Raw genomic sequence first — 57,671 nt, forward strand, 5'->3', positions numbered from 1 at the left:
GTGTTTCGTTATGGATAAAAACACCCCTTTAGATTAAAAGTATCCAAAGGGGTAAAATGGTGTAATTTTTTTACAAACGGTATGACTTTATTTAAAACCAAAAACACATGGCTTTGGAATAAAGATTGATTAAAATGAAGGTACTCTTTTTAGATAAGTATGAGATTTTTATAAAAAAGTTTGATCATTTTTCAGCTATGTTGTTCAACAATTGCGCCCGATTGTGGAAGATCGTTTCATCTAAATGCCCAGTAATTGAAGTAGAGAATTGAGAAAAATTTTACAACGTTTCTATATACAGGTTTTTTATTCAGAAAACACCATACAACGTTTTCTACAAAAAGTTTTACCGGGGCTATCTTTATATATCTTTGCATAAAAAGCTATATAAAAGCTCATAGAAAAAGCCACGAAACGTTAATTTCACAACATTCGCGGCCTTTTAATTAGTTTCTAAATCTTTGATTTGGGAACGTTTTTTGTTTATTGATGTATGCGTTATAAATCCTTGTTACACTAAAGTATCCCGTTAGTTTAAATACTAACCTACCATTCTTAGGGACATCGTTAGTTGCATAAGGAAATGCTTATTCTTCTTCAACTTTAAGATTTTTATAAAAGCTATCAACTATTGGATAAATATCAGGCTCTGTATAATAGTAATAGTCGGTTACATAATTTTCCGTAAATATAAAAGTCATTTGTTCATCTTCGTAAAGGGTAATGGAATAAAGGAATCCAGCTCTATCTTCTTGATTTTCTTCAGGTATAAATTGTACATCCTTGATTTCACTCAAAAACTCATCAATTACTTTTTTATCTGTTGTGATTTTTGAATAACCTGTACTTCCATCTTGTACTTGAATTTTAGTAACATCTTCAAGGTCGTTTTTATAAAATTCCGTAAGTGTTTTCGTTTCTAATCCACAGCCTGTTAAAAGAAAAATAATTAAAAATAAAGCTAACATTAATTTTTGAGTATACATTTCAACACCTCCATATTAAAATCGTTATACTTTAAAATTAATTAAAGTATAACCTTCCCAAAGCGAGATTTGAGGACTTTTTGCTCTTAACGTTGTAAATCCAAATGAAAAACAATAAGTAATTATCTTTTATTTTTTAGTTCTAAAAGTATAGGTGCTATATTTAGTAAAAGAGAAACAATTGTCAGAAACCATAACGCCTTTTCCATAGTAGGTACAACATCCAATAAAGCCGCCCAACCTTCAACTTTTACCCAATTAGATACAAGGCTATGTTCTGCACAGAGTGTCAGTGCTGTAAATGATAACCCGGTTGTCATCGCAAGTTTATAATCTTTACCTGTTGTATACATATAAAGATTTATAAAAGTTGCTACTGTAGCAATAAAACCTATATTAACCACAAAATGACACCTCCTTTTTCAATATAGACATAATTTGTAATTAAATTGTTCCCAAACCCTTTCTTTGTAACATTTAGTAAAAAGTTGTTATTCAACAATCTGGCCCGTTTGTTGAATAAGAAAAATCCTGCTTTGAATTTTGTTTTAAATGATCCATCTCTTCATAATAAGTTCTTTTTTAATTTGAATTGTAAATCAATCAATGTAATAAAGGCTATTCAATTATATATATTTTGTGTCCCATAATAAAAAAACGTAAACAAAAACCCTGGTACAGCAACACACTGTACCAAGGTTTTTATTTCATAGTTATAATCACTCATGTATTCAGTTTAAGTAATCAGTATACAACTTTTTTGTCCAGTATAAGACTTTATTGAAAAGTATACGACTTTTTTGTCTAGTATACATCTTTATTGCAACTCAACACATATTGTGAAGAGATAATAAAGTTGTAAACTAATTCTTGAGTAAAAGTGCATTTTTCGTTCTAAATGATCAATTAAATAATAAAAAAGTCGTAAACGTAATTTCCAATAATATCCTTATTTCAAAATTAAAATAAATAATAAAGTTGTAAACTGACAATTTCAACTTGTTGACCCATTACTACTGGACCTCGCTTTAAACACGACTTAGAAAATAATCGTTAAATAAATTAGATTTTCCCTTACCCTTATAATATAAATTTTCTTTATTCATTACATAACAAAGCAACGAATGTTAAACCCTTACTTTAAAATAGTATATTTAAGGAAATTTTTTATGTTTAACCTAAATGAAATATTTGGTAGAATAGTGTAATATAACAAAAAATATGAAGGGTTGATAAAATGTCTTTATTAAAGTACCACACCCACAACGATATAGATGTGGTCTATTGGCGTGAACTAGGTATTGCTATAGATTCTATTGAAGATATATTTAATGATGAAGGATTACTAAATAAAAAACTAGGCACTCTGTTAAACCGCCATACCATGGAAAGCCTGAAGGAGCTTTCCATTCTTTATAAAGTCGAAATTGATTCTGACATTGCAAAAGACGTATTAATAGACCGTTTTAATGTCTTGGATTTGATTTATAAGAAAGAGATTGTCATTTTACAAGATTTTTTAAATCGCAAGAAAAGGGCCATTGAAGAAATGTACTCATTAAAAATAAACGGAGATAGTAATCAGTACATAACAGCCCTTTCAAAAGTTGTGCATTTGTTTAAAAAGTCTCCAAAATTACTAATGGAGGCTTTTACATATTTCCTTTGGAATGAAAAGGGTACTGGAAATATATATAGTTTAAATAAAGCTATATCTTTCAGTAACCTCCTAAAGTTATCCAATGATTATAAAACTACTTTTGCAGATAAGCTTCATCAACTTTCTGGTAAAAAAAACAAATATAAAATTCATTCTTTCTATACTTTAGATGAAAAGGAAATTATTTTAAATATTTATAAACAAGTTAATGATACACCTAAGCCTGACTTTGATATAGCTATCCGGAATAAAGAAGTCTCTTCAATTATGTTCCGTATTAATAAAGAGCAAAAATTAATCGAAATAAAAGGTGCAACCAGGGCAGATGAATCCCATATTATTAAATACATAGAGGAAACGTTTCCTATAATAACCTCAAAGATTGAATCGGATGTTTTCAATGGATATGACCCAGCAGGTATCCGTCTTGCTTTCCTAAATGGTGAACCAATAACCAAAAGTAAAGTGACCGATTTACTTGTAACTAAAATATCCTTCAGAACTAGTTTACTTAAAAAGAGTCCCAAAGCCATCTATGAACTTGAAAATGAAAGTATATGGCCGTCAGTAATAGATGCATATAATAAAGATATCCTAAGCTTTAGGAGTATAAAAGATATAGAGCATCTTTCAGCAAAAGTTCAAAATAAGAAAAGGATTATTAGAAGCACTGTTCTTACAAATGGTAATGTTATCTTTTCTATGGATGATAGTAGAATGGAGGACCCTATCAAACAAAGTTTTAAAGAGCAGTTCAAAGCTTTTTTTGGAATTCCCTTATTTCAAGAAATTTCAAATTATGAATTTCGGGAGGGGAAATCTGACAAAATTGATTACTTGATGGCTTTATCTAATCCATCAAATTTGACACATATTGAGAAATCCTTGTTTGAACAACTTGTTAACGATAAATTACTTAAAGAAAAACATAAACTCATTCTTACTTGTACAGCATGTAAGGATGTCTCTGAAACTGAAGACCTTGCTTTTGATACTGCTTCCTATCTTTGTAGTTGTGAAAACAATTCATGTAATAGTAAAAAGATTATCACAAGCGAAGTTGATATTAAAAAAGTAACAGCTAAGGCGAAACAAAGGTTAAGCCCTTTATTGGAGAAAAAAGGTTATATTGTTTCACCTAGACCTTCCACTGTAAAAATTGATGAGGAAAAATACCAGTTCATTACTTTTTATAATGCAGAGACAAATAAAACAATTCAACTATTAATAACTAATGATCATATTCGTTCTTCTTTTGTTAAACGCCTAACTACGATGATGATCCCAACAATAATAATTACTGTAGGTATGGTCCAGGAAACTGTTCAAACACTAAAAGATCAAGGCATTTACCCTATCAATTTTGGACAGATATATTTATCAGATGAACAAGAACTAGAGAATATTTTTCATGAGAACATTGAAATAATAAAAATTCAGTCTCAAACAACCATTTCAAAAGCTTCGGATAATGCATACATATCCTTAAAAGGTCTTCTAAGCAAACCTAGTGAAATCGAAAAATATGACGATAAGATTTTTGAAGATGATGTTTTTGCTATTCTGAAAGATATTGTACCCAATGGAGAGAAATGGGGAAAAGAAAAGAGTGGGAAACCCTTCCCTGAAGGAATTTTTGCGATTTCTACAAAGAATACCAAACGCGAAGAACTTAGACGAGTTTTTTCTTATGATTGCAAGTATACTACAAAAGATGAAGGATATGATCTTGCAAAAGCTGAACAACGTAAAGCCATTGATTATGTTGAGAAATTAAACGATAATCCTTATGTAATTAAATTTAGTGATAAAGAGGAACTCACTGCACATATTTTTATCTCTAATCGGTTCCAAGAACCGCAAAAAGGTGGTATGAGAAATTTCTTCAATGAAAAACTTGGTGAAAAATACGATACACACCCTATATTTTTAGATATTGAATCCCTTTTACACTTACATGAGTATTACCGTAAAAATACGGAACATATAAATGCAAACAGGAACTTATTTTATGAACGACTTATCCTTTTATTAACAAGGGAAAACATTAATAAACATGAAATTGACAAGATGTTTACCATCGTATTAGATAAGGAACTGGGTGAGCATCGAAGTCTTGATACTAATAAAGTATCTGATTCTTTAGAGGGAGATATATAAATGTTTTAAAGGAGGATTTTATATGGTTAAATTGGGTATCGATCAAAAAGCTTTACAAAATTTTCATAACCTTTTTGGTTCTTTTATGGAGGAACATATTTCAACCTATTATAATCCAAACTTTATCATTAATTCACAACACTCTGCCTATAGTCTCTCCTTCTTAAAGGATATAGTTATCGTAAGCATGATCGAAAACGACACAATTTCTGATATAAAGCGATTTGATTATAATGACCTTATCCCAGATTCCTTTCTTAATCAACTTCTTAACTTAGAATCACTACCTTCTAGGGTTCAAAGATACCGTAAAATAGGTGTTGAGCGTTTGCGACTAGAAATTATTGATGAATTAAGATTAGGTGCTATTACAACCATAGAGGATTCCACAGCTATATGGGATGATTACAGCCTTAAAATAAAAATTTCCGAAGAATTGCAAATGAAACAGATAGATCTATAAGAAAAAGAGGCCCGATTGGGCCTCTTTTTTAACCAGGAGACCATTTAATGACATTAAAATTCTGCCTACAGCAAATTATTATTGTGTAGTTCGACTTCTTTTATTATAAATTCACTAATTTCCTTTTCTCCTGCTCTAACAATTTCAGCAACATTTGCAGTTATTGCAACTTGAGCTACAGTAACTCGCTCATTATTAAATCTATTTTCAAGGATACTTATTACTCTACGTTTCTGAAAATCACAAATTAATTCTTGATGCGACTCTATATACTCTGCCGTTAATGGATAAGCTCTTTCAAAACAAGTCCTTTTTAATCCCAACATTGAAAGAAGTCTATTTTTAGACTTTCTAACTAAACTATTTTTTAATTTTTCATAGTCGGGCCATTCCAATATTAGTTTTTCTGCTTTTCTCAAAAAAACAATATCTTCATCAAAAGAATATTTCTTTACCTTGCAATTTTTACCTACATTTGATTCTGGAGAATTACTCTCTATCCACTCTTTATCATATTTTCTAAGCCAATTATAAACTTTTCTATTTAATTTAATAAGTTGAACACGAGTATAATCTGGATATTTCATTCGTAGATTTATCCATATATTTTTGTATTCACTTGTTTTTTCGATCTTCTTTCGTATTTTTTTTGCTTCTTCAATTTCTTCATTATTCAGATTATGTCTCTTTAAAATTCTCCTCACCGTTTCTACACCCATGTTAGTATGGGTGGCAATTTCTTTTAACGGTAACTTTCGCTCTATAAATTCATTAAACTTCTGTTCCCATACATGTCCTTTTTTCACTATTCTTCCGTTAATTTTTTTCACTTCTAAAGGAGACTTTTCTTCTCCCATTAATCGATACACAAATCCGCAACTACATCTCATGTCTCCTCGAACAACTCGATAAGATTCATGAATTCTAATATCCACTTCTGTAACTACATTTTGTAGATAATGGTCAGCTAGAGGATTCATACAAATCCAAGGACCTTTTCCAAATGGTTCATATGAATACTCCTTTTCAAAAAAATTACGTGCCGAACCACATAATAAACGCATCAATAGTAAATGCCTTATTGGATGTAGCTTATCAAATTTATACCCCTTCCCATTTAAGCTACTTAACCACGACAAATTATCAGTTCTTTTAAAAGATGAATTCAAGAGTTCAAGAAACTCTATCGGATAATAATCCAACATTAGATCACATAACTTTTGATAGCGCTTTTTGGTTGGATATGCAATACCCTTTAACTCTATTAAAGTTTTATATTTTTGAAAAAAATATTCCCTAGAAAAAGGTTCAAAATTCATATTAATTATATATTCTACATCTCTTGTTAAATTAATTAAGCAATCCATTACCTCTACACTATAAATATTATTAGATTGTGTTATATCATCTAATTTTGGTATTATAAACTCCTTGTCACGCAAACTATGTCTACTCAATAGATTTAATACAGTACGATGATTAGTACAAACAAATATTCCTGGAATTTGGTGTATTCTGTTCCAATAAGCTTCACCATACATGTTAAATTGTTCTTTAAAACAGTCTGAACAATAATATAAATTCTTCTTGGATTCCACATCACCTTTTTTTCTTTCTGACAAATCGAATAACACGGAAGCCTTCAAACTATAATTTATAGATTCTTTTGTCCATTCTTCATTTTTGAAAATTTTAACAAAAGGAATTACCGTATGACTATTAACAAAATAGTCTTTAGTATATTGATTTGAAAATAGTTTAACCTTTGATACCATATAATCTAATCCAACTGGTAACTCAATGTTTACATCTCTATACCTTCCCGTAAGTTCATTTAATGTTTGAGATTTAAATTCATTTCCAGAGTGATAATGATATCTAGCTAATATGCTGTAATATAATTCATCTTTATAAGGCTTTGGAAAATAAGCGATCATTTCATTCCCTCACACATTCAATAAATTACTTATAATTATTTCGTATCAAGCTGAGTATTAAAATAGATTTTTTGTAAAAATTCACAAATAATTCTTCCTTCCTGTATTTCTTCTCTCCATAAGAACAGTATCATGCCATTGTCCATTTAATTGGGTAATCATTCCGCCAGTGCTAATATTAAAAACCCATTTTTTCGCAAAATTTGTTTACTAAATATAGTTTCAATTCATAAGCTTATTCTTCAAGAAGAAAAACACTTAGAGAATATGCTTAAAAATGAATATCTCTCATATAAGAATAAAACCCACGATGCTTATTTTTTTAATCTACATAAAGTAAAGGCTCTTTAATAAAAACAAAGCGTAGACTCTTAATGTCTGTGCTTTGTTTCGTTGTTATCCATTATTCAACTATTATCTTTCCGAAGTACATATTCATTCCGCAATGAAACGTATATATACCTGGTTTTTCTGGTGTGAATTCGACCAAGTTATCACCATTATCAAGATCTTTTTCTATTTGGAAATCCTCTATTATTAAGTATGATAAGCATCCACCTGAAAAACTCTTTTGAAAATGAAGTTCAACTGGGATTCCAGCTTTTACTTTTACATTCTCAGGTGTATATCCAAATGGTTCTACCATTATGAAGGCTTCCTGATAACCGTCTTTTTGCTCTGCTTGTACTTCATTTGTTTTTTAGAAGAATCGTCTGAAACAGGAGTAGTATCACCCAAAAGATCTCTGAAGTAAAGAGAAATTGGTTTAAAGAATACAACAGAAGCAACTAATAATACAGCAATCATACACAAAAAACTATAATCCACTTATCTACATTTAATGTTAACGGTTTTGTATCAGTTCCCTTAACTTAATCCTGCGTTGATATGCAGGATTTTTTTGTTCAACAAACGGGCCATATTGTAGAATAAAATTTTTTATGAAATGTTATAAAACGTAGCTTAGGGATCTTTTGATGGTAGTATTTTAATAAAAGATGAGGAGACTTTGTTAAGTTCAAAGACAGCATAGTTAAAGAAGAATTGCAATAAACATAAAAAATCTAATGGGATATATGATTTGTGTAGTGGTGTTATTTACAGCTAAATCTGCTACATGTGTTACAAGTAAACAAAATACCCTAGAATCCAACGATTCTAGGGCATTTTGTTTACTTTATAAGTTGTCCAATAGGAAAAATTAAAGGTTTTGCCTTTATGAATTTGCATCCGTCAAAGGATCAATATTAATATTGTATTTTATTTTAATATCCATCTTCTCAAACATTTCAATCCATTTTTTTTCTTCCATTGGTTTTGAGAATGGTCTTTTAGTTTGTATGCCTAGCTGTAATGGATCCACTTTCAATTCTTGCATCTTTTTAAACAGTTCATGTGTTTGTTTTTTAAGATGAGATTCGATATCTTTTTTCATATTTTCTAATTCCTTTGGGTCAAATAATTGTTTCTCTCCCCGGTATTCCTCAATCCTAGTGTCCATATTCACGGTATAGGTCATTGTAGAATAGCTGCTATCGATGTCTACTATTATTTTAGATCTAACATGACCCAGTACAATTTCAAATTTTTGAATCGGTAAAACAACTAAGTTGTGATCGTTGTTTATCAGCTGGAAGATACGGTCATCTAAAGATGAAATAGTTTCAACTAGCTTGTCATCTTTAAACAAGGCTGTACCTTCATAGTTGACCCCATCCTCTTCTATTTTGAATACAGGCAAGAAAGGATCTGAATAAGGAGTATAGAGCAAATGTTTAAATTGATGAAGATTAACGACAGTTAATTCTCCTTGGTTTTTTTCCTCATAATGCTTCAGCATCCGGTAAAACGAGTAATCAAAGTTTTCATCTTTGTCCAATTGACTTTCCAAGTATTCATCAAAATTTCCTTTTACGATAACTAAATAGATTCTCGGAGAAATATCCGGATCAGTCAATAATACATTTATAATGGACATAATCCCGTCTCTTCCAAGTTCTTCACTAATTACTAGCATCCGCATTTGTCCGAATTTAATTTCCTGGTAGAAGTTTAAGTTGTACTTCTGTACTCCCTCCTTTAATAAGCTGACTTCTTGCGACATAACAAACTTATTTTCTTTACTTAGAGGAGGCATAATTGTACTGACTGTTAATTTCCCTTTATCCCCCTTACTAATTGACAAAAAGGTAACGGGGGAAATTTCTTCAATAAGGTTGTTTTCGGTAAAAGGGGCACAGCCAGATAACCAAAAAGTCATAAAAAGGAGTATCAATCTTTTCCATATCTTTTTATGTAGACACATGTTTTTTTACCCCCTCTTTTTTCATTACTAAAACAATAACAAGTGGAACAAGAAAATAGCTTATGCTTCCAGCAATAATTTGAAGATTAAGTAAAAAGTTCTGCTTCTCCCAAGACTTCCAAAATAATTCATTAACAAGAACCATTCCCATAAAAATAAGGAATACACTGAATAACAAACCTTTTCCACTGGATGGCTTGCTCATTTTACCAAAAGCTATTTTAGATGCTCCATAAAACAATAGTAGAAATAGAGAAACTGCAAAAACTAGGTTAAATAATAGAAAGGAAAGCATCATTATATCTATTCGTTCAAACAAAGGGTTTTGTAAATAACGGCCCATATTAATAATTGGATATTGAGTTTTACTTAAAAAATTGGAACCGAAATAAAATAGGCATGCTATAAATAGAAATACATACTCTACAATGGTGAGAGCGTTGCCGTAAGACAAATAGCGAAAGGTTTTATTGTTTGTTTTAAGCCATGGTCCCAAAAATACCAGAAATTCCGGACCAGAATAGGAAGACAAAATTAAAAAAAAGGCTTTCCAATTTTCTACTTTCCACTCCATTGGAATAAGTGGATACAAATCACTGAGGTCAGCTATTGGAGGAAAGAAGAAAAAAACGAGAAAGGTGATTATCCAAATTGTACAGAAAAAAGAAATCAACACAAAACGAATGGTATGTTCAACGCCCTTACTTGCGACATAAAAACAGAACAACAAAATAAAAAAGACAAGAAAATTTGTATCTGTTGATGGAAGCATAAATGTTTGAACAATTTCGCTGAATCCTAACGTTATGACGGAAAGTTTAAGTAGAATAAAGAACAACCCGATGAAAGAGAGAAATCGTACCAATTTTTTCCCAAACAATTGGACAAATCCATTATATCCGTTGCTAGATAAACGGGTTAAAAGCCACTTCGATAAAAGAAGAAGGTTTAGTTGGGATAATATCCCGACAGCTATAAGCACCCAAATCATATATGGGTTGACCAAGATATTTGGCATAATCAGAAAAAAGTATAGCATTTGGAGGCGATTTACCAACAACATGGCATAGAACCCATTATAGGTTTCATTCTTTTTAAATAATTGGTGGGTTTCCATCATCAAGTCATCTCCTAGTTTTATCTCTCTTCTGTTTTAGAGGTTTAAGATGCTCTGGACGCTCCAACATTTTGACTAATGGCCCTCGAATGAATAAGTCAATCCAATCCTTACCGAAAAAAGGGGAAACTGGTGAAAAATAGGGTTGCTTGATTGAAGACAAGCTATTAAGATGAGCCAAAATAGCAATGCTTCCTAGTGCAATCCCAATTATCCCAAGTAAAGAAGAAAAAACAAGAAGCATCAATTGAATTAATGAATTTGCTTTTGTCATAAGGTAGTTGGGAATAAGAAAGGAAGCTATCGTCGAGATCCCAACCATGACAATTAATACTTTGCTAGCGAATCCAGCCTCAACAGCCGCTTGACCAATCACAATACCACCAATAACCCCAAGTGTTTGACCAGTTTTTGTAGGCATTCTTAAACTTGCTTCTTTTATGATTTCAATAAAAATTAACATGATAAATGCTTCCCAAAAAGGAGTAAAAGGAAGCATGCTCCTTGATTCGACCAAGACCAGAAGGGTTTGCATAGGAATCATTTGATAGTGATGAGTTGTCAATGCCACATAGAAAGGAATCAATGTGATTGACAGAACAAAACTGGCATATCGGATGATGCGCAAAAAACTGGCAACTATCCATCGATTAATATAGTCCTCGGGTGATTGGAATAAATGGAAAAAAGTAATGGGTGCAACAAGAGCAAATGGTGTATTGTCTACCAGAAGGGTGATCTTTCCTAATCCCAGAGAATAAGCAACTATATCAGGCCGGTCAGTTTGCTGAAACTGAGGAAAAATACTGTTTTGATGTTCCTCCATGAATGCCGCAACTTGAGAGGAGTCAAAGAAGAGATCAAAATTAATTTCAGAAATCTTCTCTTTGACTGTTGAAACAAATTCTGGATTAGTCAGCCCCTCTATGTACATTAAAACAACACTTGTCTCGCTCATAGAACCGACAGTAAACTTCTCTGCTTTCAGTTCATGTATGGGGAGTCGTCTTCGAATAAGTGTAATATTTTGTTCTACTTGTTCACTAAAGCTGTCTTTTGCTCCGAACAGGATGGATTCTGTTTCAGATGTTTCAATGGCACGTCCAATAGGATTTTTTAATGGCACAGCTAACCAAAGGTTTTGCGAAGAATCAAATAACAAAATGGAACCTGAAAACAACTGTTTTTTTGCCTCTATAAAATTAGGAATGTGAATAATTGAGGAATTCGTAATACAATCTTGAATAGACGGTTTGGAACATTTAGTTAAAGGTTTTATAATGCTTTCATTTAATTTTTCTTGATCAATGAGAGTTCGTATGTAAACAAGATGAATTTTTCGAATAACGGAAATGTCAATTTCCACAAATTCTGCATCATCCATTTGAACGAGGCTTTTTTTCAGAGCTTCTATCGATAATTCTGATTCAGCTATTGATTCAGTAACAAGCTTACTTTCAATTTGTTTTTTTTTCCAAAACATGTACATCCCATCCCTCTTATTGAGAAAACATCGTACTTAAATATTTTATTCATACACATTATTTGCAATTTAATTTTAAAATATACATTAAACGTAGAGGAGCATAACAGGACAAAAAAGTGCATCCAAAGATACAGTTAGCTTTTGACACTTTATAAAAAACTTTAAGGTGAAGAAGGCCTTATCTATTATGGATTGCCGTTTTTCCTCTAGTTGGTACTCAACAATCGGGCGCGATTGTTGAACAAAAAAAATAGGAAGAAAATAATCAATCTTTTTTCAAAATGGAGTCTCTTTTATTTATAGAAAAACGCTGGTTTGTGAGATATTTTTGATAAAACCATATTACAAAGCTACAGGGATTGTACTGTATGTTCGAACTAAAAAACAGAAGCTCAGTAGTTTCAATTACTGTGCTTCTGTTGCTAAAGAGAATAATAAATATTGCTTTGATTAAAACCTGTTCATACTTCAAAAGCTTGGCCATCTGCACTTATTATCTGCCTTTTTACTTCTATTTCTAATACTCGAATAAACTTTTCACTGATACCTGCTTTACGCATTATTTTCCAAATTTCAAGTTCTTCATCCTTTAATTGATCTATTGCCCAACTAATACGCCTCTTTTGAAAATTGGTTGTACTTTCCTTAACACTCTCAATATACTTCTTCGTATTAGGCAGTTTATCTATTCTTTTTTCTAACAGGGATTTATTATTAATCATTTTACCTATACTGCTCACGGTTATTCGAACTGGTTTTTCTTTAGCACATATATCTTCCACTGCTTTTTTTACCATGTCCAATATGTGAAGGTCTCTCTGTACCCAATCCACTCTTTTATTAGTAACACTATATACTTTAGCAAATGGAGAATGTTCTTTTAACCATTCCTTATCATTTCTATAAATTCGCATATAAAGTGAAGGTTCTTTTTTTCTAAGTTCCGTTCTTGTTAGTGCGGGGTATTCGTTAATTAAACCAAGCCATTTTTGCTTCAAATGACTTTTTATATGATCCTCTTTTTTAATATCCTTACTATTTTTTTGTTTTGAATACTTAATAATTGTTTGGATATCGACCTTTAATATTTTTGAGCATGCTTTATAATTCAATTTTTCTCTCTCAACCAAATGATGTAGTTTGTTTAACCAAGTATCACCGAACATCTTAATACGTCCAATGTTTGTTTTATCCTCTACTGTTTTATCTGGCCCCCTACGAGAATATACAAAGCCACAGGCACAGGAGAAAGTTCCCACCGGCCTTTTAGTATCGCAGCAACGAGTAACCTTTAAATTAGTAATAATAGGCTGTAGATAGTGTTCAGCTGCCGGATTCAAACATAGATATGGCCCTTCACCAAACGGACGATAACTTTTATTAGCATACTGTACAATTGTATTCACTGATTCACCTAAAAAGTAAATGAGCAATAAATGCCGTATAGGATGAAAAGACTTTCGGTGTTTTCTTGTTATTGCCCTTAACCAACACTGTCCTTCTACACCACTTGGATATGATTGCATCAATATTAAAAAATCGGTCTTAAACTTCTTAATAAAATCTTCTTCTAATCGCTTTTGGTCGATTGTTCCGTTTGATTTTACATACCCTTTACGATGCAAGAGGTAATGATATATCTCTAACAAATTTAACTGATCAAATTTATAATCCTTTTGATTTAAATTGCTACTTTCTACAGCAAAATGACGCAGCAATTCAATTTCTATTTTTGAAAAAACATCCTTATTATTTTTCTTTAAACAGTTTTCAATCTCGGGATAAAAAAATGATGAATTTCCTTGCCTTATTAAGTTCGAACTACTTTCAAGTAAGGCTGAATGCTCTAAGCAAATAAATACACTTGGTAATTGGTGATATGTCCGCCAATATGTCTCTCCGTACATTTGAATATCTTCTTCTAAACAATTAGGACAATAACGAAAATACATAGGTTCTTTTACTGTTCCAGCAACTTGACCCGTTGAATAATGTAAAGAATTATTATTGCTTCCGAATAACATTTTATCTCGAACATTCTGTTTAATTTCTTTTGAATTAAAATTTGTATAGTAGTTATACAATGTATGATAATCTATCCACTCATTAATACTTAAATTAGTAAAAGGTTTTGCTCTGTTAAATAGTCTCTCTAAGTCAGTAGTTAAATCCGGAATAATATACGCTTTCTTTTTCCCAAACAAATCTAAAGCTGAATCTTTATTATTTAAATTCCCTGAACGTTGATGATATCTAGCTAACGCACTATATAATAGTTCATCTTTATACATTGAAGGAAAAAATGATAACATCTATTTTATTTACACACCCTTACATTATAAAGTCCTCTAAAGGATTCTTAATATATCCTTCTTCACATAATGCCTCATAAGCGGAGCGTTTATTCTTCCTTCCTTTATCAATAATTGATTTTAATTTACTATCAACTGCTTCATTTTTTAAATTTCTTTTGTTTTCTTTAATCCCTTCGATGTACTGAAGTGATGCCGCCATTAATTGTTGAACAGTCAACTCTGGAAATTTTTTAATTACATATTTAGCAGCACTTTCAGCAGCTTTTTCATTAATATCTAAATTGATTAAGGATAAAATCAATTTTTCTAATTTAGACAATTCTTTATTTAATCTAGCCTTTTCAATTTTCTCTTTTTTTGCTCTAATTTGCTCTTTAAGATCAAGTACTGGAATTCTATTTTGGAGATATTCTTCTATGTCCATTGGAACAATATCTTCATATTTAGCAATTTCACTTGGCTCACCAGATTTTAAAGCTTTCAACATAGGTTGTAGGATCTGTAAATCCTCTTTAGCTACTTTTTGTATAAGTTGTGAAGTTATTTTTTCAAGACCTGAATCAATCGCCCTGGCTTGTGCAAGTAAATACAATTTTACCGCAATATCTACAATTCCCTGACTCTCCTCATGTAAAGTGTCAAGTAATTCACTTGTAAGTTCTGTACGTTCCTTTGTCCATTGATAATCCCACATGCTAGTAATTAAGACTTCCCAATCGTCATCTTGTTTCATTTGTTGCCAAATCATATCCCCTTGCCCACTACTTCTTCGCGCTTGTCTAAAATCCTTTTGCAACAAAACCTTAGATTTCATAGTTCCAATAAACATCACGGGTACACCAATTTCATTAACTAATGTTACAAAGAAATTCATCATCATTTCTGATGCAACGCCTGAAGCTGATAATAAATGTTGAATTTCATCAATAATTAAAGCACCAATAAAGTGTATACGTGCAACTTGGCCCATCCGAGTAACCATAGAACTAATTGAGTTTGTTTTTTTTCCATATTTCTCAAAATAATTTGTGCCTACTAGCAAATCAATTCTATGAAAAAAATCCATACATAATGTTTTTAACGATCCATCATGAGGACAATTCAACTTTAGCCACACTATTTGAATACTGTTAATAGGATCTTGATGTAAAATTACTTGAGGATAAAGTGATAGTATTCTTTCTATTGCTGAAGTTTTCCCTATTCCGGAAAATCCCATTAAGGTAAAACTTGAAGCTGAAGAGCGTATGTCAGGTGGTAAACCTAGACCTTCTTTATTAATCAATCTACTATGCAATTCATTAAGTACCTGAACATGTTTTTTTTGCAAAGGGTTCCTACTGACATACCCATACCGAATAAATCCTGAAAATCGCTGTTCCAAATTTAAAGTTTGATTAATAGGCTGATAAAAGCGAGATAAACGTAGCAATGAATGATATCGGTGATGATTTGATAAATTTCTTTCAGAATCATTATATAAAGGTAAAAAGCTTAGTTGTTCAAAAGCTTCTTCCTTGGAGAGAATTGGGGGTAACGCTTCTATAAGTGGATTGCCAGCATAATCAATATTTTTTTGCTCAAGGTACTCAGCTTTTTGCACCTCCATACCGTTTTCTAATACAATTATCATTTTACTATTCATTCCTTTTCATTCCGCGTCGTTTATTAAATAATTCCTTAATTAAAGAGGTTTCTGGTGTATTTGCATCAAGCTCATTAGGCTTTAAATCTATAATATTTTCTTGATTATTCTTTAGTTGGATACCTAATTGGAAAGACTCCAGCTCTCTTTGTAAGGCTTTTTCAACTTGTCTATTTTCCCTAATGCTTTTAGTCTTTTTTGCTTTAGTAATATTCTTACTTTGAGTTTGATTTGCAATTTGTATAGACTCCGTAACAATCGCTTCAATGTTACCGAAAAGATTAACCTCCTCTTGAAGTATTGCATGTTCTTCTTTTTTGTAATCATTTCGTTCATTTCTAGTTAACTGTTCGATTTCATCAATCACTTTCCCTTTAAATCTCTCTTGGTGTTCTAAAAGTGAACACACTTCAAACATAGATTCCTTATTTGTATGAAGATAGATATTATCCATATTCCGCGGGTCATATGATATTTCAACTTTCCAGCTTTTGTTGATTCTAGCATTAACAAACCAGGATTCTTTTATTGCCAATTCACAACTGTATAGCATCCCTTTAAATTTTATACCTCTTGATGTTACAGTAGCTTTATCCCTTGGCATTAAATAAAACCTTATAGTATCAGAATCCGCCTTCCTTAACTTACCTGCCCTATTATGAATCCCCCATTTCCAAAGTTCAATTGGAGTAGGTTTAACATTGTCTTCAATCATTCCTGTATCTCTTATATAGTTTTTCATAAAATAATTCTTGTTATAATACAAAACAAAATTAATGATAATTTTTGTATATTGTTCAAGTGTTAACTTGGCTTCCAATCGATAATCCTTAGCTCCTCTTTCTCCAAAATCAGTTTGTATATAGCCAGGTAAGAAAGACTTTATCCTTTCTTGGGTGGTGTCAAATAATTTTTCAACAATACCTTTCCAGTCAGGTCGAAATGAAGGAGTGTTTTCAATAGAAATATTTAATCCATTTATTAAACTGTTAACACTATACCCCTCTAATTCACCTCTATCTCCTAAAATTATTTCTGGTAAATGGGCTGAAGGCCACCATTCATTCGAAATATTAATTCCATAACTGTTGCAGAATTCTTTTTTGTCCGAAGCAGCATTAGCAATAGCCATCATTATCCCCGCCCACGATGGTCCTTCAAATCCAATATACATACCTGTTATTAAGTGTGAATATACATCTATAACAAAATAGATAATGGGTCTACCTACTATCCAATCTGAATTATAACTTGAAATTAAATATACATCAGCCACAGTAGCATCAATTTGATATCGTGAACCAGGTCCTAGTGCTTCATATGTTGATGAGCCCAAAATGGCTCTATTATTGCGCTCAAAACTTTTTATACCATCACGTTTTTTGACAACTTGTTCAATATCAAATTCCTTCTCATACCAATATTTAAATTGAGCCATAGTAGGGATACTATTTTCATCTAATATCGATATGTATTTTAACCCGTTCTCATATCTAACTTCTCCTGCATAAAACTCTTTAATCATCATCTTATATGTAAACGTTAATGTATTTTTCTTATCTGTCAGATAGTATCTTTTTATAGCTTTTCGAAAAATATCCGTAATTTCTTTCGTAACATTAATACCTACAGTATCTCCTAATCTTGGACGACCTCTCTTTTTCTCGCCACTTTTTCTCGTCTTACCTCTCGCACCTGAATTTCTATAATTAGGAACAAGACAATTAGTTGTCATTCCACCTTGCCAATATCTCCTTAAATACTTATATAATGTTGCTTTTGCAAACTGCTTTTCACTCTCTAATTTCTTTACTTCTTTTCCACGTAATTCGCTTATAAATATTGATGGTACATTTTGTACTAAATCTTTAATCAAGTCCCAAGCATTATCCCTAATTTCCCTCTCCTTATCGGTTAACTCCCTACTTATTCTTTGTTGATTACCATTTTGCGTTTCCACCTTAACATAAATTCCTTCTAAAACCCCTTGAGTTAAATCTCTAATCTTCAGTAACATAGGTAATGCTTTTGAGGACTCTACATCTATAACAAAGGAGGTGGTATTTGTTTCATCAATCCATAATAGGCGATAAATTTTATTATTTGTTAAATCCTCTATCAGCTCATTAACCGCTAATGTAATCAATCTTCTCCCCCCCCATTGCCCTTTATAGTTATTTCACTTATTTTCAATTTGCGAATGTCCAACTTCTCCATCATATTAAAGACAATCATTTTTCTTGCTATTAAGTGTTTAATATACGTAAGTGCAGTCCCCACCTCTAAATTATATTCCTCATCAAATTTATTACACAATGAAATTATCTTTATATTCAGTCTTTTTACATTAAACTTAATGACCTTTAATAACTCCAACGCTAATAATTCATCTTCTTCGCAATCCAAGAAATAAAATTTATGTACCCATTGAATATTTTTAACAAGCCCCTCTGGTAGTTCTTTTTCTGTAATAATCCCCCAATTAATTCCTTTTTTCTCCCAATATTCTCGTTCAATTTCAAACTTCTCAATTATCCTTGGGTCTTCTAAATCTTTACTCGGCTTTACTGTGCGAGCTAAATAAACCCTTCTTTTATTTTGAATAAGGGTAATAAAAAAATCTGTCGTCATAGGAATAATTGTATTATTCTTATTATCGATGGAATGTGGAATGCTTTTTTCTTCTGCGATTTTAAAAGTTAGTTCTCTATCTATTGGAAATTGTTCTCTAATATCTAATACATCATCTGACCAATCCAATAGAAAAAAATAACTTCTCTCTAAATTTGAAAAAAACTCATGCTGTCTTTTAGTCTTCCAGCCATTTAAACGTGTTACATTCCCCTTAGAAGAGAAATCTTGTACATTTAACCACGGAGTATACTCGCTTAACTCTCCCTGACCTTTGCCTAGCTTTATATAACGAGCAATTTTTTCTTCCGTCCATCCACTCTCTCTTTTTGCCATATTTAGCACAATCTCCTTTAAGTGAAAATAAAAAATCGTATTTAAGGTAATAATTACCTTAAATACGATTATAAACAAATAACATAAATAGTATACAATTTTATTATCCAGTTCAAAACTTTATTATTGAGTTTACAACTTTATTATCTAGTTTAAAACTTTATTATACGAAAACACATATATTAAATCTAATTTTTGTTCTTACTCAACAGTTACCGATTTAGCTAAGTTACGTGGTTTATCTACATCACAGCGTCGGTGAAGTGCAGCATAGTAGCTAATTAATTGTAAAGGTACTACTGATACAAGCGGTGTTAGTAATTCATGAACATGTGGAATGACTAAACGGTCGCCATCTTCATCAATGCCTGCCATCGCGATAATACATGGATATGCACCACGAGCCGCTACTTCTTTAACATTACCACGGATGTTTAATCCTACTGATGCTTGTGTGACAAGCGCAAACACAGGTGTACCTTCTTCGATTAAGGCAATTGTTCCGTGCTTCAGTTCTCCACCAGCAAAGCCTTCTGCTTGGATGTACGAAATTTCTTTTAGTTTTAAGGCACCTTCAAGGCTGACATAGAAGTCCATATTACGGCCAATGAAGAATGCGTTGCGTGCGATTTTTAAGTAATCTTCTGCAATGTCTTCTAACACATCTTTTGAATCAATAATTGTTTGGATGCCATTAGCGGCAATCGCAAGCTCTTGTTTTAAATCAAATTCTAAGCCTTTGCCATTTGCCTTTGCTGTCACATAGGCTGCTAATGCAAGTACTGCTACTTGTGCCACATAAGCTTTTGTAGAAGCTACAGCAATTTCTGGACCTGCGTGTAATAACAATGTATGGTCAGCTTCACGTGATAACGTAGAGCCTGGTACATTTGTGATCGTTAATGTTGGATAGCCCAACTCTTTAATTTTTACAAGTACTTGACGACTATCTGCTGTTTCTCCTGATTGTGTAATGAAGATAAATAATGGTCTTTCTGAAAGTAATGGCATGTTATAGCCAAATTCACTAGAAATATGCACTTCTACAGGGATACCAGCCATTTTTTCGAAATATTGTTTACCAATAAGACCAGCATGGTAGCTAGTGCCCGCTGCAATAATATATAAACGATCTGCTGCTCGTAAAGCTTCTAAAATCTCCGCATCAATCGTTAAATCGCCATTGTCACCTTCATATGCCTGAATGATTTTACGAATAACTGTAGGCTGCTCATCCATTTCTTTTAACATATAGTGTGGATATGTGCCTTTTTCAATATCACTCATATCAAGCTCAGCAGTATATGGTGCACGCTCTACTACAGTACCATCTAATTTTGTAATTTCCACACTTGCTTTGTGTACGATAACTACCTCTTTATCGTGAAGCTCTACGTATTGATCTGTTACCTGTAGCATCGCCATTGCATCTGACGCAACAACATTGAAACCTTCACCAATTCCAACTAGAAGTGGTGATTTATTTTTTGCTACAAAGATTGTATCTGCTGCCTCTGCATCTAATAATGCCAGTGCATAGGAGCCATGTAATAGAGACAATGTTTTACGGAAGGCGTCTGCAGTGCTTAGACCATCTTTCACAAATAACTCTACTAATTGCACAATAACCTCTGTATCTGTATCAGATTTCATTGGAATGCCTTTTAAATATGTTTTTTGCAATAAGTGATAGTTTTCAATAACCCCATTATGCACAAGTGTAAAGCGTCCTGATGCACTTTGATGTGGGTGAGCATTTAAACGATTTGGCACACCATGTGTTGCCCAACGTGTATGACCAATTCCAATTTTCGCAGCAACATCTTCATCTACCGCTTCTCGTAAATCTGCAATACGCCCTTTTTCTTTGAAAACCGTTACGCCTTCCTCGTTACGTACTGCAATACCCGCTGAATCATAACCACGGTACTCTAGCTTTTCTAAGCCTTTTAATAGAATTTCCTTTGCATCTGATTCACCAATATATCCTACAATTCCACACATAATTCTCGTCCTCCGATAATGTCAATTTAATGCAATGACAAACTAGGCCTCATCCTATCGATTTTTTTGAATGTATAAGCGAAGCTTTATTTTTATAAAAATAAAGCACTCCAATACACACAAGCTACTCAGCCAACTGAATAGAGATCTTCGATATGTGAAGCTTCATCTATTTATCTATTGCTTTTACAATACCTTCTCCACTTTCTGTACATTCAATCACTCAAATGCTTTCAAAATGGAGAATGACAATCGGGTATGTCGATTGGGAGGCATCCGCCGAATTTTCGATAAACCTCCACCTCGTCTGCTGAAGATCTTTTCGTCCGATTTCTTCAGCTCAGGCGCTATAATTGTTTTCCGATTTTGCGCTTTCTTCCCTCCTTAGGCGCACGTTAAAGGATAAGGTCGGACCTCATCTTCAACTTCTCCATCATACTCAATCATATGCTATCCGTCAAATTTTCGTTATAAAAAACACCTAGTCTTAAAGCATTTTCGTGACAAATATGTAGACAAAGCGATACATAAGCACTTTGATAAGCATTGTAATACAAAATAGGCACAAGCATCTAAAATGCTTGTGCCTATCCTTTATTTACTGTCTAATAATTTAACAATTTCTCTATTAAATGCAGGAAGATCATCTGGCGTTCTACTTGTTACAAGCTGTTTTTGACAGACAAATACTTCTTCATCATGGAAGATTGCCCCTGCATTTTCTAAATCCACTTGAATGGATTTATAGCCTGTGGCGTCACGACCATTTAATGTCTTTGCAGTAATGAGAAGTTGTGGTCCATGACAAATGGCAAAGGTAGGCTTCATTTCATCCATAAAGGACTTTGCAAATGCTACTATACGATCATCCGCACGTAATATATCAGGAGAAAAACCACCAGGAATAAATAATGCATCGTAATCTGTAGCTTTTACATCATCAATGCCTTTATCAATTTTCACTGTCTCTCCATGCTTCCCCTTAACTTCCTTGCCCGCTTCGGTATCAATTGTTACTAGCTGATGCCCAGCTGCCTCCAAAGCTTCTTTAGGGCTTGTAAACTCAATGTCCTCAAACATATCTGTTATAACTGTAGCAATTTTAGCCATATCAATTAAACACTCCTTGTTATTGTGACTCCTAATTACTGTTCCCCATCTCGCTTATTTAAAACATTCCTTTCAAATAAGTAAACCCGATTTCCTGTTTACGGAAATCGGGTTTACACTCTATTTCTTATTCTGTTAGGCCCATTTCTACACGTACAACATCTGCAATACGCTCGACAAAACGCTCGCAATCCGTTTCTGTTGCTGCTTCCACCATGACACGAACTAATGGCTCTGTACCTGAAGGACGTACTAAAACACGACCATTTCCAGCCATTTCAGCTTCTACCTCTGCAATTACTGTAGCTACTTTCGCATTATCGGTCACAGCATGCTTATCTGTTACACGCACATTGACAAGACGCTGAGGGTAGATTTTCATTTCAGCTGCAAGTTCTGAAAGCTTTTTACCCGTCGCCTTCATAATGTTGACAAGCTGAATTCCTGTCAGTAAGCCATCACCTGTTGTATTAAAATCTAGAAAGACGATATGCCCTGATTGCTCGCCACCTAAATTGTATTCATTCGCACGCATTTCTTCCACAACATAACGATCACCTACAGCTGTTTGTACACTTTGCATACCATTGTCAGCCACAGCTTTATAGAAGCCCATATTGCTCATCACTGTTGAAACAATTGTTTGCTTCTTCAAACGCCCTACCGCATTTAAATGCTTACCAATGATAAACATAATTTGGTCACCGTCAACGATTTTTCCGTTTTCATCTACAGCAATTAAACGGTCTCCATCGCCATCAAAAGCTAAACCAACATCTGCACCTTTTTCAGTAACAAACTTAGCTAGTCCTTCGGGGTGTGTTGAGCCTACACCATCATTGATATTTAAGCCAGTTGGAGAAGCACCCATTGTAGAAATGTCAGCTTCTAAATCAGCAAATAAATGTGTAGCCAAAGATGAAGTTGCACCATGTGCACAATCAAGCGCTACATGGATACCATCAAATTCTTCATCCACTGTTTGCTTTAAGTATTGAATATATTTTTGACCACCTTCGAAATAGTCGCTTACAGATCCTAAATCTGCGCCTATAGGACGTGGTAATGTATCCTCTTGCGCATCAATTAACGCTTCAATTTCCGCTTCCTGTGCATCTGTTAGCTTAAAGCCATCAGGACCGAAGAATTTAATACCGTTATCTGCAACTGGGTTATGTGAAGCTGAAATCATGACGCCTGCATCTGCGCTCATAATTCGAGTAAGGTATGCCACACCTGGTGTTGAAATAATACCAAGACGCATTACCTCTACCCCAATTGATAAAAGACCAGCCACAAGTGCACCTTCAAGCATCTCACCTGAAATACGTGTGTCACGACCAATTAAAACCTTTGGACGGTCAGTTGCATCTTTTGTTAAAACATAGCCGCCTATACGACCAAGTTTAAATGCAAATTCTGGTGTTAATTCACTATTCGCGACGCCACGGACGCCATCTGTTCCAAAATATTTACCCATTCTACTTATTCTCTCCTTCAATGCAAGACAGTGCCTAGTGAGTTTCTATCAAGCATTAGACACTTGTCCGCTTACTTTTGGAAAAGTCTGCTTTTGTTCATTCATTGGTAATTAGTAATATTCCACTCTGCCAGTTTGTTTGATGAAACCTGAATTACAAACCTGATTGGATTTTTGATTTAGAATCAAAATAAAATTATAGTCACATATTGTTTAAGAATCAATATCTTCCGATTCTTCAGTTGACGTATTTTTATCAGTTGGAGTACTCTCATCTGTCACATCAGGTTCTTCAGTTGGAGGTGGCGTTTCATCTGTAGAAGCTGGTGTTTTCTGCTGTTCTTCTCGTTCAACCTTTGTAATATCTGCCTTCACTTTTATTTTCTTGTCAGATATTTTTGTCACACCATCTGGTAATTTTACATCAAATTCATAAGTTTTGGACTCAGTAATTTTTGACAGGTCAACTGTTATTGGAATGGATGTTAAACTGTCAATAATTGATTTTCTACCATACACTTTAATCATTTTCGGTGTAAATGTTAATGAGTTAATGGTAATGTCCTCGGCAGCTTGCCCTGTTTCGTTAAGGACAACTGGGATCTCTCGACTATACTCCGCTATATCTACTTGAACTTTCACAATTTCAGGTTCAATAGTCACGTCTAACTTATTTAAATCTCTATCTAATACTTTTACAGCTGCTTCCTGCGTAAATGATTGCTTCAAGCCCTGCTCTCCTGTAACAGTTGCTTTTACATAACTAATGCTTTCAATAGCACTTTTTGCACCTGTTACATAAACAGTTGGCGGGTTGGCCGTCATTTCTTTTAAGATAAAACCTTCTTCGATTAAACGTTTGTTCATTTCAGGGTCCACTCGGAACTCCTGCGTGACCTTTTCCTCAATATTTACATGAACAGTTGCAGGGTCTAATGTCACCTTTAACTTATCTGAAATATTTTCGTATTGCAGTTTTACATCATGTTCTCCCAGCAATAAATTGCTCAAATCCGCAAATATAGAAAAATCCTTAGCTCCCTTTGCTTTTAAAACCAATGCCATCGGACCTTCTATCGTTACATCCACAGTTTCAGGTAAACCTGTCACAATAAGATTCTCATTATCGTAATAAACATCCACTGGAACATCATGAATAACATCCGTTTGTTCATTTGAGGTAGCTTTATTTAAAGGTGACAACTCGGTACGCACTGAGAAAAAAAGCAAAAACGCTAAAAACAGCGCGATGATTCTAAGTACCCAAGGGCTATCCATCATTTTATCCATTCTTTTTCCCCCTCCAAGTCAACTTAGAGGATGCATTTGATTCTTGTACTGATCCGAACCACATTTTTCTTAATAATGTTTCGAACTCCTCTAGAGAAAGATTTCGATGGAGATTACCATTTAATGTTATACTAATTGCACCTGTTTCCTCGGAAACAACAATTGTAATAGCATCTGTAACTTCACTTAAACCAAGAGCAGCACGGTGGCGTGTCCCTAACTCTTTTGAAATAAATGGGCTTTCAGATAAAGGTAAATAACAAGCCGCTGCTGTAACTTTATCTTTTTGCATAATAACAGCCCCATCATGTAACGGGGTATTTGGTATAAAGATATTAATCAGTAATTCTGATGAAATTTCAGCATTTAGCCCTATACCCGTTTCAATATATTCATTAAGACCTGTTTCTTTTTCAATAGAAATTAACGCACCTATTCGACGTTTAGCCATATAACTTACAGACTTCTTCATTGCCTCAATAAGTCTTGTTTGTTCTTCTTCCTCTTGACTAGATGAGCGTTGGAATAGCTTTCCTCGTCCAATTTGTTCTAAACCTCGTCTGATTTCAGGTTGGAAAATAATAATAATCGCTAGGAAACCAAACTCAATAACTTGTTGTAGCATCCAGCCAAGTGTTTGTAACCCTAAAAGGTCTGTTGCAATTCGTGCAATAATAATGACGAATATTCCCTTAAGTAATTGGACAGCCTTCGTACCTTTAATGAGGGTTAAGACTTTATAAACAACGTACCAAACGAGCAGTACATCAATGAAGTTAATAACAATATTCACAGGCGTTAAATCCGTGAAATGTTCGATAATTTGCACGTGGCATCCCCCACTTTTCATTACGAATCCATACACATTCAAGTATATCACATTCTTATCAAATGTAACTTTTTTCAAATAAAAAGTCTACTCAGAAGAGTAGACCTTTCAGCCTCTCACGTGCACTATTTTTTAGGACGTATAGAGTGTTATTTAGTTTCTTCTTTTTCCTCAAATGTCATGGCTGTCTTAACAGAATTTTTAATTGTATACCATAACCATTCAAATACTTCGTCAATTTCTTCGATTCTCCCTGAAACTACCGCTGAAGATGCCATATATTGCCCGTTGATTACTGTGACGTTGCCATCAACTTCTCCTTCAACAATCAAATCGCCATTTTTTACAACAATATCGCCTTTTACCACTTCTCCTTCAGGGACAATCACTGTTTGACCATCCACAACTAAATTAGGTTGCTTGGTTACTGAGAAATGCTGGTCATCCATGAAGCTACCCAATAATGTAGCACTCATGAATAGGCAAAATACTGCTGCTGCCACAAAGAAAGGATGCCGGCGAATCCATTTTTGTATACCTACTCGACTTTTTGGTTTTGGTAAACGAGCCATAACTGCTGCTTCAAAACCCGGAGGCGCTGTAATATGGGAAGCACTCTTCACAAAGGCGATTGTTTCACTCAATTCTTGCATCAACTGTTTACAATCATTACATGTATGCAAGTGTTGTTTCAACTCTTGCTCATGCTCACGACTAATGTCACCGTCTAAATAATCATGCATATAGTCTATAATATGCTCTGGACAAGTATTCATGACGCTCCCCCTCCTACAGATTGTTTAATTGCTTACGTAATGCCTCACGTCCGCGGTGAATTCTCGTTTTCACCGTTCCAAGCGGCATATCTAAAATCTCGCTAATCTCTTGTAACGATAACTCTTCTATATATTTCAATACTATAACCGAACGGTATTTATCCGGCAATCGTCCAATTTCATATTGAATGCGATCTTGCAGCTCCATTTGTTCTAACTGCTCCTCTGGTAGCTGGTCGTCTGCTGCGATTTGCGAATACATATCAAGCCCTTCTGTACCAGCTACTTCTGCATCTAAATAATAATCCGGTTTCTTTTTTCGAATACGGTCAATGCAGAGGTTTGTCGCTATGCGATAAAGCCACGTTGAAAACTTTCTTTTCTGATCAAATGTATGCAAGTTCATATAAGCTCGCACAAAAGCCTCTTGAGCAATGTCTTCAGACTCTTGTTTGTTGCCTAACATTCGATAGCATACTTGGTACAGTTTGTGCTGATAGAGACTCACAATATCGGCAAATGCGTTTTGATCGCCTTTAAGCACTTGTTTTATTCTCTTATTTACTAACGCATCCATTGTGTTGACTTCTCCACCTTTACAACTGTCTTATACTATACGAAGCACCGATAAGAAAAGTTTCGTTTTAATTCAATTATAGCAAAAGATTTTTATGCAATGTGGCAACAGGCAATTTTTTGTCAAATTTTCTTTAAACTAGTGTTTCACCAAATAACGAACCCATTAATGCAACAGCCACATTTGCTGTTGTATTCTTTTCATCTAATATAGGATTTACCTCTACAAACTCTGCTGAAGTTACCATGCCTGATTCTTGTAACATTTCCATCGCTAAATGGCTTTCTCGGTACGTAATTCCGCCTGGAACTGGAGTACCCACACCTGGCGTATAAAGTGGATCTAGTCCGTCTAAATCAAGTGATAAATGTAAACCATCTACATTTCGTTCCTTTAAATAAGCAAGTGCATCTTCCATCACACGCGTCATGCCAAGTCGGTCAATTTCATGCATTGTATATACTTTAATTCCTTGTTGACGAATCAATTCACGTTCTCCCGGATCTACTGAACGAGCTCCAATAATAATCACGTTTTCTGGCTTAATTTTTGGAGCATAGTTGCGAATTTGCACTAAACGTTCATGTCCTAGCCCAATACTAACAGCTAACGGCATCCCATGTATATTGCCTGAAGGTGTTGTTTCAGGTGTATTTAAATCTGCATGAGCGTCATACCAGATAACACCGAGATTTTTGTAATGCTCACCTAATCCAGCTAATGTTCCAATAGCAATGCTATGGTCTCCACCAAATACGAGTGGGAATTTCTTTTGTTCCACTACTTCATGCACACTATTTGCTAATGCAGTACTAACATCTACAACTTCCTCTAAATTTAGTAATTTTTCATCCACAGCTCCGTCAGCAAGCTTTTGACTAACACGAATATCCCCTTGATCCTGTACATCGTGTCCGATAGCCTCTAAACGTTCAACAATACCTGCATATCGAATAGCACTTGGTCCCATATCTACCCCACGGCGTGTTTGTCCGTAATCTGTTGGTACTCCAATAATAGAAATATTAAGTTTATTCATGTTTTTATACCCCCTAAAAGTTATAAGATTATTGTAAAGCCTACATACCACTTGGCTCAACTCGACAAAAAGTTGTATATTTATTCATTTATAAATAACATAAAAAAATCTCCTACTGTTTTCAGCAAGAGATTAGTTATCTGTAGTTAATATAACACTTTTGAATAATTTTCATTCTAAAAAAGTGAGCCATGAAGGACTCGAACCTTCGACCCTCTGATTAAAAGTCAGATGCTCTACCAACTGAGCTAATGGCTCATAAAAGAAAAAATGGCTGGGGTACTAGGATTCGAACCTAGGCATGACGGAATCAAAATCCGTTGCCTTACCGCTTGGCTATACCCCAATCATTTATAAAACTGGTGGAGGGGGACGGATTCGAACCGCCGAACCCTAAGGAGCGGATTTACAGTCCGCCGCGTTTAGCCACTTCGCTACCCCTCCGAAATAACACAATAAGAATGGTGGAGGATGACGGGCTCGAACCGCCGACCCTCTGCTTGTAAGGCAGATGCTCTCCCAGCTGAGCTAATCCTCCATAGAAACAGGTGTTATATCACAGTTTATATTCTTTATAAAGCCTATGTTTTAAATGGTGACCCCTACGGGATTCGAACCCGTGTTACCGCCGTGAAAGGGCGGTGTCTTAACCACTTGACCAAGGGGCCAATATTATGTCTCAAACAAGACAAGAATTATAATAACATTTTTCATTAATAATTGCAATGCTTTTCCACAAATTTTTTTATGTATTATAGCATTTGAAAAAAGGACAAAAAAATGGCTCCGAAGGCAGGACTCGAACCTGCGACAACCTGATTAACAGTCAGGTGCTACTACCAACTGAGCTACTTCGGAACAATGCTATTCACTTTGGTTTTAGACAACCTCTTAAGTACATTTATTATTATAGCAAGCATTATAAATAATGCAACACATTTTGTGAAAATTTTTATATTTTTTGTCGAAGTATGCTCTTATATTCGTTTGAAAGCATAATAGTTCTCTATTAATTCTAATATTTCTATTTAACGTACTAAATATTCTTGCTGTATATTATTGTAATTGTTAAAATAAAAATAGTTTTATGAATTTTCTATCAAATTTTCTGGGGGAGGATGTTCAAGATGGTATCAAATGATTTAATTGCACCTGAATTTTATAACATCACAGAGGAATTAGAAAAATTTTCGCAAGATAGTGATCGCCAAGCAATACGTTGGTTAAATACACAACAAGAGAGACGTACAGTTTCTTATGTGGAGCTTAACCAAAAAATGAATCAATACGCAAACGCTTTTACGGAGAAGGGGCTTCAAAAAGGTGATCGTGTATTAGTTATTATTCCTCGACTTCCAGAAGCCTATTTCGTTTTTCTAGGCTGCTTAAAGGCTGGTATCGTACCCATTTCATGTTCAGAGATGCTACGTGCAAGCGATTTAGAATATCGGATGGAACATTCTTCTGCTAGTGCAGTTATTGCTTATGAGGCTTTTACTAGTGAAGTTGATCAAATTGCTTCTTCTGTAGACGCATTGAAAAATAAACTAGTGATCGGTGCTGCGAAAGAAGATTGGACTTCTTTAGATGAATTAGCAAGCAAGCAGCCAGCTACATTTACAGCTGTAGCTACTACACGTGATGACATGGCATTCCTTTCTTATACATCTGGTACAACTGGTAAACCTAAAGGCGTTGTTCATTCACATGGCTGGGGATATGCACATATTAGAACTGCAGCTTCAAAATGGCTTTGTGTACGTCAAGGGGACCTCGTGTGGGCAACAGCTGCTCCTGGTTGGCAAAAGTGGATATGGAGTCCTTTTTTATCCACAATCATGCTCGGCGCTACTGCATTTGTCTATCATGGTGGATTTGATGCAAAAACCTATCTTCAATTAATGCAGGATGAAAAAGTTAATGTTCTATGTTGTACACCGACCGAATACCGGATTATGGCGAAAATCGATAATTTACAAGACTACAATCTATCATCTCTACGAAGTGCCGTTTCTGCTGGTGAACCTTTAAATCGTCCAGTTATCGAAACATTTATGAATCATTTTGGACTAAAAGTACGTGACGGCTATGGACAAACCGAAAACACATTATTAATTGGTACACTCGAAAACACAGAATTACGTCCTGGTTCTATGGGTGTTCCAACTCCAGGTAATATTGTACGTATTATCGACAATGAAGGGAAGGAAGCACCAGTTGGCGAAGTTGGTGATATTGCTGTTCACAAATCTTCACCAGCTTTATTTAAAGAATATTATAAAGAACCAGAGCGCACACAAGCTGCATTTCGTGGGGACTGGTATATTACAGGTGATCAAGCAAAATGTGATGAAGACGGTTACTTCTGGTTTGAAGGTCGTGGGGATGACATTATTATTTCATCTGGTTATACGATCGGACCATTTGAAGTTGAAGATGCATTAAACAAACACGAAGCTGTACAAGAATGTGCAGTTGTAGCTGCGCCAGATGAAATTAGGGGGCATATTGTAAAGGCATTTGTTATCTTACGAGAAGGCTTCAAAGAATGTAATGAAGATGAGTTAACAAAGGAACTACAGGAGCATGTTAAAGCGTTAACAGCCCCTTATAAATACCCTCGTAGTATCGTCTTTATTGATGAGTTACCAAAAACGACATCAGGGAAAATTCGCCGTATCGAACTACGAGCTACTACAGTTCATACACACTAAGTTAAGTATCTAAAAAGAAGGCATCCATTGTGGATACCTTCTTTTAAAAAATAGTCGGCTCAAATAAAAAAAGCCACTACTGAGTGTATCAGTAGCGACTTTTTGCGCCTAGCGACGTCCTACTCTCACAGGGGGAAGCCCCCAACTACCATCGGCGCTAAAGAGCTTAACTTCCGTGTTCGGTATGGGAACGGGTGTGACCTCTTTGCCATCATCACTAGACTTTTATTCGACCTCCAATACACGGCGTATTACGGCGTCTTGAAGCTCTCTTTTTTTATTGAAAGATTTGTTCTTTCAAAACTGGATAAACGGTGCATTGAATGTTTCAAACTTTTTGGTTAAGTCCTCGATCGATTAGTATTCGTCAGCTCCATGTGTCACCACACTTCCACCTCGAACCTATCTACCTCATCGTCTTTGAGGGATCTTACTTACTTGCGTAATGGGAAATCTCATCTTGAGGGGGGCTTCATGCTTAGATGCTTTCAGCACTTATCCCGTCCACACATAGCTACCCAGCGATGCCTTTGGCAAGACAACTGGTACACCAGCGGTGTGTCCATCCCGGTCCTCTCGTACTAAGGACAGCTCCTCTCAAATTTCCTACGCCCACGACGGATAGGGACCGAACTGTCTCACGACGTTCTGAACCCAGCTCGCGTACCGCTTTAATGGGCGAACAGCCCAACCCTTGGGACCGACTACAGCCCCAGGATGCGATGAGCCGACATCGAGGTGCCAAACCTCCCCGTCGATGTGGACTCTTGGGGGAGATAAGCCTGTTATCCCCGGGGTAGCTTTTATCCGTTGAGCGATGGCCCTTCCATGCGGAACCACCGGATCACTAAGCCCGTCTTTCGACCCTGCTCGACTTGTAGGTCTCGCAGTCAAGCTCCCTTGTGCCTTTACACTCTACGAATGATTTCCAACCATTCTGAGGGAACCTTTGGGCGCCTCCGTTACCTTTTAGGAGGCGACCGCCCCAGTCAAACTGTCCGCCTGACACTGTCTCCTGCCCCGCTAAGGGGCATGGGTTAGAATTTCAATACAACCAGGGTAGTATCCCACCGACGCCTCCTTCGAAGCTGGCGCTCCGAGATCTCTGGCTCCTACCTATCCTGTACAAGTTGTACCAAAATTCAATATCAGGCTACAGTAAAGCTCCACGGGGTCTTTCCGTCCTGTCGCGGGTAACCTGCATCTTCACAGGTACTATAATTTCACCGAGTCTCTCGTTGAGACAGTGCCCAGATCGTTACGCCTTTCGTGCGGGTCGGAACTTACCCGACAAGGAATTTCGCTACCTTAGGACCGTTATAGTTACGGCCGCCGTTTACTGGGGCTTCAATTCGCAGCTTCGCTTGCGCTAACCACTCCTCTTAACCTTCCAGCACCGGGCAGGCGTCAGCCCCTATACGTCACCTTACGGTTTTGCAGAGACCTGTGTTTTTGCTAAACAGTCGCCTGGGCCTATTCACTGCGGCTCTCATGCGCTTGCACGCTCAAGAGCACCCCTTCTCCCGAAGTTACGGGGTCATTTTGCCGAGTTCCTTAACGAGAGTTCTCTCGCACACCTTAGGATTCTCTCCTCGACTACCTGTGTCGGTTTGCGGTACGGGCACCTCTCACCTCGATAGAGGCTTTTCTTGGCAGTGTGAAATCAGGAACTTCGTCCATACGGACTCGCCATCACAGCTCAACGTTACAGTGTGCGGATTTGCCTACACACACGCCTTACTGCTTGGACGCGCACAACCAACGGCGCGCTTACCCTATCCTACTGCGTCCCCCCATTTCTCAAACGGTGAGGAGGTGGTACAGGAATATCAACCTGTTGTCCATCGCCTACGCCTATCGGCCTCGGCTTAGGTCCCGACTAACCCTGAGCGGACGAGCCTTCCTCAGGAAACCTTAGTCATACGGTGGACGGGATTCTCACCCGTCTTTCGCTACTCATACCGGCATTCTCACTTCTAAGCGCTCCACCAGTCCTTCCGGTCTGACTTCAACGCACTTAGAACGCTCTCCTACCACTGACATCGTAGATGTCAATCCACAGCTTCGGTGAATCGTTTAGCCCCGATACATTTTCGGCGCAGCGTCACTCGACCAGTGAGCTATTACGCACTCTTTAAATGATGGCTGCTTCTAAGCCAACATCCTGGTTGTCTGTGCAACGCCACATCCTTTTCCACTTAACGATTACTTTGGGACCTTAGCTGGTGGTCTGGGCTGTTTCCCTTTTGACTACGGATCTTATCACTCGCAGTCTGACTCCCGTGTATAAATATCTGGCATTCGGAGTTTGTCTGAATTCGGTAAACCGGGATGGCCCCCTAGTCCAAACAGTGCTCTACCTCCAGTATTCTCATCACGAGGCTAGCCCTAAAGCTATTTCGGAGAGAACCAGCTATCTCCAAGTTCGATTGGAATTTCTCCGCTACCCACACCTCATCCCCGCACTTTTCAACGTGCGTGGGTTCGGGCCTCCAGTAAGTGTTACCTCACCTTCACCCTGGACATGGGTAGATCACCTGGTTTCGGGTCTACGACCACGTACTAATTCGCCCTATTCAGACTCGCTTTCGCTGCGGCTCCGCCTTCTAAAGCTTAACCTCGCACGTAATCGTAACTCGCCGGTTCATTCTACAAAAGGCACGCTATCACCCATTAACGGGCTCTAACTACTTGTAGGCACACGGTTTCAGGATCTCTTTCACTCCCCTTCCGGGGTGCTTTTCACCTTTCCCTCACGGTACTGGTTCACTATCGGTCACTAGGTAGTATTTAGCCTTGGGAGATGGTCCTCCCGGATTCCGACGGAATTTCACGTGTTCCGCCGTACTCAGGATCCACTCAGGAGAGAACGAACTTTCGACTACAGGGCTTTTACCTGCTCTGGCGGACCTTTCCAAGTCGCTTCATCTAACTCGCTCTTTTGTAACTCCGTATTGAGTGTCCTACAACCCCAAGAGGCAAGCCTCTTGGTTTGGGCTCTTCCCGTTTCGCTCGCCGCTACTCAGGGAATCGATTTTTCTTTCTCTTCCTCCAGGTACTTAGATGTTTCAGTTCCCTGGGTCTGCCTTCAAGACGCTATGTATTCACGTCAAGATACTACGCGATTAAACGTAGTGGGTTCCCCCATTCGGAAATCTCCGGATCAAAGCTCACTTACAGCTCCCCGAAGCATATCGGTGTTAGTGCCGTCCTTCTTCGGCTCCTAGTGCCAAGGCATTCGCCGTGCGCCCTTAATAACTTAACCAAGTTATTAAGCCTATAAAAAACTTAAAAAATAAATGTGTTTGTTACAATTTCAATGTCGTTTTATCCAGTTTTCAAAGAACAAGTTTTGAAGTGTTTCATTCAGATAGAATGAACCTTCAAAACTGAACGCAAAACGTAATCTTACAAACCCAAGGTTTGTATTCCGAAATAATCCTTAGAAAGGAGGTGATCCAGCCGCACCTTCCGATACGGCTACCTTGTTACGACTTCACCCCAATCATCTATCCCACCTTCGGCGGCTGGCTCCAAAAGGTTACCTCACCGACTTCGGGTGTTACAAACTCTCGTGGTGTGACGGGCGGTGTGTACAAGGCCCGGGAACGTATTCACCGCGGCATGCTGATCCGCGATTACTAGCGATTCCGGCTTCATGTAGGCGAGTTGCAGCCTACAATCCGAACTGAGAACGACTTTATCGGATTAGCTCCCTCTCGCGAGTTGGCAACCGTTTGTATCGTCCATTGTAGCACGTGTGTAGCCCAGGTCATAAGGGGCATGATGATTTGACGTCATCCCCACCTTCCTCCGGTTTGTCACCGGCAGTCACCTTAGAGTGCCCAACTAAATGATGGCAACTAAGATCAAGGGTTGCGCTCGTTGCGGGACTTAACCCAACATCTCACGACACGAGCTGACGACAACCATGCACCACCTGTCACCGTTGCCCCCGAAGGGGAGACTATATCTCTACAGTGGTCAACGGGATGTCAAGACCTGGTAAGGTTCTTCGCGTTGCTTCGAATTAAACCACATGCTCCACCGCTTGTGCGGGCCCCCGTCAATTCCTTTGAGTTTCAGTCTTGCGACCGTACTCCCCAGGCGGAGTGCTTAATGCGTTAGCTGCAGCACTAAGGGGCGGAAACCCCCTAACACTTAGCACTCATCGTTTACGGCGTGGACTACCAGGGTATCTAATCCTGTTTGCTCCCCACGCTTTCGCGCCTCAGCGTCAGTTACAGACCAGAAAGTCGCCTTCGCCACTGGTGTTCCTCCAAATCTCTACGCATTTCACCGCTACACTTGGAATTCCACTTTCCTCTTCTGCACTCAAGTCCCCCAGTTTCCAATGACCCTCCACGGTTGAGCCGTGGGCTTTCACATCAGACTTAAAGGACCGCCTGCGCGCGCTTTACGCCCAATAATTCCGGACAACGCTTGCCACCTACGTATTACCGCGGCTGCTGGCACGTAGTTAGCCGTGGCTTTCTAATAAGGTACCGTCAAGGTACAGCCAGTTACTACTGTACTTGTTCTTCCCTTACAACAGAGTTTTACGATCCGAAAACCTTCTTCACTCACGCGGCGTTGCTCCATCAGGCTTTCGCCCATTGTGGAAGATTCCCTACTGCTGCCTCCCGTAGGAGTCTGGGCCGTGTCTCAGTCCCAGTGTGGCCGATCACCCTCTCAGGTCGGCTACGCATCGTCGCCTTGGTGAGCCGTTACCTCACCAACTAGCTAATGCGCCGCGGGCCCATCCTATAGCGACAGCGAGATGCCGTCTTTCAGTCTCTTGCCATGAAGCAAAAGAGATTATTCGGTATTAGCCCCGGTTTCCCGGAGTTATCCCAAACTATAAGGTAGGTTGCCCACGTGTTACTCACCCGTCCGCCGCTAACGTCAAAGGAGCAAGCTCCTTTTCTGTTCGCTCGACTTGCATGTATTAGGCACGCCGCCAGCGTTCGTCCTGAGCCAGGATCAAACTCTCCATAAAAGAAATTTGATTAGCTCAAATTGTTTTGCTGGCATCATGTTTGATGTCCAAAATTGTGTTTCGTTCACTAGCAAAGCTAGCTACTTAAAAATTTATTGATTACGTTTTGCTTGTTCAGTTTTCAAGGTTCATGTTTCTTTATTTCGTTGTCACCTCTTGGCGACTTATACATAATAACATCGATTATTCATGAAAGTCAACACTAAATCATAAGTTTTTTTAAAGAGATTCATTTTTTATTTTAAATTTTAGAAACGAGGTTATCATTATGGTCCGTAAAACGTTGATTTCGCTGCTTTTAATTGTAATGCTCTTTGCCTTTTTAAAGCCTATAAATTCAACGATGATTTCTGTATTTAATATTGCAAATGCACCAGTAGTGGTCACAAAAGGACATTATGGCACATCTCTTATTGTAGAGATCTCTTTCTCTGATGACTCTCTATTAGAATGGCTCCAAACGGTGAAAGAGCCTTATCCACTTCTACTTTTAGATGCTGATTGGATAAAACGGTCACCCGATCATTTAAAAATTATCCAACAACGAAAATTACCTACAGGATTACTTGGGCCGGATGATTCAGTAGAAGAACCCATTGACATTGCGCTCATCCAAAAGGATATTGATACTTACGAAAAATATTTAAAAGAAAAACCTTTATGGTTTGCTACCCGAAATCATCAATATTCACAGGATTTACAGAAAGCCTTATTCCAACAACAAATGAATTTACTATCTCCTTCGCTTATTTGGCAAGGTGAAAAAACTCCGAAATTACAAAAAGGTGATTTTGTCTTTTTCCCGCTCCATCAAAATAATCAAATATCCTTTAAAGAGCTTAACACTCTCATACAACAGCATAAGTTTATGTCGATTGAAGAAAATATATTTGGTTATAAGGTTCAAACTAAAAAAGCGCCATAAAAAAATTGCCTCCACTACAGCGAGGCAATTTTTTTCCTTATGCGTTTTTAGCCTGTTCACGACGAGCTTTGCGTCGTGCTTCTAATTTTTGACGATCTTCATCGGATTTTGCATTATATTTAGGTAATACTAATAATTGATACGCATTAACCGCCAATAATGGGAATAATAAAAGCGCAACATACTCATTAATATTTTCATCGCGGCCCATCAATGCAATTGTCCACTCCAACGTTGTGATGACAATCATAAAGAATAGTGCCGAAATCATTACATGTTTTTTCCCTGTTAATTTTACTTTTTGAACAGCTGTTGCTATGGCCCCGAAAATGAGGACAATTAATAATCCTACATAGAACAACCAGCTTTGCCCATCCTTCACACCAGGAATAAAGCGGAAGAAAATTATATCGAAAATCGTTATGGCAATTAATAATAGCTGTACCCAATTCCATAATGTCAGTGTTCTAAAAATATTAACACCTACCTGATGAAGTGTTAAATAAGCAAAAAAGCCAGCTTGCGCTATAACACTCATTGTAAACCCTAAGAAAACCATCCATAAAAGTCCAGCGAAAAACTCACCCCATTGACCGTTTGCTATGTATGGTTGAAAGAATTCCCAGCGAATAAATAAACTAAAAACTCCGTTGACTGCACCACCAACGAGCATTGCAAAGAAGAAAAACTTTGCCCAATTTCGTATCGTCACAACTAAAAGTCCCCCAATTTCTCAATATCTGTCCTTATTTTATCAATGCCTTGTTAAAAAAGCTATTTCTCATCCTAACGAATACATAAAGTCCTGAGAAATGTGAACAATAATTGAAAGAGTCTATCTAGAGAAAGGACTGATTGTCGATGCGAAAATTCACCTTATTATTGATTCTAATGCTTTTTCTTTCTGCCTGTTCACAAGATAAAACCTCTACCATGTCCTATGATGAAATAAAAAAAATCATGATTGACTCTTTACAAACAGAGGATGGTAAAAAGGCATTGCGACAGCTTTTAGAAGAGCCGAGTTTCCGTGAGCTCTTGATTTTAGAGCATGATGAAGTGAAAAAGGCTACCGAGGAAACTTTACTTTCCAAGGAAGCAGAAGACTTTTGGAAAAAAACCTTCGAAGATCCAAAGTTTAAAGAAACTGTTGCGAAAAGTATGCAAAAACAGCAACAGGATATTATGAAGAACTTAATAAAAGATCCGACTTTCCAAAAGGATATGGAGGCATTTTTCGGGCAACCCGATATGCAAAAGCAGTTGGAGACTATCCTTAAATCATCCAATATGCGAAAGCAAATGGAGGAAGTTGTAAAGGAAACGATCGAAAGCCCTTTAATGCAATCGAAATGGCAGGAACTTATTAAGAAAAGTGGCGAAACCGGTTCATCAGGAAGTGGCGATAAGAAAGAAGCGAGTGGCGATAGTGGTGGCGGATCGGATAAGGGACAAAAAAGTACCGAGTAACCTTGGTAATGTAAAAACGGATTTCCCCCTAAAATCGGTGGAAATCCGTTTTTTATTATTTATTTAATTTATCGATGATTTTCGTCGCAATGTCTAAATAAATTTGTCCTGTTGTATGTTTTTCAGCGTATACAGAAGGAGCAAAATCTTCATCTGTCCAATCTGGTTGCCCAAGCGGGATTTGTCCAAGCAACTCTGTACGTAGTTCGTCAGCTAGCTTTGGTCCTCCACCTTGCCCAAAGACAAATTCTCGGTCACCTGATTTAGATTCAAACCAAGCCATGTTTTCGATAACTCCTAAAATTTCATGGTCTGTTTGAAGCGCCATTGCCCCTGCACGAGCTGCAACAAATGCTGCTGTTGGGTGTGGTGTTGTTACAACAATTTCTTTTGATGATGGTAACATTTGATGGATATCTAATGCAACGTCACCTGTGCCAGGAGGTAAATCTAATAATAAATAATCTAATTCACCCCACTCAACATCACGGAAGAATTGATCTAATACTTTACCTAGCATTGGTCCACGCCATACGATCGGTGCATTATTTTCTACAAAGAAGCCCATTGAAATCATTTTTACCCCAAAGCGATCTACTGGGAAAATACGATTATCGACTACCTTAGGCATATCCGTCACACCCATCATATCAGGTACACTAAATCCATAAATATCTGCGTCAATTAAGCCGACTTTCTTTCCTAGTCGAGCTAAAGCTACAGCTAAGTTAACTGATACTGTCGATTTACCAACTCCACCTTTACCAGAAGCAATTGAAATTACTTGTACTGTGCTTAATGGCGATAAAATATCTTGTGCTTCCGATTCTGTTGCTGTGCCACGGAAGCTTTGTAATTTCTCTGTAGATAGTTCTTCAAAACGAATACCAACAGTGTTTACACCCGCTTCTTTCAACACCTCAACAACTTTCATTTGTAGCTGTAATTGTTCTGGTGTATTCAGTTTGGCAATGGCAATTTTTACACTGACATGATTTTTTTCTTCTTTTATTGCTACGTTCGTAATACCATCTGTTTCTGCAAGCGATTTATGTAAAAATGGATCCTGTAGTTGTCCCAGTATTTCTCGTACTTGTTGTTCAGTAATCACAACGAACACTCCCCTTATATTGTCTCAATATTAGTATATCATAATGATTTGATTTACGTTGTAGATGTTGCTCTACTCAATTTTGGCTAATAAATAGTCTTCTATACCTTCAACTATGGCATCTGCCATTTTTTCTTGATAGTTTTTGTCCACTAATAATGCTCGTTCCTCATCATTACTAATAAAACCAGTCTCCACTAAAGCTGCAGGTACTTCCGCTTTCTTCAATAAATAGATTTGCTTAATAGACAATGCTTCACGATCTGTATTTTTTAAATTGGTGCGAATGGATTGTTGAATACTCTTGGCAAGAATCTCTCCATCAGCATGTCCTTCCTTATGGTAAAATACCTGTGCGCCACGCCATTTTGTTTCAGGTATGGCATTTGCATGAATAGTTATAAATACATCAGGCTTTTCTTTTTCCACGATATCCTTTCTTAGGAAGATATCTTGTTTTTTCCGTTCTCTCATTGTTCCATATTTTTCTGATGGCGCATGCTCATCGATTACATCCCCATTTTTTGTTCGTGTCATTATAACCGTTGCGCCTTTTTTCTTTAATTGCTTCTCTACATGCTGAGCAATTGCAAGTGTAATATCCTTTTCAATCACTTCGCCCTTTGAAGCTCCTCCATCCTCACCACCATGCCCTGCATCAATGACAATCTTTATGCCACCAAGTGGGTCCGGTAAGAAGAAGTTACGGTCCGAAGCATTTGTTTCATATGCCACGACCACTATACTCATAAGCATAATCACTCCTAGTGCAAGCCAGCGCTTCACCCATATCCACCACCCTTTTACATTTAGTGTACGAAATTAGTCGATGAACTATGCCAGAAAGTAAAAAAAACTCCCAAGTCACAAACTTGAGAGTTTTAATTTCTTCTATATTAAGGGAGGAAGAACAATTTTATTGGATTGTAAAATTAGGACTAAATTCACCTGTATATGGCTCATGCTCTACAAATACAGTTAGATTATTGCCATCTTTGTCTTTACCTGTTCGTTTATATGTGAATTTCTTATCGTTGATTTCTGTAATTTCAAGAGCTACACCATACTTATTATCACCGACAGAAACATGCGCTCTTATTTTATTATCATGAGTAACATCAAAGTAACCATAGTCTCCACGACTTTCACCTGTTTCAGGATTAAAGAACTCATATTTATTTGTATTTGCATCATACTTTGCAATGCTAATGAAATTTGAATTGAATTCTGTTACATCATTACCCGCTTCATCTAACACAACTGTTCCATGCCATAGTGTATCAGCTAGAATTTTATCTCCGTCAACGTCTGTAACTATTTCACCTGTTGAAGCATCTAACGTTTTATCGGAATCAGTAAATGCCAGTTCTTTTTCTTTATATGGAATATGTTCCACGAATATTTCTACATCATTGCCCGCAGCATCTTTACCCATTCTCTTATAAGTAAAGATACTATCGTTTAGCTCAGTGATCTCGACAACAGCTTGGTAGTTTTTTGATTCTGAAATTACTATTCTTTGTTTCCCATCGTTTGTGATAAAGAATGTCCCTTTATCATCACGGCTTTTACCAGTAGCAGCGTCAAAGAACTCATAATGACCTGTCTGAGCATCATATTTTGCTAAGCCAATGAAGTTTGCGTTCTCCGCAGTTAAATCATTGTTATCTCGATCATAAACTTTTGTTCCTTGCCAATTTGTACCACTTAGAATATTAGCCATTTCTTGTCCCTTTGTTAATTGCTCTTTGGAAGTATTTTCTGTTGCAGCACTTTCTGTTTTAACTTCCTCACTATTTGTCTTATTGCCTTTAGCAGGCTCCTTATCTTGACATGCTGCCAGTAATGCAATAGCTGCAACAGATACTATTAATAATTTTTTCATACCTACTTACCTCCATCGGTTCGTTTATATTTTGAGTTACATCAAACCCATCATGACAATATTTAAAAATGAAAGATTTGTTGTACCTTCTAAAAACTATATTAAAGTGGAATATTAAACTCCCCCTAAATAATTTCTTAAAAAAACATAAACTTATACGAAAATATTTTTAATATATATAAAATCTGCACACTAATAGTGAGGTTTATGTAAAAAGCTATTTACTTTTTTCTACATATACTTAATTTATGGGTGATGGACATTTCTCACAAACGAGTACCTCAACATTATTTATTATAGGAAAAAGCTAAGCCTAGCATATCTTTTTAATATTACTCGTATAATTCGCAACATGTTACCATATTTTTATAAACGGAAAAGTAGGCTACAGTGATATACCATTAGTCATTTGGCTGTTTTAAACCAAAGAAAAGAGGGTGGAAAAATGAATGATCAATTAATACTTTCAGCAGCGAACGGTGATACTGATAAAGTATTAGCACTTCTGCAAAAAGGCATCAATATTAATACAACGGATCACAATGGAAGAACCCCTGTCTTAGCTGCCACTTATAATAACCAGGTGGATACTGTGAAGGTGCTCATTCAACATGGTGCTGATATTAATATTAGAGATAATAACCTTGAAAACGTACTTTTACATGCAGGGGCATCAGGCTATTTAGAAATCGTTAAACTTGCCCTATCTGCAAGGGCAGATACAAAGCTAACTAATCGCTTTGGTGGAATTGCCATCATCCCTGCATCCGAACGTGGACATGTTGAGGTGGTCCGAGAGCTACTTAATCACTCGGACATTCATGTCAATCACATTAATAATTTGCATTGGACAGCTCTATTGGAGGCAGTCATATTAGGCAATGGTGGGGAGAAACATCAAGAAATTGTGCAATTATTGGTGGATCATGGTGCTGATATAACTATTGGAGATCAAGATGGTGTCACACCATTGCAGCATGCAAAAAAACTAGGCTTTTATGAGATTGAGCAAATTTTAAAAGAAGCTGTACCCGAACGAAATAACAGTTAACACTATAGGAGATATTTTCATATACTTTTCTAGATGGCCTCACTTCGGAATTAGCTTACCTGTTGCATCAATTTCACCTGCAATTTCAAAAGAAATAACGTTAAGCAATCTTTGGGTTACTTCACAGATTGCTTTTTATGATGGAATGACAAAAAGACTCTTTCCTCGAAAGTAGAAAGAGTCTTAGGATAGATGTTTCGTCTGCCTCTGACTCCGTAAAGACCAAATCATCTTTAAACGGTACGCCATTTGTAAAGGTTACGAATTCTCTTCTGGTAATAGAATAATAACAGTAGTTCCTTTTCCTTCTTCACTATATATACGAAAACTGGCATTTCTCATAAGCTTAAATTTTTTCAAAGGATTCGTAAATCCAATACGTGAGTTTTCTTCATTTACTAATCGTTGCAACTTTTCTTCTGAGATACCGACCCCATTATCATCAATTTTAATACGTATAAATTGACCTTCTCGTTGCACACTCACCTCAATAGTACCACCTTCTTTTTTCTTCGAAATCCCGTGAAAAACTGCATTTTCAACTATAGGCTGAATTGATAATGCTGGAATCAAAGATTGAATGGACTCATCAATATCATACGCAACTGTAAGACGATCACCAAAGCGCATTTTTTCAATATAGAGATATGCTTTTACAAGATCTATTTCATCTTCTATTGAAACCATGCTGTTACGATAATGGACATTTAGCTTGGCACGGAAATAGGTGGCTAAACTGTATAACGCCTCTCGTGTATTCTCTATATTTGTATAGCTTAAGCCGATAATAGTGTTAAGTGTATTGTAGACAAAATGAGGCGTTACTTGCGCATATAAATAATTCATTTCATCTTCAATCGCATCAATGGAAGATTGTCGAACCGCTAGTAATGATTGAATACGCACTAGTAATTCATCCATCGCAATCGGTTTTTGCAGATAATCATTTGCCCCAACTTGTAAAGATAGCACTAAATCCGAATGCTGCATAATTGCTGTTAAAACTATAATCGGTAATTCCAACATATCGTATTGCTTTCGTACTTGTTTGCATAATTCATAGCCTGACATACCATTCATCATTAAATCGACTAACATACAATCTACTTTATGTTTCTTTATATAATCTATCGCTTCAAACCCATTATCTACTCCAATAACGGTATAGCCTTTTTGAATTAATACGTCCACTAGTACTTTTATATTCACATGATCATCATCAACAATGAGTATGGCTTTGTCATTACCTTTATGCAGTAATGGTAAATCTAGCTGTAGTATAGTATTATCTGCTCGATTTCCTATCTGGTGTTGTGTTTCAATATCTAGTTTTTCGAGTGTGGCAAGTGGCACCGTAAATGTAAAAATTGTTCCAACACCTAATGTACTTGTTACATGAATTTCCCCATTTAACTGTTCTACTATATTTTTTGAGATACTTAATCCTAACCCAAGACCCCCACTTTTTTTACCTTTCTTTACTTGATAAAAAGAATTAAAAATTCGATCTAAGTCTTGTGATGGTATACCAATTCCAGTATCGCTTACTTGTATTTCCATATAATCATTACGTACACTAGCTAAGACTGTAATTTGTCCATGCTTTGTATGTTGCAGAGCATTATAGAGTAAATTATAAAGCACTTGTTTCAATCGTAATTCATCTGTATACATATGAGGTAAATTAGAATCTACTGCACTGATTAACCTTATAGATGTATCACTCGACAGTAAACTACGAATTTCCTCAATTACTTCATCAATTACGCTTATCGGCACAACACGAGGGGTAACACGAACTTCTCTGGTCATATGATTCGAAGAGATCAATAAATCCTCTACTAAATAACCTAAACGTTGCGCGACATTATGTATTAAAATGACATTTTCTTGTTGCTCACGCTTTAAAGGTCCTTGTAAACCTTCCATTAATGATTTGGATATATTTAAAATACCATTTAAAGGCGTACGTAATTCATGAGACGTTTTCAATAAAAACTCATCCTTCATTTGATTATGCATCAAGAGCTCTTCCGATAACGCTTGAACTTCCTTAAAAGATGTATTTGCTCGGAAGCTAAGCAGAGATGCAAAACTATATAGTGTAAAAATAAACAATAATTGTTCACTATAAACCATAGGTATATCAAAAATGTAATACATTACCATTAAAAAAGTATAACAAGTAAGAGATACTAAAAGAATTAGAATATAACGTGAGCCATCTACACCTTTCATAAGCACACGTAATAGCACAAACACATTATAAAGCCCAACTGGAATAAAAATTACTGCAAAGATTATTTGTGATAGAACTAGATTTTCTATTGGTATATTCATACTATTCTTTGTAATCGGGTTGTAAACCCCATAGATAAAAAAAAGTAAACCTAACAAAATACTAATAATATAAATCGCTTTTTTCCTCATAAACTCTGGATACAAATAAAAGAGAAATAATGCTAAACAAACATCAACAAGTGGTAAAATCCCTAATTGTAAACGTACTTGCTCATTTATAGTTAAATGTGTAAAAATAAGAAAAAATATTTTTTCATTAGTAAACGACATGTACAGTCCAAATAATATAGTGAATAACCCCAAAAACAATTCTTCTTTACGCTTCCGATTTTGACTATACGATATAATATAAATCGCACCGAATACAATATAACCAATACATACAAACGATTCTGCTAAAATTTTCATGCTAAAATCTCTTTGAATAGCATCCTTTGTTCCAAACTCAATAGGAAAAGTAATACCAGCTTTTGGATAATTATAATTTCCAACATGAATTACTATATCAAGCATTAGATTCTCACTTTGTGCAAACACCGTATATTTATCATCATTTTCGAACTTAAAGGCCTTTAAGGTTTCACTCGGATTCCCCATACTACCTACATCTTCTCCATTTATGAAAACACGGTTAGATTGACGAATTGAACGAATGTATAATCCATATTCCCCTTCAACTGGTACATTTATCTTAACATGATACGTCCCTACAGTAAGTCCTTCCTCATTTGGTTCTACAAAGCTATTCCAAGTATCTGGCACCTTAATTGGTATTTTCTTGCTCTCATACGCGTTGAATGAGTCACTTGATGATATTAAGATATTTGGATAGAAAGACCATTCTCCATCTAGTTTTAAAATAGTCTTTTCTTGTAGTTCTTTTTCTTCAATCGTAACGATCCCATTCTGCGCAATCGGCTGACTACTACTAACAAAATACTCTCCATTGCCAATAAAATATACGATAATAAATAGCATGATAATGGTCAAAGTAATGCTAATATTTTTTTTCACTTTCACCCCTCCCCTACTTGAACACAATTATATGTAACATCAAACTAGAATGAAATCCATTATGCAATATGACCATCACCTGTATTTCTCATATCGGTCCTCTTACGCATCCTATCATAGGGCTGTTAAACAAATTCTGAACAAACTATATTGTAAATGCATCGTCTAGTATGGATTACTATCACTGATTTGAATGATGTTTGACATTAAGTGATCCTCGCGAATGTCTCATAGGCTTCTCACATGTATCTACAAAGTAATGCTGAAATTCTTAATAGTTTTCATCCATTCTTGCTTCAAATCTCTTTTCCCTTTTTCAAAACTACATTGATTTTTAATCAAGGGGTATTATTTTTGTTATCAACGTAAAAAAAGCTCCTCTCAGGTAAACCTGAGAAGAGCTTGAAATCGTTGATATAACAACGATATTAACGTTTTGAGAACTGAGGTGCACGACGAGCGCCGCGTAGACCTGGTTTTTTACGTTCTTTCATGCGTGAATCACGAGTAAGTAATCCAGCTGATTTTAATGCAGCACGGAAATCTGGGTCTACTTGAAGTAGAGCACGAGCGATACCGTGACGAACAGCACCAGCTTGACCAGTGTATCCACCACCGTTAACGTTTACGTGGATATCATAGCTTCCTGTAGTTTCAGTAGCTACTAATGGTTGTTTAATTACTTCGCGTAATGCAGCGAATGGTACGTATTCTTCGATTTCACGTTTGTTGATAACAATTTTACCTGTACCTGGTACTAAACGTACGCGAGCTACAGAGCTTTTACGGCGACCAGTGCCGATGTATTGAACTTGTGCCAAAGTAATATCCTCCTCTTAATTTATATTATCCGCGAAGCTCGTATGCTTCTGGTTTTTGTGCAGCATGTGGATGCTCTGTTCCAGTGTAAACATTAAGTTTAGTGAACATTTTGCGACCTAAAGAGTTTTTAGGAAGCATTCCTTTAACTGCTAATTCGATCATTCTTGTTGGGTACTTATCTAGCATTTCACCAGCAGTACGTGTTTTTAAACCACCCGCAAATTGAGTGTGGTGACGGTATAGTTTACCCTCTAATTTGTTACCAGTTAAATGGATTTTGTCAGCGTTGATGATGATTACGTGATCACCTGTGTCAACGTTTGGTGTGAATGTTGGTTTATGTTTACCACGTAAGATTGCAGCTACTTCAGAAGCTAAACGTCCAAGAGTTTGGCCTTCTGCATCAACTACTAACCATTTACGGTCTACTTCGTGACCTTTAGCCATGAATGTTGTACGCATGTATATATCCTCCTAATCGATTCGATTACCGTTATTTTTCATTAGACTACACTATAAGTTTCGGGGCTTATTTGTGGTGGTAATGAAAATACCATCTGTTATCATATAATGAATGACTTTTAAAGTCAAGCAATTTCATTAAACACCTGGTGAAGTTGTTCAGAATTGTAGAACGCCACTAATAGAACACTTTTTCTAAGTATAGCCCTTGTGGTGGTGCGGTTTTTCCCGCCTTATCACGATTACCTGAAGCAACTACCTGGGACACATTGTCAACCTTACGTCGACCTATCCCAACCTCCCAAAGAGTACCTGCAATAATACGTACCATATTATATAAGAAGCCATTCCCTTCAATCACCATATGTAGCTCTTCACCATGCCATTCAAATTGCAACAATGTTACTGTGCGTACTTTATCTTTCACGCTTGTATTCGCCGCACAAAAACAAGAAAAGTCATGTGTACCAGTAATAGCCTTAGCTGCCTCTTGCATCGCCTCTACGTTAGGTTTGACCCCATTTGTCTCCACTGTATAGTATCTGCGGAATGGACTTTGGATAGGCTCACAAGACCAAATATAGCGATATCTTTTGCCAGCCACATCGTAACGCGCATGAAAGTCATGTGCCACTTCCTCTACCGATAATACACGAATATCTCTTGGCAGTTGCACATTCAAAGCCTTTCGATACTTTTCTGCTGGAATCGCAAGTGATGTGTCGAAATGCAATGTTTGCCCTGTCGCATGTACTTTAGCATCTGTACGACCACTTGCAGTTACCTTAACCTGTTCTCCCTTATGCATAATGGCTAGAACACGTTCAAGCTCAGCCTGCACTGTGCGCTCCCCTGGCTGTACCTGATAGCCCGAAAAAAGTGTGCCATCATAGCTTATAATTACTTTTAATCGTCGCATATAGCCTACTCCTTTAACTTCTATAGAAGAATAGCAATACGCCTATTGCTACTAATAACACAATCGTAAATGTGTCCCCCATATCCCATTTTAACCTACGGTACCTAGTGCGTCCTTCACCACCGCGATAGCCTCTTACTTCCATCGCTGTTGCTAAATCTTCAGCCCGTTTAAATGCACTGACAAAGAGAGGCACAAGCAATGGCACTACAGCCTTTATACGGTCCTTAATTGGTCCAGATGATAAATCAGAACCCCTTGCCATTTGTGCCTTCATAATTTTATCCGTCTCATCCATTAAGGTTGGAATAAAACGTAATGAGATGGACATCATTAAAGCCAATTCATGAACGGGTACTTTTATTGCTTTTAAGGGATTCAGTAGAACCTCAATACCGTCCGTAATGGAAATCGGTGATGTAGTTAACGTTAAGATTGACGTCATAAATACTAATACTAGAAAACGAATTGAGATAAATATTCCCCGCCTAATCCCTTCGTCATAAATCGTAATGAATTTAGATTCAAACACAGGGACGCCTTCCTTTGTCATAAAAATATGGAGCAGGAATGTGAAGGCCATTAAAAAGAGTACTGGTTTGAGTCCATTTATTAAAAAGTATAGACGAATACGCGATACTAATACAATCAGTAGCGTGAATGCGAGTAACATAGCATATGTCACGGTATTATTGGCTAAAAACACAATAATAATAAAGGCGAACACAAAGATCAGCTTTGATCGTGGATCAAGTTTGTGTACCGGTGAATCACCAGGTAAGAAGCGACCAAAGATCATTTTTTCCATCATGACTCTGCACGCTCCTCTCTAAGTGCTTGAGCAATTTCAGCAGCAAGCTCTTCCTCTGTTAAGCAAATCTTAGACAAGGAATGCCCCATCATGTGCTCAATCTTTTGCTGAAAGCGAACAATACGTGGTGGCTCTAAACGGAATTTCTTTAATGTTTCAACATCTTTAAAAATAACTCGGGGTGATCCACTTAAAACATTCTTTCCTTCATGCATGATCACAATATTATCTGCATATCGAGCGGCATCCTCCATACTATGGGTTACTAGAATGGTTGTAAGATGACGTTCTTGATGGAGCTGATAAAACATATCCATAATTTCTTTTTGACCTCGTGGATCAAGACCCGCTGTCGGTTCATCTAAGACAATAACCTCAGGGTCCATCGCCAAAACACCTGCAATCGCTACTCGACGCATTTGACCACCTGATAAATCAAACGGTGATTTATCCAAAACATTATCTGGCAAACCAACTAAGCTGACAAGTTCTCTTGCACGAGCTTCAGCCTCCTCCTCTGATATACCAAAGTTCATTGGGCCAAACATAATGTCCTTCAACACGGTTTCTTCAAATAGTTGATGCTCTGGAAATTGAAAGACAATGCCAACCTTTTGTCTTACAGCTTTTAAATCCTTTGCCTTTTTCCCAGCTACAATTTGACGATCTCCTATATGTACTTCTCCTGAAGTAGGTCTTAGAAGCGCGTTAAAATGCTGCAGAATCGTAGATTTTCCAGAACCGGTATGGCCAATTATCGCTTGATAAGTATGAGATGGAATGTTAAAATCCACATCGAATAATGCCCGTTTTTCAAAGGGTGTTCCTTGTGCATAGGCATAGCTTACTTGTTGAAGTTTGATGTCCATAAATCATTCACCAACTCTTCTTCTGTCATATGTTGCCCCATTAATGGAACACCTTCCTTTTGCAATAGCTTTGATAACTTCAAGGCAAATGGCAAATCTAGTCCAAATTCAACTAGCTTGTCCCCAAGTGCAAAGATTTCAGCAGGTGTACCTTCTGCAAATTTCTTACCCTCATTCATAAAAAGAACACGATCCGCTAACATTGCCTCTTCTAAATCATGAGTAATAGATAATACTGTTAATCCTGTTTCTGCACGTAATGTTTGAACCGTTTGTAAAACCTCTGCACGACCCTGAGGATCTAACATGGATGTAGCCTCATCTAAAATTAAAAGCTTCGGCTTTAATGCAAGTGCCCCAGCAATGGCTACACGCTGTTTTTGTCCACCAGATAAATGATGTGGCTCATGGTCTAAGAACTCACTCATTTTTACCTGTTCGAGTGCCGCATGTACACGTTTTACCATTTCTTCAAAGGGGATACCGTTGTTTTCCAAAGCAAATGCTACATCATCCTGTACCGTTGCTCCAACGAATTGATTGTCAGGGTTTTGAAAAACCATTCCCATTAAAGAGCGAGATTCCCAAAGATTTTCTTCATTCAAGGGTTCGCGCAGTATTCGTACATCTCCCTGTTGAGGAAACAATAAACCATTCATCAGCTTGGCAATGGTGGATTTACCAGAACCATTATGTCCTACAATAGCAATCCATTCACCTTCTTCCACCGCAAAGCTAACATTTTCAACAGCATTACGACTATTTGGATTTTCTGGTGTATATGAAAAAGTTACATTATTTAAAGATAAAATTTCAGACATATCTAGAACTCCTCTCCTACGCTCAGCTCTACTAATTAACTTACACTTTTTTATGTATGAATTCTACTACAATCCGTATGTCGGTAAAAGAAAAATACTACAATAACAACTCAAATTGATATTGGTTTTGTAAATATAACAAAATAACACCCATATATGAAAAAAAGCACCACAAATTGGCGCCATCTAATCTAATAAAAAAGCGCGCACCTCATTCGATAGAAATGCGCTAGTCGTTACATTTACAAGAAATATGGGTGCTCAAGCCCTTATTTCTCCTGAATGAGGTGCGGAGAGCTAAACGAGACGCCACACGAATAAGTGTCCGCTCATCATAACGCTCAGCTTAATTATTTGTCGTATAAATCATTTATAAAGAAAGAGGGTGGTGATTCCCACCCTCTTCACCACAAGTTTTCTCTTATGATTAAACTAGTTCAATCACAACAACAGGTGCACCGTCGCCACGACGTTGACCTACTTTAAGAATACGAGTGTAACCACCTTGACGCTCAGCATAACGTGGCGCAACATCATCAAATAACTTTTGAAGTGCAAATGATGTTGATTCGTTACCTTCTGCATCAGTCGTTGTTACTAGTTCACGACGGATGAATGCAGCTGCTTGACGGCGTGCATGTAAATCTCCGCGTTTACCTAAAGTAATCATTTTTTCAACAGCTTTACGTACTTCTTTAGCGCGAGCCTCAGTAGTTTCGATACGCTCGTTGATGATTAAATCAGTAGCTAAGTCACGTAACATCGCTTTACGTTGAGAACTTGTACGACCAAGTTTTCTGTAACCCATGGATGTTTCCCTCCTTTATAGAAAAAAATCTGATCTTGTTAGTTGTGTTTAAATCGCTTAGTCTTCTTTGCGTAATCCTAAACCAAGCTCTTCTAACTTCGCTTTTACTTCTTCTAATGACTTACGTCCAAGGTTACGAACTTTCATCATATCGTCTTCTGATTTATTCGCAAGTTCTAGTACTGTATTAATACCAGCGCGTTTTAAACAGTTATAAGAACGAACAGAAAGATCAAGTTCTTCAATAGTCATCTCTAAAACTTTTTCTTTTTGATCTTCTTCTTTTTCGACCATGATTTCAGCAGTTTGTGCCTCATCTGTCATGCCAACGAAGATGTTAAGATGCTCGGTTAAAATTTTTGCTCCGAGCGAAATCGCCTCTTTCGGACCGATGCTGCCATCTGTCCACACATCAAGAGAAAGTTTGTCGTAGTCAGAGGACTGACCAACACGAGTATTTTCCACTTGGAAATTGACGCGTGATACTGGAGTGTAAATAGAGTCGATCGGGATCACGCCGATAGGAAGATCCTCACGTTTGTTTTGATCAGCAGGAGTGTAACCACGGCCGCGTTGTGCATACATACGCATACGTAAATGACCGTTTTTAGCGATTGTTGCAATATATAGATCTGGGTTTAAAATTTCTACGTCACTGTCATGTGTAATGTCAGCAGCCGTAACTGTACCATCGCCTTTAACATCAATCTCAATAACTTTTTCTTCGTCAGAGTAGATTTTAAGAGCTAGTTTTTTCACGTTCAAAATGATTGAAGCTACATCTTCTACTACGCCTTCTACAGTTGAGAATTCGTGAAGAACACCATCAATTTGAATTGAAGTGACAGCAGCTCCTGGTAATGAAGACAGAAGGATACGACGTAAAGAATTACCCAAAGTGTTTCCATATCCGCGTTCAAGCGGTTCTACAACAAACTTTCCATATTTGGAATCTTCGCTGATCTCCACCGTTTCAATCTTTGGTTTTTCAATTTCGATCATTTTATTTACCCTCCTTCAAAACATCGAATGTATAGGTTCTTTCCATCATAGATTCGATCGTCAATGACGTATCGTTTATTATCTGCACAAGACAGTCTGTACAAAAAATGATGTTCTCATACAATATGAGACGCACCCATTACACGCGACGACGTTTTGGCGGACGGCAACCATTATGAGGAACTGGAGTAACGTCTTTAATAGCAGTTACTTCTAAACCAGCAGCTTGAAGTGCACGAATTGCAGCTTCACGACCAGCACCAGGACCTTTAACAGTTACTTCCAACGTTTTCAGACCATGTTCAAGGGATGTTTTAGCAGCAGTTTCTGCAGCCATTTGAGCAGCGAATGGTGTAGATTTACGTGAACCACGGAAACCAAGAGCACCAGCACTTGACCAAGATACAGCGTTACCTTGCATATCTGTAATCGTTACAATTGTATTGTTAAATGTAGAACGAATGTGTGCGATACCAGATTCGATATTCTTTTTCACACGACGTTTACGAGTTTGTTGTTTACGAGCCATGTTAAGAAGGAACCTCCTTTACCAATTATTTTTTCTTGTTCGCAACTGTTTTACGAGGACCTTTACGCGTACGCGCATTGTTCTTCGTATTTTGACCACGAACAGGTAAGCCACGACGGTGACGGATACCACGGAATGAACCGATTTCCATCAGACGTTTAATATTTAATGAAGTTTCGCGACGTAAGTCACCTTCAAGTTTGTAAGAATCTAATTGTTCACGGATTTTGTTTAACTCATCTTCAGTTAAGTCGCGTACGCGAGTATCTTCTGAAATACCTGCATCAGCTAGTACTTTCTGAGCTGTAGTTTTACCAATACCGAAAATGTACGTTAATGAAATTACCACGCGTTTGTCGCGAGGAATATCAACACCAGCAATACGTGCCATGTACGTTGTGCACCTCCTTTAGAATTAACCTTGTTTTTGTTTATGTTTAGGATTTTCACAGATTACCATTACTTTACCGCGTCGGCGAATTACTTTACATTTTTCGCAGATCGGTTTCACAGATGGTCTCACTTTCATCTAACCTAACCTCCTTAGTAGTCCGGAGCGCAAAAGATTATTTAAAACGGTATGTGATACGACCGCGAGTTAAATCATAAGGAGATAACTCAATAGTAACCTTATCTCCAGGTAGAATACGGATAAAGTGCATACGAATCTTACCAGATACGTGTGCTAGAATCACATGTCCATTTTCTAATTCTACCTTAAACATCGCGTTTGGCAAAGTCTCAACAACTGTCCCTTCGACTTCAATTACATCATCTTTCGCCATCTACTCTGTCTCCTCTCTATATGCAAATTAAAGTTCTCATCGTTACATCAAACGGATATCTGCTGCAACTTTAGAAGCAACCTCGTTTCAACATATGTTTGGATTGTATGAGAGATGTTTGAAAGACGCTCGTCTGGTTTCGCTTCACACAATCCACGGAATATACAGAACCAGTAAGGGCACTGAATCTCCCATGTTTACACGAATACCGGAATGTCTTGGATGAGATATTCATACCCGTTACACAGATGCTTCCACGAAACCCATTATACTCCTCCAAAAGATATGTTGCACTTTTGAGAAGAAATATATACCGGGCACAATATGCTTTTGCAACTCTCAAAAAAATTATGTTTCGTTGTTGCTCCCGCATGCCTCCCGCGGAAGCAGTACTCTGCGCCCGGAGCCGGGTATCAGCTGCGGCTGCTCTGTAATAGAGCATCAAGATCAGCAAACACTTTGTTAATATCTTGCTGTCCATCTATATTAGTTAACACGCCTTTAGCTTGATAGAAATCAAGTAAAGGTTGTGCTTGTTTCATATTTACTTCCAGACGGTTCGCAACCGTTTCAGGATTATCATCTGCACGTGTATAAAGCTCGCCACCATCTTTATCACATTTCCCTTCCTCAGCAGGAGGATTGAAAATTAAATGATAGGATGTACCACAAGTTTTACAAATACGTCTACCTGAAAGACGAGCAATTAACTCATCCTTTTCAACTTGAATGTTTAATGTATGCTCAATAGCTTTACCTAGATCAGCAAGAATGCTATCTAAGGCTTCAGCTTGAGGAACAGTACGTGGGAAACCATCCAATAAGAATCCTTTTTCACAATCAGGTTTAGCCAGTCGCTCACGAACAATACCAATCGTTACTTCATCAGGTACAAGTGCACCTTGATCCATAAACGACTTAGCTTGTAAGCCTAGTTCAGTACCTTCTTTAATTGCAGCACGGAACATATCGCCTGTAGAAATATGAGGAATTGCGTACTTCTCAACAATTTTATCTGCCTGAGTACCTTTACCAGCACCTGGCAGACCCATTAAAACGATATTCATTAGGAAATATTCCTCCCACAAAAGGTTTGCTGATTAAAGGAAACGATGGAACGTTCCCTAAAAACCAACATTATTTCATAAAGCCTTTGTAGTGACGTTTAACAAGTTGAGATTCTAGCTGCTTCATCGTTTCGAGCGCTACGCCGACTACGATAATAATACTAGTACCACCGATCTGCACTGAGGCAGGTAGATTCATAAAGTTTATGAATATAACCGGCATTACTGAAATAACAGTTAAGAAAATCGCGCCGACAAATGTCAGACGATATAACACGCTTGTTAAATACGTTTGAGTGTTTTCACCAGGACGAATACCTGGAATATAAGCACCTTGCTTTTTCAAGTTATCTGCCACATTTTCTGGATTCACTTGTACGAATGCATAGAAATATGTGAATGCGATGATTAATGCCACATAAATAATCATTCCAACAGGTTTTGTATGATCAAACGTGTTATTAATGAATGTTGTAACATTATTTTCACCGAAGAACGGAACTAACGTACGAGGTGTCATCAGAAACGCTGAAGCAAAGATTACAGGAATAACCCCTGCAGCATTTACTTTTAACGGTAAATGAGTTTGTTGACCACCAGTTTGTTGATTTCGCCCAGTAACTCGTTTTGCATATTGAATTGGAATTTTACGTAGTGCTTGTTGCACGTAGATAACTCCAATAACAACCGCAAGCAAGATTAAAACAAGTAGACCAAGGATAATTAGGTTGATAAATAGCTTATCACCAGCACCCTCGATTTGTTGTGCATAGATTTGGTTGATACCTGTAGGTAATGCCGCAACGATACCTGCGAAGATTACAACAGAAATACCATTACCAACGCCATGCGCAGTAATTTGATCAGCAAGCCATACTAGGAATGCTGTACCCGCTGTTAATACAATAGAGATTATAACATATGTTAAAACTCCTTCTTCCTTAATCAATGACCCGCCATACATTCTATTAAAACCAAATGACATCGCGAATGATTGAATAAAAGCAAGAATAATAGTAAAGTAGCGTGTAAATTGCGCAAGTTTACGTCTCCCGACTTCACCTTGCTTTGCCCACTCAGCAAACTTCGGTACTACGTCCATTTGCAATAACTGAACAATAATTGAGGCTGTGATGTAAGGCATAATCCCCATCGCAAAGATAGAGAAGTTCTTTAAAGCACCACCGCCAAAAGTATTGAGGAAACCAACGAGGTTAAACTCATCAGTTGCCTTTAATACATTAGCGTCAACGTTAGGTACTGGAATGAAAGTTCCAATACGAAAAACGATTAACATTAAAAGTGTGAAAATGATTTTATTTCTTATATCTCGAACACGCATAAAGTTAGAGATTGTCTGAAACATTAAATCACCTCAGTAGTTCCGCCGGCATTCTCGATTGCTTCTTTCGCTGAAGCTGAGAATTTATGAGCTTTGACAGTAAGCTTTTTATTAAGAGTTCCGTTGCCTAGAACTTTAATTCCAGCTTTTTCATTGCTCACTAGACCAGTTTCAAGTAATAATGCAGCAGTTACCTCTGCACCGTCTTCGAAACGGTTTAAAGCATCAAGGTTAACGATCGCGTATTCTTTACGGTTAATGTTCGTAAAGCCACGTTTTGGTAAACGACGGAATAATGGGTTCTGACCGCCTTCAAAGCCTGGGCGTACACCGCCACCAGAACGAGCGTTTTGACCTTTATGACCTTTACCTGCTGTTTTACCGTTACCAGAACCGATACCACGACCAACGCGGTTGCGTTGCTTACGAGAACCTTCTGCTGGTTTTAACTCATGCAGTTTCATAGTGGGTGGCACCTCCTTGTTCAATAATTGGAAATTAAATTTCTTTTACAGTAACTAAGTGAGCTACTTTATCAAGCATACCGCGAGTAGCTGCGTTATCAGCTTTCTCTACAGTTTGGTGTAATTTACGTAAACCTAAAGCTTCAACAGTTTTGCGTTGTGCAGGTTTAGTACCAATCACAGATTTAGTAAGGGTGATTTCTAATTTGTTAGCCATTATCTTTCCCCCCTTATCCTAATAGTTCTTCCACTGATTTACCACGTAATTTAGCTACGTCCTCTACGCGTTTTAATTCAGTTAAACCTTGAATTGTTGCACGCACCATGTTAATTGGTGTGTTAGATCCAAGTGATTTTGAAAGAATATCAGTAATACCAGCAAGTTCTAGTACAGCACGTACTGGACCACCAGCGATAACCCCTGTACCAGGAGCAGCAGGTTTGATTAGGATTTCTCCTGCACCAAAGCGACCTTGCACTAAGTGTGGAGTTGTTCCACCTACGCGTGGCACTTCGATTAAGTTTTTCTTCGCATCTTCAACAGCTTTGCGGATAGCATCTGGCACCTCTTGAGCTTTACCAGTTCCGAAACCTACATGACCGTTTCTATCGCCAACTACAACTAATGCTGTGAAGCGGAAGCGACGTCCACCTTTAACAACTTTAGCAACGCGGTTAATAGTAACTACGCGTTCTTCAAGTTCTCCAAGTTTGTTTGCGTCAATACGACTCATGAAATGTGTCCCTCCTTCTTATTAAAATTCTAAACCGTTCTCACGTGCAGCTTCAGCTAAAGCTTTAACACGTCCATGATATAAGTAACCACCACGGTCAAATACTACAGCAGTAATATTTTTTTCCGCAGCGCGTTTTGCGATTGTTTCACCGACTTTAGTTGCTGCGTCAACATTGCTACCAGCACCTTCGAAACCATTTTCTTGAGAAGATGCGCTAACAATTGTTACGCCTGCTACGTCATCGATAAGTTGCGCGTAAATGTTCTTATTAGAACGGAATACGTTTAAGCGTGGACGCTGAGCAGTACCCGAAATTTTAGAACGTACGCGAGCATGACGTTTTTTACGAACCTGATTTTTATCTTGTTTCGTAATCACAAGGGTCACTCCTTTCTAATGCTTAAGCTGCATTATTTACCTGTTTTACCTTCTTTACGACGAACATATTCGCCTTCATAACGAATACCTTTACCTTTATAAGGCTCTGGTGGACGAACGTCACGGATGTTAGATGCAAGAGCACCAACGCGTTCTTTGCTAATACCTTTAACGATGATTTTAGTGTTTGAAGGAACTTCAATTTGTAGACCATCTTCAGGTGTGAACTCTACTGGATG

48 protein-coding genes, 6 tRNA genes, 3 rRNA genes and 2 pseudogenes (1 of these 59 running past the window's edge) are annotated in these 57,671 nt (G+C 37.0%); 6 read left to right on the forward strand and 53 right to left on the reverse strand.

All coding sequences use genetic code 11. The annotated features are described in order from the left end of the window. Nucleotides 1-587: 587 nt before the first annotated feature. Nucleotides 588-986, reverse strand: a complete 399-nt coding sequence (locus tag LCP48_RS22300; protein WP_004225311.1) for a hypothetical protein — start codon at nucleotides 984-986, stop codon at nucleotides 588-590. A gap of 122 nt (nucleotides 987-1,108) precedes the next feature. After that, nucleotides 1,109-1,339: a hypothetical protein gene (locus LCP48_RS22305; RefSeq protein ID WP_050779448.1), complete on the reverse strand. Its 231-nt coding sequence runs from the start codon at nucleotides 1,337-1,339 to the stop codon at nucleotides 1,109-1,111. An 884-nt stretch (nucleotides 1,340-2,223) separates the two neighbouring features. Here LCP48_RS22305 and LCP48_RS22310 point away from each other — a divergent pair. Together LCP48_RS22310 and LCP48_RS22315 are read left to right on the forward strand one after the other, a co-directional pair. Further along, a complete protein-coding gene (locus LCP48_RS22310; RefSeq protein ID WP_004225315.1) occupies nucleotides 2,224-4,806 on the forward strand; it encodes a hypothetical protein in 2,583 nt (860 codons plus the stop codon). Nucleotides 4,807-4,828: 22 nt separating this feature from the next. Continuing rightward, nucleotides 4,829-5,269: a hypothetical protein gene (locus LCP48_RS22315; RefSeq protein WP_004225317.1), complete on the forward strand. Its 441-nt coding sequence runs from the start codon at nucleotides 4,829-4,831 to the stop codon at nucleotides 5,267-5,269. Nucleotides 5,270-5,334: 65 nt separating this feature from the next. Here LCP48_RS22315 and LCP48_RS22320 read toward each other — a convergent pair whose 3' ends face one another. The 23 genes from LCP48_RS22320 to LCP48_RS22430 all read right to left on the reverse strand — a co-directional run bounded on the left by LCP48_RS22320 (nucleotide 5,335) and on the right by LCP48_RS22430 (nucleotide 29,004). Then, complete coding sequence (locus tag LCP48_RS22320) at nucleotides 5,335-7,206, reverse strand: TnsD family Tn7-like transposition protein (protein WP_004225318.1); 1,872 nt, start codon at nucleotides 7,204-7,206, stop codon at nucleotides 5,335-5,337. 403 nt (nucleotides 7,207-7,609) lie between these two features. Further along, nucleotides 7,610-7,852: a cupredoxin domain-containing protein gene (locus LCP48_RS22325; protein ID WP_004225319.1), complete on the reverse strand. Its 243-nt coding sequence runs from the start codon at nucleotides 7,850-7,852 to the stop codon at nucleotides 7,610-7,612. Between the two features lie 570 nt (nucleotides 7,853-8,422). After that, nucleotides 8,423-9,511 (reverse strand): Ger(x)C family spore germination protein, encoded by a 1,089-nt coding sequence (locus tag LCP48_RS22330; RefSeq protein WP_009370555.1) that lies wholly within the window; start codon nucleotides 9,509-9,511, stop codon nucleotides 8,423-8,425. Then, nucleotides 9,498-10,631: a GerAB/ArcD/ProY family transporter gene (locus LCP48_RS22335; RefSeq protein ID WP_004225327.1), complete on the reverse strand. Its 1,134-nt coding sequence runs from the start codon at nucleotides 10,629-10,631 to the stop codon at nucleotides 9,498-9,500. Before LCP48_RS22335 ends, LCP48_RS22330 begins: the two co-directional genes overlap by 14 nt. Before the next feature lie 4 nt (nucleotides 10,632-10,635). Next, nucleotides 10,636-12,111, reverse strand: a complete 1,476-nt coding sequence (locus tag LCP48_RS22340; protein ID WP_004225330.1) for a spore germination protein — start codon at nucleotides 12,109-12,111, stop codon at nucleotides 10,636-10,638. Between the two features lie 464 nt (nucleotides 12,112-12,575). Beyond that, nucleotides 12,576-14,426 (reverse strand): TnsD family Tn7-like transposition protein, encoded by a 1,851-nt coding sequence (locus tag LCP48_RS22345; protein WP_004225332.1) that lies wholly within the window; start codon nucleotides 14,424-14,426, stop codon nucleotides 12,576-12,578. 19 nt (nucleotides 14,427-14,445) lie between these two features. After that, nucleotides 14,446-16,074, reverse strand: coding sequence for an AAA family ATPase (locus LCP48_RS22350; RefSeq protein WP_004225334.1), 1,629 nt, complete (start codon nucleotides 16,072-16,074; stop codon nucleotides 14,446-14,448). Next, complete coding sequence (locus LCP48_RS22355; protein WP_225340529.1) at nucleotides 16,067-18,220, reverse strand: Mu transposase C-terminal domain-containing protein; 2,154 nt, start codon at nucleotides 18,218-18,220, stop codon at nucleotides 16,067-16,069. Before LCP48_RS22355 ends, LCP48_RS22350 begins: the two co-directional genes overlap by 8 nt. Continuing rightward, complete coding sequence (locus LCP48_RS22360) at nucleotides 18,217-19,041, reverse strand: heteromeric transposase endonuclease subunit TnsA (protein WP_004225339.1); 825 nt, start codon at nucleotides 19,039-19,041, stop codon at nucleotides 18,217-18,219. The genes LCP48_RS22355 and LCP48_RS22360 overlap by 4 nt, the downstream gene beginning before the upstream one ends. Nucleotides 19,042-19,242: 201 nt before the next feature. Further along, nucleotides 19,243-21,045, reverse strand: a complete 1,803-nt coding sequence (gene glmS, locus LCP48_RS22365) for a glutamine--fructose-6-phosphate transaminase (isomerizing) (RefSeq protein ID WP_054549731.1) — start codon at nucleotides 21,043-21,045, stop codon at nucleotides 19,243-19,245. A gap of 594 nt (nucleotides 21,046-21,639) precedes the next feature. After that, nucleotides 21,640-22,155, reverse strand: a complete 516-nt coding sequence (locus tag LCP48_RS22370) for a type 1 glutamine amidotransferase domain-containing protein (protein WP_004225393.1) — start codon at nucleotides 22,153-22,155, stop codon at nucleotides 21,640-21,642. 127 nt (nucleotides 22,156-22,282) lie between these two features. Further along, nucleotides 22,283-23,635, reverse strand: a complete 1,353-nt coding sequence (gene glmM, locus LCP48_RS22375; protein ID WP_004225394.1) for a phosphoglucosamine mutase — start codon at nucleotides 23,633-23,635, stop codon at nucleotides 22,283-22,285. Nucleotides 23,636-23,848: 213 nt separating this feature from the next. Next, complete coding sequence (locus tag LCP48_RS22380; RefSeq protein WP_225340530.1) at nucleotides 23,849-24,925, reverse strand: CdaR family protein; 1,077 nt, start codon at nucleotides 24,923-24,925, stop codon at nucleotides 23,849-23,851. Then, nucleotides 24,918-25,754 carry a diadenylate cyclase CdaA gene (gene cdaA / locus LCP48_RS22385; RefSeq protein WP_009370548.1) on the reverse strand — a complete coding sequence of 279 codons (837 nt, stop codon included), beginning with the start codon at nucleotides 25,752-25,754 and terminating at the stop codon, nucleotides 24,918-24,920. The genes LCP48_RS22380 and cdaA overlap by 8 nt, the downstream gene beginning before the upstream one ends. A 149-nt stretch (nucleotides 25,755-25,903) precedes the next feature. Next, a complete protein-coding gene (locus LCP48_RS22390; RefSeq protein ID WP_004225400.1) occupies nucleotides 25,904-26,530 on the reverse strand; it encodes an anti-sigma factor family protein in 627 nt (208 codons plus the stop codon). Between the two features lie 13 nt (nucleotides 26,531-26,543). After that, complete coding sequence (gene sigW / locus LCP48_RS22395) at nucleotides 26,544-27,107, reverse strand: RNA polymerase sigma factor SigW (RefSeq protein WP_004225410.1); 564 nt, start codon at nucleotides 27,105-27,107, stop codon at nucleotides 26,544-26,546. Nucleotides 27,108-27,240: 133 nt separating this feature from the next. Beyond that, entirely contained in the window at nucleotides 27,241-28,146 is a 906-nt protein-coding gene (gene rocF / locus LCP48_RS22400; RefSeq protein ID WP_004225412.1) for an arginase, read from the reverse strand. A 185-nt stretch (nucleotides 28,147-28,331) separates the two neighbouring features. Then, a tRNA-Lys gene (locus tag LCP48_RS22405) sits at nucleotides 28,332-28,404 on the reverse strand. A 13-nt stretch (nucleotides 28,405-28,417) separates the two neighbouring features. After that, nucleotides 28,418-28,492: transfer RNA gene (locus tag LCP48_RS22410), tRNA-Gln, on the reverse strand. A gap of 14 nt (nucleotides 28,493-28,506) precedes the next feature. Beyond that, nucleotides 28,507-28,590: transfer RNA gene (locus LCP48_RS22415), tRNA-Tyr, on the reverse strand. Nucleotides 28,591-28,608: 18 nt separating this feature from the next. Beyond that, nucleotides 28,609-28,684 (reverse strand) — tRNA-Val (locus tag LCP48_RS22420). Between the two features lie 55 nt (nucleotides 28,685-28,739). Next, a tRNA-Glu gene (locus tag LCP48_RS22425) sits at nucleotides 28,740-28,814 on the reverse strand. A 113-nt stretch (nucleotides 28,815-28,927) separates the two neighbouring features. Beyond that, a tRNA-Asn gene (locus LCP48_RS22430) sits at nucleotides 28,928-29,004 on the reverse strand. Between the two features lie 269 nt (nucleotides 29,005-29,273). On the opposite strand from LCP48_RS22430, the gene mbcS reads away from it, so the two are divergent. After that, entirely contained in the window at nucleotides 29,274-30,860 is a 1,587-nt protein-coding gene (mbcS, locus tag LCP48_RS22435; protein WP_225340531.1) for an acyl-CoA synthetase MbcS, read from the forward strand. 106 nt (nucleotides 30,861-30,966) lie between these two features. Here mbcS and rrf read toward each other — a convergent pair. The 3 genes from rrf to LCP48_RS22450 all read right to left on the reverse strand — a co-directional run bounded on the left by rrf (nucleotide 30,967) and on the right by LCP48_RS22450 (nucleotide 35,859). Beyond that, nucleotides 30,967-31,082: ribosomal RNA gene (gene rrf / locus LCP48_RS22440) — 5S ribosomal RNA — on the reverse strand. A gap of 115 nt (nucleotides 31,083-31,197) precedes the next feature. After that, a 23S ribosomal RNA gene (locus LCP48_RS22445) occupies nucleotides 31,198-34,125 on the reverse strand. 181 nt (nucleotides 34,126-34,306) lie between these two features. After that, a 16S ribosomal RNA gene (locus LCP48_RS22450) occupies nucleotides 34,307-35,859 on the reverse strand. Together the 16S, 23S and 5S rRNA genes form the textbook arrangement of a ribosomal RNA operon. 268 nt (nucleotides 35,860-36,127) lie before the next feature. Here LCP48_RS22450 and LCP48_RS22455 point away from each other — a divergent pair. After that, on the forward strand, nucleotides 36,128-36,784 hold the full coding sequence (locus tag LCP48_RS22455; RefSeq protein ID WP_004233766.1) for a hypothetical protein: 657 nt from the start codon (nucleotides 36,128-36,130) through the stop codon (nucleotides 36,782-36,784). A gap of 37 nt (nucleotides 36,785-36,821) precedes the next feature. On the opposite strand, the gene LCP48_RS22460 is transcribed toward LCP48_RS22455, so the two are convergent. Beyond that, nucleotides 36,822-37,496 (reverse strand): KinB-signaling pathway activation protein, encoded by a 675-nt coding sequence (locus tag LCP48_RS22460; protein WP_009374014.1) that lies wholly within the window; start codon nucleotides 37,494-37,496, stop codon nucleotides 36,822-36,824. Nucleotides 37,497-37,645: 149 nt separating this feature from the next. On the opposite strand from LCP48_RS22460, the gene gerD reads away from it, so the two are divergent. After that, nucleotides 37,646-38,254 carry a spore germination lipoprotein GerD gene (gerD, locus tag LCP48_RS22465; protein ID WP_004233763.1) on the forward strand — a complete coding sequence of 203 codons (609 nt, stop codon included), beginning with the start codon at nucleotides 37,646-37,648 and terminating at the stop codon, nucleotides 38,252-38,254. A 55-nt stretch (nucleotides 38,255-38,309) separates the two neighbouring features. On the opposite strand, the gene LCP48_RS22470 is transcribed toward gerD, so the two are convergent. From LCP48_RS22470 to LCP48_RS22480, 3 genes and pseudogenes are all read right to left on the reverse strand, one after another. Continuing rightward, on the reverse strand, nucleotides 38,310-39,365 hold the full coding sequence (locus LCP48_RS22470; RefSeq protein WP_004233758.1) for a P-loop NTPase: 1,056 nt from the start codon (nucleotides 39,363-39,365) through the stop codon (nucleotides 38,310-38,312). 72 nt (nucleotides 39,366-39,437) lie between these two features. Further along, nucleotides 39,438-40,151 carry an N-acetylmuramoyl-L-alanine amidase gene (locus tag LCP48_RS22475; protein ID WP_004233756.1) on the reverse strand — a complete coding sequence of 238 codons (714 nt, stop codon included), beginning with the start codon at nucleotides 40,149-40,151 and terminating at the stop codon, nucleotides 39,438-39,440. Nucleotides 40,152-40,281: 130 nt separating this feature from the next. Beyond that, nucleotides 40,282-41,109 (reverse strand): annotated as a pseudogene (locus LCP48_RS22480) (DUF4822 domain-containing protein); the annotation flags it as partial. 586 nt (nucleotides 41,110-41,695) lie between these two features. Here LCP48_RS22480 and LCP48_RS22485 point away from each other — a divergent pair. Then, on the forward strand, nucleotides 41,696-42,301 hold the full coding sequence (locus LCP48_RS22485) for an ankyrin repeat domain-containing protein (RefSeq protein WP_225340532.1): 606 nt from the start codon (nucleotides 41,696-41,698) through the stop codon (nucleotides 42,299-42,301). Nucleotides 42,302-42,559: 258 nt separating this feature from the next. Here LCP48_RS22485 and LCP48_RS22490 read toward each other — a convergent pair whose 3' ends face one another. From LCP48_RS22490 to rplF, 21 genes and pseudogenes are all read right to left on the reverse strand, one after another. Then, nucleotides 42,560-45,616: a sensor histidine kinase gene (locus LCP48_RS22490; RefSeq protein WP_225340533.1), complete on the reverse strand. Its 3,057-nt coding sequence runs from the start codon at nucleotides 45,614-45,616 to the stop codon at nucleotides 42,560-42,562. A gap of 428 nt (nucleotides 45,617-46,044) precedes the next feature. Continuing rightward, the gene (gene rpsI, locus LCP48_RS22495) at nucleotides 46,045-46,437 is read right to left on the reverse strand and encodes a 30S ribosomal protein S9 (RefSeq protein ID WP_004233744.1); all 393 of its coding nucleotides are present in this window, start codon (nucleotides 46,435-46,437) and stop codon (nucleotides 46,045-46,047) included. Between the two features lie 25 nt (nucleotides 46,438-46,462). Beyond that, nucleotides 46,463-46,900, reverse strand: a complete 438-nt coding sequence (rplM, locus tag LCP48_RS22500; RefSeq protein WP_004233742.1) for a 50S ribosomal protein L13 — start codon at nucleotides 46,898-46,900, stop codon at nucleotides 46,463-46,465. A gap of 178 nt (nucleotides 46,901-47,078) precedes the next feature. Continuing rightward, nucleotides 47,079-47,819: a tRNA pseudouridine(38-40) synthase TruA gene (gene truA / locus LCP48_RS22505; RefSeq protein WP_004233740.1), complete on the reverse strand. Its 741-nt coding sequence runs from the start codon at nucleotides 47,817-47,819 to the stop codon at nucleotides 47,079-47,081. 13 nt (nucleotides 47,820-47,832) lie between these two features. Next, nucleotides 47,833-48,630: an energy-coupling factor transporter transmembrane component T family protein gene (locus LCP48_RS22510; protein WP_009374009.1), complete on the reverse strand. Its 798-nt coding sequence runs from the start codon at nucleotides 48,628-48,630 to the stop codon at nucleotides 47,833-47,835. After that, the gene (locus LCP48_RS22515) at nucleotides 48,627-49,499 is read right to left on the reverse strand and encodes an energy-coupling factor ABC transporter ATP-binding protein (RefSeq protein ID WP_009374005.1); all 873 of its coding nucleotides are present in this window, start codon (nucleotides 49,497-49,499) and stop codon (nucleotides 48,627-48,629) included. The genes LCP48_RS22510 and LCP48_RS22515 overlap by 4 nt, the downstream gene beginning before the upstream one ends. Then, entirely contained in the window at nucleotides 49,475-50,320 is an 846-nt protein-coding gene (locus tag LCP48_RS22520) for an energy-coupling factor ABC transporter ATP-binding protein (RefSeq protein WP_004233736.1), read from the reverse strand. The genes LCP48_RS22515 and LCP48_RS22520 overlap by 25 nt, the downstream gene beginning before the upstream one ends. 427 nt (nucleotides 50,321-50,747) lie before the next feature. Next, nucleotides 50,748-51,128 carry a 50S ribosomal protein L17 gene (gene rplQ / locus LCP48_RS22525; RefSeq protein WP_004233734.1) on the reverse strand — a complete coding sequence of 127 codons (381 nt, stop codon included), beginning with the start codon at nucleotides 51,126-51,128 and terminating at the stop codon, nucleotides 50,748-50,750. Nucleotides 51,129-51,185: 57 nt separating this feature from the next. Continuing rightward, nucleotides 51,186-52,130, reverse strand: a complete 945-nt coding sequence (locus LCP48_RS22530) for a DNA-directed RNA polymerase subunit alpha (protein ID WP_004233733.1) — start codon at nucleotides 52,128-52,130, stop codon at nucleotides 51,186-51,188. Between the two features lie 139 nt (nucleotides 52,131-52,269). Then, nucleotides 52,270-52,659, reverse strand: a complete 390-nt coding sequence (rpsK, locus tag LCP48_RS22535) for a 30S ribosomal protein S11 (protein ID WP_004233731.1) — start codon at nucleotides 52,657-52,659, stop codon at nucleotides 52,270-52,272. A 25-nt stretch (nucleotides 52,660-52,684) separates the two neighbouring features. Continuing rightward, a complete protein-coding gene (rpsM, locus tag LCP48_RS22540; RefSeq protein ID WP_004233729.1) occupies nucleotides 52,685-53,050 on the reverse strand; it encodes a 30S ribosomal protein S13 in 366 nt (121 codons plus the stop codon). Nucleotides 53,051-53,074: 24 nt separating this feature from the next. After that, nucleotides 53,075-53,188 carry a 50S ribosomal protein L36 gene (rpmJ, locus tag LCP48_RS22545; protein ID WP_000868344.1) on the reverse strand — a complete coding sequence of 38 codons (114 nt, stop codon included), beginning with the start codon at nucleotides 53,186-53,188 and terminating at the stop codon, nucleotides 53,075-53,077. 37 nt (nucleotides 53,189-53,225) lie between these two features. Beyond that, nucleotides 53,226-53,444 carry a translation initiation factor IF-1 gene (gene infA, locus LCP48_RS22550; RefSeq protein WP_004233690.1) on the reverse strand — a complete coding sequence of 73 codons (219 nt, stop codon included), beginning with the start codon at nucleotides 53,442-53,444 and terminating at the stop codon, nucleotides 53,226-53,228. A gap of 86 nt (nucleotides 53,445-53,530) precedes the next feature. Beyond that, a pseudogene (locus tag LCP48_RS22555) lies at nucleotides 53,531-53,608 on the reverse strand (type I methionyl aminopeptidase); the annotation flags it as partial. Nucleotides 53,609-53,857: 249 nt separating this feature from the next. Beyond that, nucleotides 53,858-54,511 carry an adenylate kinase gene (locus LCP48_RS22560; RefSeq protein WP_004233689.1) on the reverse strand — a complete coding sequence of 218 codons (654 nt, stop codon included), beginning with the start codon at nucleotides 54,509-54,511 and terminating at the stop codon, nucleotides 53,858-53,860. Between the two features lie 70 nt (nucleotides 54,512-54,581). Beyond that, nucleotides 54,582-55,877, reverse strand: coding sequence for a preprotein translocase subunit SecY (gene secY / locus LCP48_RS22565; protein ID WP_004233672.1), 1,296 nt, complete (start codon nucleotides 55,875-55,877; stop codon nucleotides 54,582-54,584). Next, nucleotides 55,877-56,317 (reverse strand): 50S ribosomal protein L15, encoded by a 441-nt coding sequence (rplO, locus tag LCP48_RS22570; protein ID WP_004233670.1) that lies wholly within the window; start codon nucleotides 56,315-56,317, stop codon nucleotides 55,877-55,879. The genes secY and rplO overlap by 1 nt, the downstream gene beginning before the upstream one ends. 34 nt (nucleotides 56,318-56,351) lie before the next feature. Continuing rightward, nucleotides 56,352-56,534, reverse strand: coding sequence for a 50S ribosomal protein L30 (gene rpmD / locus LCP48_RS22575; protein WP_004233668.1), 183 nt, complete (start codon nucleotides 56,532-56,534; stop codon nucleotides 56,352-56,354). A 13-nt stretch (nucleotides 56,535-56,547) separates the two neighbouring features. Then, the gene (gene rpsE, locus LCP48_RS22580) at nucleotides 56,548-57,051 is read right to left on the reverse strand and encodes a 30S ribosomal protein S5 (RefSeq protein ID WP_004233664.1); all 504 of its coding nucleotides are present in this window, start codon (nucleotides 57,049-57,051) and stop codon (nucleotides 56,548-56,550) included. Nucleotides 57,052-57,072: 21 nt separating this feature from the next. Next, nucleotides 57,073-57,432 (reverse strand): 50S ribosomal protein L18, encoded by a 360-nt coding sequence (gene rplR, locus LCP48_RS22585; RefSeq protein WP_004233662.1) that lies wholly within the window; start codon nucleotides 57,430-57,432, stop codon nucleotides 57,073-57,075. Nucleotides 57,433-57,464: 32 nt separating this feature from the next. Next, nucleotides 57,465-57,671, reverse strand: the end of a protein-coding gene (gene rplF, locus LCP48_RS22590) for a 50S ribosomal protein L6 (RefSeq protein ID WP_004233660.1). It continues 333 nt past the right edge of the window; the window shows 207 of its 540 coding nt (coding positions 334-540); its start codon lies beyond the right edge, outside the window; its stop codon occupies nucleotides 57,465-57,467.

This window comes from Lysinibacillus capsici (assembly GCF_020217405.1).
In the GTDB taxonomy this organism is placed as follows: domain Bacteria; phylum Bacillota; class Bacilli; order Bacillales_A; family Planococcaceae; genus Lysinibacillus; species Lysinibacillus capsici.

Excerpts from the sequence above, each read along its gene's own strand:
- LCP48_RS22300 (WP_004225311.1), bottom strand. The coding sequence starts at position 986 with ATGTATACTCAAAAATTAATGTTAGCTTTATTTTTAATTATTTTTCTT.
- LCP48_RS22305 (WP_050779448.1), bottom strand. The coding sequence starts at position 1,339 with ATGTATACAACAGGTAAAGATTATAAACTTGCGATGACAACCGGGTTA.
- LCP48_RS22310 (WP_004225315.1), top strand. The coding sequence starts at position 2,224 with ATGTCTTTATTAAAGTACCACACCCACAACGATATAGATGTGGTCTAT.
- LCP48_RS22315 (WP_004225317.1), top strand. The coding sequence starts at position 4,829 with ATGGTTAAATTGGGTATCGATCAAAAAGCTTTACAAAATTTTCATAAC.
- LCP48_RS22320 (WP_004225318.1), bottom strand. The coding sequence starts at position 7,206 with ATGATCGCTTATTTTCCAAAGCCTTATAAAGATGAATTATATTACAGC.
- LCP48_RS22325 (WP_004225319.1), bottom strand. The coding sequence starts at position 7,852 with ATGGTAGAACCATTTGGATATACACCTGAGAATGTAAAAGTAAAAGCT.
- LCP48_RS22330 (WP_009370555.1), bottom strand. The coding sequence starts at position 9,511 with ATGTGTCTACATAAAAAGATATGGAAAAGATTGATACTCCTTTTTATG.
- LCP48_RS22335 (WP_004225327.1), bottom strand. The coding sequence starts at position 10,631 with ATGATGGAAACCCACCAATTATTTAAAAAGAATGAAACCTATAATGGG.
- LCP48_RS22340 (WP_004225330.1), bottom strand. The coding sequence starts at position 12,111 with ATGTTTTGGAAAAAAAAACAAATTGAAAGTAAGCTTGTTACTGAATCA.
- LCP48_RS22345 (WP_004225332.1), bottom strand. The coding sequence starts at position 14,426 with ATGTTATCATTTTTTCCTTCAATGTATAAAGATGAACTATTATATAGT.
- LCP48_RS22350 (WP_004225334.1), bottom strand. The coding sequence starts at position 16,074 with ATGAATAGTAAAATGATAATTGTATTAGAAAACGGTATGGAGGTGCAA.
- LCP48_RS22360 (WP_004225339.1), bottom strand. The coding sequence starts at position 19,041 with ATGGCAAAAAGAGAGAGTGGATGGACGGAAGAAAAAATTGCTCGTTAT.
- glmS (WP_054549731.1), bottom strand. The coding sequence starts at position 21,045 with ATGTGTGGAATTGTAGGATATATTGGTGAATCAGATGCAAAGGAAATT.
- LCP48_RS22370 (WP_004225393.1), bottom strand. The coding sequence starts at position 22,155 with ATGGCTAAAATTGCTACAGTTATAACAGATATGTTTGAGGACATTGAG.
- glmM (WP_004225394.1), bottom strand. The coding sequence starts at position 23,635 with ATGGGTAAATATTTTGGAACAGATGGCGTCCGTGGCGTCGCGAATAGT.
- LCP48_RS22380 (WP_225340530.1), bottom strand. The coding sequence starts at position 24,925 with ATGGATAAAATGATGGATAGCCCTTGGGTACTTAGAATCATCGCGCTG.
- LCP48_RS22390 (WP_004225400.1), bottom strand. The coding sequence starts at position 26,530 with ATGAATACTTGTCCAGAGCATATTATAGACTATATGCATGATTATTTA.
- sigW (WP_004225410.1), bottom strand. The coding sequence starts at position 27,107 with ATGGATGCGTTAGTAAATAAGAGAATAAAACAAGTGCTTAAAGGCGAT.
- rocF (WP_004225412.1), bottom strand. The coding sequence starts at position 28,146 with ATGAATAAACTTAATATTTCTATTATTGGAGTACCAACAGATTACGGA.
- mbcS (WP_225340531.1), top strand. The coding sequence starts at position 29,274 with ATGGTATCAAATGATTTAATTGCACCTGAATTTTATAACATCACAGAG.
- LCP48_RS22455 (WP_004233766.1), top strand. The coding sequence starts at position 36,128 with ATGGTCCGTAAAACGTTGATTTCGCTGCTTTTAATTGTAATGCTCTTT.
- gerD (WP_004233763.1), top strand. The coding sequence starts at position 37,646 with ATGCGAAAATTCACCTTATTATTGATTCTAATGCTTTTTCTTTCTGCC.
- LCP48_RS22485 (WP_225340532.1), top strand. The coding sequence starts at position 41,696 with ATGAATGATCAATTAATACTTTCAGCAGCGAACGGTGATACTGATAAA.
- rplM (WP_004233742.1), bottom strand. The coding sequence starts at position 46,900 with ATGCGTACAACATTCATGGCTAAAGGTCACGAAGTAGACCGTAAATGG.
- truA (WP_004233740.1), bottom strand. The coding sequence starts at position 47,819 with ATGCGACGATTAAAAGTAATTATAAGCTATGATGGCACACTTTTTTCG.
- LCP48_RS22510 (WP_009374009.1), bottom strand. The coding sequence starts at position 48,630 with ATGATGGAAAAAATGATCTTTGGTCGCTTCTTACCTGGTGATTCACCG.
- LCP48_RS22515 (WP_009374005.1), bottom strand. The coding sequence starts at position 49,499 with ATGGACATCAAACTTCAACAAGTAAGCTATGCCTATGCACAAGGAACA.
- LCP48_RS22520 (WP_004233736.1), bottom strand. The coding sequence starts at position 50,320 with ATGTCTGAAATTTTATCTTTAAATAATGTAACTTTTTCATATACACCA.
- rplQ (WP_004233734.1), bottom strand. The coding sequence starts at position 51,128 with ATGGGTTACAGAAAACTTGGTCGTACAAGTTCTCAACGTAAAGCGATG.
- LCP48_RS22530 (WP_004233733.1), bottom strand. The coding sequence starts at position 52,130 with ATGATCGAAATTGAAAAACCAAAGATTGAAACGGTGGAGATCAGCGAA.
- rpsK (WP_004233731.1), bottom strand. The coding sequence starts at position 52,659 with ATGGCTCGTAAACAACAAACTCGTAAACGTCGTGTGAAAAAGAATATC.
- rpsM (WP_004233729.1), bottom strand. The coding sequence starts at position 53,050 with ATGGCACGTATTGCTGGTGTTGATATTCCTCGCGACAAACGCGTGGTA.
- rpmJ (WP_000868344.1), bottom strand. The coding sequence starts at position 53,188 with ATGAAAGTGAGACCATCTGTGAAACCGATCTGCGAAAAATGTAAAGTA.
- infA (WP_004233690.1), bottom strand. The coding sequence starts at position 53,444 with ATGGCGAAAGATGATGTAATTGAAGTCGAAGGGACAGTTGTTGAGACT.
- LCP48_RS22560 (WP_004233689.1), bottom strand. The coding sequence starts at position 54,511 with ATGAATATCGTTTTAATGGGTCTGCCAGGTGCTGGTAAAGGTACTCAG.
- secY (WP_004233672.1), bottom strand. The coding sequence starts at position 55,877 with ATGTTTCAGACAATCTCTAACTTTATGCGTGTTCGAGATATAAGAAAT.
- rplO (WP_004233670.1), bottom strand. The coding sequence starts at position 56,317 with ATGAAACTGCATGAGTTAAAACCAGCAGAAGGTTCTCGTAAGCAACGC.
- rpmD (WP_004233668.1), bottom strand. The coding sequence starts at position 56,534 with ATGGCTAACAAATTAGAAATCACCCTTACTAAATCTGTGATTGGTACT.
- rpsE (WP_004233664.1), bottom strand. The coding sequence starts at position 57,051 with ATGAGTCGTATTGACGCAAACAAACTTGGAGAACTTGAAGAACGCGTA.